This window comes from Streptomyces sp. NPDC001153 (genome assembly GCF_053598315.1).
In genome coordinates this window covers 1-57,047 of the sequence record NZ_JBSFJZ010000039.1, presented here as the reverse complement: position 1 = coordinate 57,047, position 57,047 = coordinate 1, and the positions used below count along the sequence as shown (strand labels likewise).

Sequence of the window (57,047 nt, the reverse complement as noted above, 5' to 3'; positions counted from 1 at the left end):
AACGGCGGCCTGGGTCTCATGTCAGCCCGAGCGCGGGCAGCACGGTGGCCTCCACGAACCGGGTGAGATAGTCGCCGTCGGCGTACTGGCCGCTGAGCACCGGCCGCACGCGCAGCACGCCGAACATCATGGCCGGGATGTACTCCAGCGCCGGGTGGTCGGCCCGGACCTCGCCCCGGGCGACGCCCCGCGCGAGCATCTCCTGCAGCGCGGCGATCTCCGGATACACGAGCGCCTCGCGCAGCGCCTGGGCCAGCTCGTGGTCCGCCGTCACCGCGTGCCCCAGCGCCTGCAGCAGCTTGGTGTCCTTGCCCGACCAGTCCCCCGCGGCCCGCGCTGCCTGGCGCAGGTCCTCGGCGAGCGATCCGGTGTCGATGCCGGCGAACCGCACCCGGCGGCTGGCGCGCAGTGCGGCCGCGACGAACTGGGGTTTGGTCTTCCACTGCCGGTAGAGCGTGGACTTGCTGCACCGGGTGCTGGCGGCGACGCCCTCCATGGTGACGGACTCGTAGCCGCATTCGCGGATCTGGTCCAGCACGGCGTCGAAGAACTCCCGCTCACGCTCGGGCGTGATCTTGGAGCGGCGCGAGGCGGCGACCGTCTCCGGTTCGTCCGCGGCCTGCGACGTCATGCGGTCCTTCCCCTCACTCGTGTCCGGCTGGGTCCTGGGCACATGCCCCGTTCAGGTCTCGCTATAGCGGCCCGTCGGACCCTGTCTCCAGTGTGTCGTACATCAACCGATACGCAAGTGTACCGGTACTCGACCGTATCGGTACACTGACGTATCGGTACGATGACGTATCGATCAGTTCCGGCCCGGGGGCGGGACTCGACCGCACCACCACACGCACCACCGTCAGCGAAGGGGCCGGGGGATGAATGCCCGAACCGAGCCTGCAGAGGCAGCAGCGGAGCCGCCGGACGCGACAGCGCGCCCGGCACTCATACGTGAGCTTCTGCTGGTCGCAGGGCTCTTCCTCGTCTACAAGCTCGGCCGGCAGCTGGCCACCGGACACACCGCGAACGCCTTCCGCAACGCCCACCGCGTGTGGGACCTGGAGCGGGCGCTGGATCTCCCCCACGAGAACGACGTGCAGTCCGCACTGCTGCACGGCGACACCCTCGTCCACCTGGCGAACGGCTACTACGCCAGCGTCCACTTCCCGGCGACGCTGGCCTTCCTCGTCTGGCTGTACCTCAGACGGCCCGCGCACTACGTGTGGGCCCGCCGGGTCCTCGCGGTCGTGACCGCGGCCGCGCTGGTGCTGCCGTTCACGTTCCCGCTGGCCCCGCCGCGGATGCTGACCGGTACCGGCCTGGTGGACACCGCCCGCCGGTACGGCCCGTCCGTGTACGGCCCGCCGTCCAGCGACCACCTGTCCAACCAGTTCGCGGCGATGCCGTCCCTGCACTTCGGCTGGGCGCTGATGGTGGCGGTCGGGCTGATCGTGGCCACGCGGTCGCGGTGGCGCTGGCTGTGGCTGCTGCACCCGGTGATCACCCTGCTGGTGATCGTGGGCACGGCGAACCACTACTGGCTCGACGCGATCGTCGCGACGGCCATGCTCGGCATCGCCCTCGCCGCGATCCGTCCGCCGCACCGGACGGCCGGCACCGCCGGCCCGGCGCGGCGCGGCGCCGCAAGGCCCGTGCCGCGCGAGCACGTCCTGGCGGGAGCGGGCCGATGAGCGCGGCCGCGGTGATCGCCGTCGCCCTCTCCCTCGTCTCGGCGATCGCCTACGCGCTGGCCGCCGTCGCCCAGGAACGCCTCGCCGTCCGCACCACCGGCACCGGCCTGCTGCGACTGCTCGGCACCGGCGCCTGGTGGTCGGCGGTCGGCCTGAACGCGGGCGCCGCCCTGTTGCACGTCATCGCCCTCAAGTACGGCCCGCTCACCCTCGTCCAGCCGCTGGGCGCGCTCACCCTGGTGGCGGCCCTACCGCTCGGCGCGCGGGCGGCCGGGCGCCGGGTCAGCGCGGTGGAGTGGCGCGGTACGGCGCTGACGCTGCTCGGGCTCGCCGCGCTGCTCGTCACCGCCTCCGGTCCGGCGCCCGCGCGGGTGCTGTCGCTGACCGAGGCACTGGCCGTCGCCGGTACGACCGCCGCCGCGATCGGCGTGCTCTCCTGGCCCGGCGCCCGGCCGGGCCTCCGGCACGCCACGGCGTCCGGCTTCGCCTCCGGTGTCGCCTCGGCGCTGACCCAGACGGTGACCGTGGCGGCCACGGGCCGCACGGCCCCGGTCCTGGGCACGGAGGTCCTCGTGGTCGCCGTACTCGTCGCCGCGTTCGCCGTCGGCGGGCTTCTGCTGTCCCAGACCGCCTACCGCGGCGGCCTCGGCGCGCCGCTGGCCGTGGTCACCCTCGCCAACCCGGTGGCCGCCGCGGTCATCGGCCTCACCCTGCTCGGCCAGGGCCTCCAGGGCGGCCCGGCCGGCGTGCTGCTGGCCCTCGCCGGAGCGGGCCTGGCCTCCTGGGGCGTGGTCCTGCTCACCCGGGTCGCGCCCGGCCCGGTGCCCGAGGACCACGACCGTCCCATGGCCGCCGTACTGGCTCTGCGGCCCGGTACGGCGACCGCCGAACCGGCCCTGGTGCCGCGGCAGCCGGAACAGCCCGGACAGCTCACGGCACTGTGAGGACACACAGCGGCGGCCGGTGCCCGCGAACCTCGCGCGCACCGGCCGCCGTTGCCATGCTCCCCGTGCCTCTTCTCCCCCGTCGGGGCCCTGTTCAGTTCAAGCCCCGCGAGTCCTGCTTGAGGGCGGTGTCGACGGTCAGGGCCGTCGCCACCACGAGGCTCAGCAGCGGCTCGGGCAGCTGGTAGTGGATCTGCAGGACATAGTTGTCCGCGGTCGTGAAGAGCGTCTTGGCGAGGCCCTCCCAGGTCTTGGTGATCCGGGCGACCTCGTTGTCCGCGTGGTCGACGATCGCGAAGTTCCACGCCCGCCAGTTCTCCGCCTTGATCGCGCCGACCTGCTGGCCGTTCGCGTTCATCGCGAAGTTGATCTTCCCGATCATGTTCTGCTGGACGATCTCGCCGACGGGCGAGCCGTCCGGCCGCGTCACGATCACCCGGGACTTGAAGATCTTCGCGGGCCGGGTCAGCAGCAGCTGCGGCTGGCCGTAGGCGTCGCGGATCTCCAGCTTGTGGGTCAGGAACTGGTCCCAGTTGGAGATGAAGCGGAAGATCTTCCGCAGTACGCCCTGCCCGACCTCGGTGACCGAGCCGATGTCCCGGCCGTTCTGATCCATGACCTTGTACTCGTTGGTCACCTCGATCAGCTTGGCCTTCTGGTTCACGACCAGGACCGGCTCGGTGAAGAGGGTGCCGCCGCCGGGACCGCCGGCCGCGACCCCGGCCTGCTGCTGCACCTGGCGCTGCACCTTGGGGTCGACGGCCTGCGCCTGCGGGGCCCCGAACTGCTGCGGAGCGGCCTGCTGCTGGGGGACGGCCTGCTGCTGCGGAACCTGACCGGCGGGCTGCTGTGCCGGGTTGGTGTGCTGGGTCCACTGCGCGCCGTCCCAGTAGCGGAGCGTCTGCGGTGCTCCGTGCGGATCCGGGTACCAGCCTGCCGGAGTGTTCGATTGCGTGGTCACCGGGGCACACTACCCTGATATGACCGGTACCTGACCAGTCCGCACGGAGCGGTGTTCATCGCCCGTTCACTCCGCGGCGATCGCCGGGTCGCTGACGCCGGGGTGACCGTTCTCGACGTGGCCGGCGAAGCCGCGCAGGAAGGCCGGGTCGGCGTCGCAGGTGACCGTCACGTCGTACCAGCGCTTGCTCGCCGTGAGGTCCACGGTGTGCTTCACGGTCGCGCCGGGCCGTACGGTCACCGTCGCCGGGGCCCCGCCATAACCGCTCACGACCTTCAGCTTCACCGTGCCGGACGCCTTGTTGGTAAAGGTGAGTTCCAGGTCGTCGCCCACGTGCCGCGCGGTCGCCTCCGGTCCCGCGGCCTTGCCCCTGCCCTTGAAGACGCGGAGGAACCCGTTGGGGCCGTGCACGGCGAGGTCGTGCACACCGCCGGAGTAGGCCGAGTTCCAGGTGTCGGTCAGGGACTTGCCGGCCGCGGTGGTGTAGGTCCAGGGGCCGTCGGTGCGGTTGCCGGAGGTCACCAGGAAGGAGGCGCCCGCGTGTGCCCCCGAGGCGAACGTGAGCGTGAGGGTACCGGCCGCGGTGTCCGCGGAACCGTCCACCACCGGGACGTACTTCAGCGGACGGGTGGGCCGGTGGCCGCGCTCCTGCTTGGGCAGGGCGGGGCGGGCGGGGGGCTTGGGCACGTAGTCGGGGTGCCGGTTGTGGTCCGGCGGCTCATAGGCGGCCGTGGACGGCAGCGCGACCGGCTTGGTGTCCTTGCGGGAGAAGTCGAAGGCGCTGGTCAGGTCGCCGACGACGGCGCGGCGCCAGGGCGAGATGTTCGGCTCCTGTACACCGAAGCGGCGCTCGATGAACCGGATGATCGAGGTGTGGTCGAAGGTCTCGGAGCAGACGTAACCGCCCTTGCTCCACGGGGAGACGACCAGCATCGGCACCCGCTGGCCGAGCCCGTACGGGCCGGCGACGTGGCTCGCGTCGCCCTTGTACAGGTCGAGGGAGGGGTCCACGGTCGACTTGCCCTGGGCGCCGGAGGCCGGCGGGAAGGGCGGTATGACGTGGTCGAAGAAGCCGTCGTTCTCGTCGTAGGTGATGAACAGCGCGGTCCTGCCCCAGACCTCGGGGTTGGAGGTGAGGGCGTCGAGGACCTGCGAGACGTACCAGGCGCCGTAGTTGGCGGGCCAGTTGGGGTGCTCGGTGAAGGCCTCGGGGGCGACGACGTAGGAGACCTGCGGCAGCCTTCCCGCCTTGACGTCGGCCTTCAGCTGGTCGAAGAAGCCCTCGCCCTTGCGTGCGTCGGTGCCGGTGCGGGCCTTGTCGTACAGCGGGTCGCCGGGCTTGGCGTCGCGGTACTGGTTGAAGTACAGCAGGGCGTTGTCGCCGTAGTTGCCGCGGTAGGCGTCCTGGATCCAGCCCCAGCCGCCGTTCGCGTCGAGGCCGTCGCCGACGTCCTGGTAGATCTTCCAGGAGACCCCGGCCTTCTCCAGGCGCTCGGGGTACGTCGTCCAGCCGTAGCCCTTCTCGTCGTTGCCGAGCACCGGGCCGCCGCCCTGGCCGTCGTTGCCGACGTACCCGGTCCACATGTAGTAGCGGTTCGGGTCGGTCGAGCCCATGAACGAGCAGTGGTAGGCGTCGCAGATGGTGAAGGCGTCCGCGAGGGCGTAGTGGAACGGTATGTCGTCGCGGGTCAGGTGCGCCATGGTCGTGGTGCCCTTGGCCGGCACCCACTTGTCGTACTTGCCCCCGTTGAAGGCGGCGTGCGTGTCCTGCCAGCCGTGCGGGAGGTCCTGGATGAACGCGAGGCCCAGGTCGTCGGCGTCCGGGTGGAAGGGCAGGATGTCCTTGGTGCCGTCGGACTGCTTCCAGACGGACTTGCCGTTCTGGGAGACGGAACGGGGGTCGCCGAAGCCGCGGACGCCGCGGAGCGTGCCGAAGTAGTGGTCGAAGGAACGGTTCTCCTGCATGAGGACGACGATGTGCTCGACGTCCTTGACCGTCCCGGTGCGATGCAGCGCGGGCAGGGCGGCGGCGCGCTGGATGCTGCTGGACAGCGCGGTGAACGCCGTGGTGGCGCCCGCGAGTTGGAGGAAACGGCGCCGGTTGACTTCGGCCATGGGTCTGAGGGTCCTCTCGTCCTGACGTACGTGATGCCGCTCGAATGACGGAATCTGCGCGGAGCGAGTGTTCCAAGAGCAACAAACGTCAGGGAAGGGTCTGGTGGCGCCCGTGTGAAGGTCGGCGGTCCGTGTGGTGCCGAATCGGCCACACACGGACGACCCGGGCGGGCCGGGAGCTCAGCGCCGTCGAAGAAGGCTTCCGTCAGGCGGAAGCCGGCATTGTGCGGCGCGCGGCGCCTCCCGACGATGTGGCCACCACCCACAGACGGGAGCCGCAGCCATGCCGCACATGACCGCTTTCGCGCGGAACCAGTGGTACGTCGCCGCCTACGGCGAGGAGATCGGGCGCGAGTTGCTCGGCCGGACGATCCTCGGTGAGCCGCTCGTCCTCTACCGCGCCGAGGAGGACGGCACCCCGGTCGCCCTGCACGACCGGTGCGTCCACCGCCGCTACCCGCTCTCCTCGAGCGGCCTGGACGGCGACCTGGTCGTCTGCGGTTACCACGGTTTCACCTACGACCGCACCGGCGCCTGCGTGTACGTACCGGGCCAGAAACGCATCCCGCGCACGGCGCGCGTCGCCTCCTACCCGGTGGTGGAACAGGACTCGCTCATCTGGGTGTGGATCGGCGACCCGGCACTCGCCGACCCGCAGACCATCCCCCGGGCCCGGCACCTGGACTCCCCCGGCTGGACCACCGTGCGCGGCATGGAGCCGATCGACGCCGACTACGGCCTGCTCGTCGACAACCTCCTCGACCTGTCCCACGAGACGTATCTGCACGGCGGCTACATCGGCACCCCCGAGGTCGCCGAGACCCCCATCACCACCGAGGTGGACGAGGGCGCGGGCGTGGTCCGGGTGAGCCGGCACATGGACGACGCCGAGTGCCCCTCGTTCTACGCCCGTTCGACCGGCATCGAGGGCCGGATCACCCGCTGGCAGGACGTCGAGTACCACGCGCCCTGCCTGTATCTGCTGCACAGCCGGATCGCCCCGGTGGGCGTCGTACCGGAGCCGGACGGCAGCGACCCACAGGGCTTCCACACCGAGATCACCTACGCGATCACGCCGTCGGCCGACGGCACGGTGTACGACTTCTGGGCGGTGTCCCGGGACTGGGCGACCGAGGACGCCGAGGTCACCGAGTTCCTGCGGGCCAACAACCACACCGTCGTCATGCAGGACGTGGACGCGCTCAATCTGCTGCAGCGCACCCTCGGCACCGAGCGCACCGGCTACCAGGAGCTGAGCATCGACATCGACACCGGCGGTCTGGCCGCGCGCCGCATCCTGGCCCGTCTGGTCGAGGAGGGCGACAAGCCCGTCGAGGAGGTCCGGTGAGCCCCGGGATCCGGGAGTGGATGCCCCGGCATCCCGAAGGGCACGACAGCGAAGCGGCCGTACGATGACCCAACTCGAACTCACCGTAACCGCAAGGGAGTTCGCCGCCACAGGAGTGCTTGCCCTGACCTTGCGGGATCCGCTCGGCCGTGAGCTGCCCGGCTGGGAACCCGGCGCCCATGTGGATCTGCTGCTCGGGCCGGGGCTGGAGCGGCAGTACTCGCTGTGCGGGGATCCGGCGGACCGGTCGGCGTGGCGGATCGCGGTGCTGCGCGAACCCGCCGGGCGGGGAGGGTCGGCCCAGGTGCATGAGCAGGTCGGCGAGGGCACCAAGGTACGGGTGCGCGGGCCGCGCAACCGCTTCCGGCTGGAGCCCGCGCCCCGCTACCGGTTCATCGCCGGCGGTATCGGCATCACCCCGATCCTGCCGATGCTCGCGGCGGCCGAACGGGCGGGCGCCGACTGGACGCTGCTCTACGGCGGACGCACCCGCTCGTCCATGGCCTTCACGGGCGAGCTGACACGCTACGGCGACCGGGTGACCCTCGCCCCGCAGGACGAGACCGGCCTGCTGGACCTGGGCCCGGCGCTGGACGACCTGCCCGGGGGCACCCTGGTGTACTGCTGCGGTCCGGGGCCCCTGCTGGACGCCGTCGAGGGGCGCTGCCCGGCCGGGGTGCTGCGGGTGGAGCGGTTCCGGCCGAAGGAGCAACCGGCAGGCGGCCCCGAGGAGTTCGAGGTCGTGCTCGCCCGCAGCGGCCGGACCCTAACCGTGCCGCCGGAGGTGTCCGTGCTGGACGCCGTGCGCGGCGCCGGGGTCGAGGTGCTGTACTCCTGCACGGAGGGGACGTGCGGCACCTGCGAGACCGATGTGCTGGAGGGCGCCCCGGACCACCGGGACTCGGTCCTCACCGAGGAGGAGCGGTCGGCGGGCGACACGATGATGATCTGCGTGTCCCGGAGCCGGGGCGCCCGTCTGGTGCTGGATCTGTGACCCGGTCCTGGATCAGGACGTCAGGTACGCCTCCACCTCACTGAACTGCCCGGCGGGCCAGCCCGTGTTGGCGCTGACGGTGAGGCGGAGGTACCGCAGGTTCGTGCTGCTCGGCAGGGACACGGTGGCCGTGTTGCCGGTGGCCGGGTCGAAGCGGTAGCCCTGCGCGCCGACGACGGTGGAGTAGGTGGAGCCGTCGGTGCTGCCGAGCACGGTGATGGTCTGGGTGCGGGCACCCCAGGCCGAGGACGGCGGCAGCTTCAGCACCAGGCGGCGTACGGCGTAGGACGAGCCGAGGTCGACCGTCCAGGACTGCGGGAAGGCGTTGTTGGTGGACTCCCAGTAGGAGCTCGCGTCACCGTCGACCGCCTCGCCGGGCGTGTAGACGTCCTGGGAGCCGGTCGCGGAGGCCGGCCGGCCCTTGGCCAGGTTGCGGTTCGGGTCGGGGTCGGGGTTGCCCTGGCCGGGCTGGGGCCAGGTGGAGCAGTCCGACCAGGTGCTCGACCAGCCGGAGTTGCCGCCGCCGTCGGTGAGCGTGAACGGGCCGGAGTTCGCCGGATAGGGGCAGTTGTAGATGCCGGCGGCGCCGACCTGGGTGGCGGTGACGTTCCTGAAGGTGGCCGCGCCCTGCGCCTCGGCCTGGACGACGACCGTCCCGGTGTTCCGCACGGTCGCGCCCGTCACGTTGACGTTCCGGACCGGGTAGCCGTGTCCGCCGCCGGAGACGAACTCGAAGGCGCTGTAGGGGCTGTCGGTGATCGTGGTGTTCGTGATGTTCACGGTGGCGTCGATCGCGCTGTCGTAGGAGTCGACGCGCAGCGCGCCCATCGGATGGTTCCAGTTGGGGTTCATCGCGCCGGTGCGCACCAGCGTGTTGCCGTCGACCGTGATGGTGCCCGACAGCGGAGAGAAGGGGTCCATGAACTTCTGGTCGGAGATCGCGATACCGCTGCCGAGGGCGTTGGTGTCGGAGATCAGGTTGTTCTTCACCGAGATGTCGGTGCCGCCGTAGATCGCGATGCCGTTGGCGAGGTTGGGCTGCGAGATCGTGTTGTTCTCGAAGCTGGAGTCGGTGTCCGGCGAGTACAGCGACCACATGGCGAGCGCGTCGTCACCCTGGTTGCGCAGGAAGTTGTCGCGGACGACGACGCCCCTGGCGGTGCCGTTGAGGTTGATGCCGTCGGCGGTGGTGTCGAGGATGCGGTTGTTCTCCACCACCAGGTTGTCGTCGTTGCCCATCAGCCACATGCCGCACTTCATGTGCTGGATCCACATGCCGGAGACGGAGGAGTTCGGGCCGAGGGAGCCGTTGACGAAGTTGTCGGGGCTGGAGTCGACGCGCTCGGTGACCTCGCCGATGACCGCGAAGTCCTTGATGTGGACGTTTCCGGAGGAGCTGGACTGGTCGATGAACCGGGAGGTGTGCACCACCGAGTACCAGCTGCCGGCGCCCTGGAGCGTCACGTTCTGCACTCCGCTGAGGGACGAGGTGATCTTGTAGTCCCCCGGTGGGATCCACACCGTTCCGCCCTGGGCGGCGGCGATGGCGTCGCGGAAGGCCTGGGTGGAGTCGCCGTTGCCGCTGGGGTCGGCGCCCTTGGAGACCACGGACACCGAGCCGGCGGGCTGGGCGGCGGGCGCGGCGACCTGCTCGAAGTCGGCCACGTCGACGGTGACCTGGGTGCCGGTCGACTCGAAGGCGACCTTGTCGCCCGCCTGGATGTTCTGGCCGAGCATCAGGCGCGCGTCGTCGAAGAAGTGATGCTGCTTGGCGCCGGGGATCCAGCCGGTGTCGATGTAGGAGTACCTGGAGGTGACGGTCAGGGTCTTCGCGAGCCTGACCCCGTTGACGTACACGTTGAGCGTGCCGGACTGGCCGTCGGGGACGCTGTAGGCGAGGTTCACGGCGTTGGCGGCCTGGGGCGCCGTGAACTCGACGCGCTGTCCGGAGGTGAGGCGCACGGCCTGCCGTCCCGAGGCCTCGGAGGCGAGCGTGCCCTGGGTGTAGTCGGGGCCGATCCTGGTGCCGGTGGTGGTCGCCGACTCCGCCTCCACCGAGGTGAAGGGGAGGGCGGCGCCGGCGGCCGCGTGGGCGGCGGGCGCGACGGCGACGAGCATGCCGGCGGCGAGAGCCACAGCGACCGCAATGACTGGCATGCTCCTGACAGATCTGACCGTGGTGCTTGGCATGTGCTGATCCCTTCGGAGTGGGGGTGGGGGGATGGCGCGGTGCGTCGGCGGCTCAGCTCCGCAGCCAGACCGCCGTGTCCTGCGGCAGTCGGCCCTTGTCGTCCAACGGGCCGCTGGCGAGCATGAGGTGGGAGTGTCGGGGAAGCTCGGCAGGGGTGGGCGCGAGGTTGACCATGCAGGTCATGCCCTCGGCGCGGGTGAAGGCGAGGACGCCGCCGGGGGTGGGCAGCCAGGTCAGCGGGCCGCCGCCGAAGAGGGGGCGGGCGGCGATGGCCTGGCGGTAGAGGGTGAGCATGGAGTCCGGGTCACGCTGTTGCCGGTCGACCGCGTACGAGCTCCAGTCGACCGGTTGCGGCAGCCACGGCTCCTGCTGTGAACCGAACCCCGCGTACGGCATGTCGGCGGCCCACGGCAGCGGTACCCGGCAGCCGTCCCGGCCGGGGTCGGCTCCCTGCGACCGGAAGTACATCGGGTCCTGTATCCGCTCGACCGGTATCCCGGCCTCCGGCAGCCCCAGCTCCTCCCCCTGGTAGAGGTACACCGCGCCGGGCAGGGCCAGCGACAGCAGGGCGGCCGCGCGGGCCCGCCGGGTCCCGAGCGCCAGGTCGGTCGGCGTGCCGAAGGCCTTGGCGGCGAAGTCGAACCCGGTGTCCTCGCGGCCGTAGCGGGTGACCGTGCGCGTGACGTCGTGGTTGCACAGCACCCAGGTGGCCGGGGCGCCGACGGGGGCGTGCTCGGCGAGGGTGGTGTCGATCGAGGCGCGCAGCCGGCCGGGGTCCCAGGGGCAGGACAGGAAGGAGAAGTTGAAGGCGGTGTGGAGTTCGTCGGGGCGCAGGTAGCGGGCGAAGCGTTCGGGGTCGGGGAGCCAGACCTCGCCGACGAAGACGCCGTCGTACTCGTCCGCAACCCGCCGCCAGGAACGGTAGACGTCGTGGAGTTCGTCGCGGTCGACGAAGGGGTGCGGGTCGGGGTGGGAGGCGAGGTCGGGCAGGGCCGGGTCCTTGGCGAGCAGGGCGGCGGAGTCGATGCGGACGCCGGCGGCGCCCCGCTCGAACCAGAACCGCAGGATGTCCTCGTGCTCCTGGCGGACCGCCGGGTGGGCCCAGTTGAGGTCCGGTTGCTCGGGTGTGAACAGGTGCAGGTACCAGTCGCCGTCGGGCAGGCGGGTCCACACCGGTTCGGTGGAGCCGACGAACTGCGACGGCCAGTCGTTGGGCGGGAGTTCGCCGTGTGCGCCGCGTCCGGGGCGGAAGTGGAACAGCTCGCGTTCCGGGCTGCCGGGCCCGGCGGCGAGCGCGGCGCGGAACCAGGGGTGCTGGTCGGAGACGTGGTTGGGCACGATGTCGACGATGGTCCGGATGCCCAGCTCTCGTGCTTCCGCGATGAGCTTCTCCGCCTCGGCGAGGGTGCCGAAGGCCGGGTCGATGGTCCGGTAGTCGGCGACGTCGTAGCCGCCGTCCTTCAGCGGCGACAGGTACCAGGGGGTGAACCACAGGGCGTCCACGCCGAGTTCGGCGAGGTACGGCAGCCGGGCGCGGACGCCCGCGAGGTCACCGGTGCCGTCGCCGTCGCCGTCCGCGAAGCTGCGGACGTACACCTGGTAGATGACGGCCGAGCGCCACCAGTCGCGGTCCTTCAGGGCATGGGTGGGCTGTCCCACGGAGCTTGACCTTTCTGTGAGGCGGTGCGGCGCCTTCGGTGAGGCGGTGCGGCGCGTCAGCCCTTGGTGCTGCCCGCGCTGATCCCGGCGATGATGTGCCGCTGGAAGACGAGGAACAGCGCCACCATCGGGATGCTGGCGATCACCATCGCGGCGATGAGCACGGTGAGCTGGATGTTCTGCGACAGCTGGACCAGGGCCACGCTGATGGGCTGCTTGTCGGTGTCGGAGAAGACCATCAGCGGCCACAGGAAGTCCTGCCAGACGGCGACCAGCGCGAAGATCGACACCACGCCGAGCACCGGCCGGGACATGGGCAGCACCACCGACCACAGGATGCGCAGCCTGCCGGCGCCGTCGATCTCGGCGGCTTCCAGCACATCGCGCGGCAGCTGGTCGAAGAACCGTTTGAGCAGATAGAGGTTGAAGGCGTTGGCGACGGCCGGCAGCCAGATGCCGAGGGGGTCGTTGAGCAGGCTGGTGTGGATCAGCGGCAGGTCGGCGACCGTGAGGTACTTCGGTACGACCAGGGCCTGCGCCGGGACCATGAGGGTGGCCAGGATGCCGCCCAGGACCACCTTGCCGAAGGCCGGTCTCAGCTTGGACAGGGCGTAGGCGGCGGCCGTGCAGAACACCAGCTGGAACGCCCAGGCGCCGGCCGCCTGCACCACCGTGTTCCACAGGTGCTGCGGCAGCTGCATCAGGTCCCAGGCGTCGGTGTAACCGCCGAGATGCCAGTGCTCGGGGATCAGCGTCGGCGGGGTCCGGGCCACCTCGTCCGGGGACTTCATCGCGCCGGTCACCATCCAGTAGACCGGGAAGAGGAACGCGAGCGCGAAGAGGACGACGACGGCCGTGAACACCGTCCAGTAGACCGCCTTGCCGCGCGGGCGGGCGAGGGCGGCCGGGGAGACCAGGGTGCGGGTGCTCATGCGCCGTCCCCCTCGGTGCGGGTGAACCGCAGGTAGACGGCGGAGAAGACGCCGAGCAGGACCAGGAGCATGACGCTGAGGGCGCAGGCGCCGCCGAAGTCGTCGTAGAGGAAGGCGTACTTGTAGATGAGGTAGAGCACGGTCACCGTGGCGTTCTCCGGGCCGCCGCCGGTGATGACGAACGGCTCGGTGAACACCTGCATGGTGGCGATGATCTGAAGGAGCATCAGCATCAGGATCACGAACCGGGTCTGCGGGACCGTGACGTGGCGGACGCGCTGGAACAGGGTGGCGCCATCCAGTTCGGCGGCCTCGTACAGCTCGCCCGGGATGGACTGGAGGGCGGCGAGGTAGATGAGGACGGTGCCGCCCATGTTGGCCCAGGTCGCCACGATCACCAGGGAGACCAGGGCGGTGTCGGTGCCGTTGGACCAATTGGACGTCGGCAGGTGCAGGAAGCGCAGCGCCTCGTTGGCGAGGCCGGCTCCGGGGTCGTAGAACCACTTCCACAGCAGGGCGCTGACCACCGGCGGGATCATCACCGGCAGATAGACGACCACCCGGAAGAACGCCTTGGCGTGCCGGAGTTCGTTGAGAACGAGGGCGAGGAGGAAGGGGATCGCGAAGCCGATCAACAGGGCCAGCAGGGTGAAGGTGAGGGTGTTGCGCCAGGCCGCGCTGAACTCGGGGTCGTGCAGGACGCGGGTGAAGTTGGCGGTGCCGACCCACTCGGGCTTCGAGCCCGGCGTGTACTTCTGGAAGGCGATGACGACCGCGCGGATCGCCGGGTACCAGGAGAACAGGGCGAAGCAGACCAGGCCGCCGAGCAGGAAGGCGTAGGCGCGGGCCTGGTCGAGGAGGCGGCGCCGCCTGCGGCCCCCTGCCGGGGGCGGCGCCGGGACCGGGTGGACGGCGGCCTTCGTCACGGGCCGCCGTTCGGCCGTCTTCGTCATGGCGGTCAGCTCCGGGCCAGGATGCCGTCGATCTTGCCGGACGCGTCCTTGAGGAGCTGGTCGATGTCGGCGTCCTTGTTGGTGAGGACGGCGGAGACGGCCGAGTCGAGGACGGAGTAGATCTGCTGGGCGTCGGGCGGCTCGATCTTCATCGTCAGCTGCTGGTTGCCGTCGAGGAAGGCCTGGTAGTTCTCCACCGGGACATTGGCGTTGGCCTTCTTGACCTGCTGGTCCTTGGCGTCGGCGGCGCCGGTGAACAGACGCGGCTCGGGCAGGCCGACCGGGGCGTCGTGCTGCTTGGCGCGGGCGTAGTCGCCGAGGAAGCCCGATCCGGGGGTGAGGAACATGTGGTCGAGCAATTTCAGGCCGGCCCGGATCTGGGCGGGCGTGTCGTGCTTGTTGAACATGTAGCCGTCGCCGCCGATGAGCGTGGCCTTGCCGCCGGGCATCGGGCCGATGGCGATGTCGTCGTAGTTCGCGCCCTTCTCCTTGACCAGGATCGGGATGTTGTCGGGGGCGGAGAGATACATGCCGAGCTTGCCCGACCCCATCATCTGCTGCACGTCGTTGATGACGAGGAGCTGCTTGCTGCCCATGGAGGCGTCGGTCCACCGCATGTCGTGCAGGTTCTGCAGGACGGCGTGGCCCTCGGGGGTGTCGATGGTGGCCTTCTTGCCGTCGGCGCCGACGACGTCGCCTCCTTGTGAGTACAGCTCGGCGGTGAAGTGCCAGCCGCCCTGGTTCTGGGCGCTGTAGTCGGCGTACCCGACGGTGCCGCCTCCGAGGGCGGCGATCTTCTTGGCGTCGGCGCGGACCTCGTCCCAGGTGGTGGGGGGCTTGTCCGGGTCGAGGCCGGCCTTCTGGAAGAGCTTGCGGTTGTAGATCAACCCCATGCTGTATCCGGTGCGCGGGATGCCGTAGACCTTTCCGTCCACGGTGTAGATGTCCCGCAGCTGCTTCTGGAGGGTGCCGTAGGACTTCAACTCCTTCAGGTACGGCGTGAGATCGGCCGCCTGGCCTATGTCCACGACGTGCCTGGCGTCGGTGAAGTACGTGTAGAAGACGTCCTCCATCTGACCGCCGGCGAGCTTGGCGTCGAAGGTCTTCGGGTCCTGGCAGGGGAAGGCGTCGTGCGCGACGACGTCGGTGTCCGGGTTCTGCTTCGCGAAGGAGGCGAGGTCCTCCTCGAAGAACGTCCGGTCGACCTTGGCGCTTTTCGGCGGTTCGCAGTTGACGGTGATGCGGGTCTTGCCGCTCGCCGAGTCGCCGCCACCCGACCCGCAGGCGGTGGCGGCCAGGGCGAGCGAGGAACAGACGCCGATCGCGACGAAGGTACGGCGGAACCCGGTGCTTGTCATCGGTGGACCCCCTGATGGAACTCATGGCAGGAGCGGTGGGCGCCGCACACTCAAGCACCGCCGACATCGGAACGCAAGATGTCGCGCGAAGTCTGCAATTGTTTGACAGAGTCGTGGATCTTCGAGATCCCGGCCAGGAACTCAGTCGCGCGGGGCTTGCGCAGTGGATCCGCGCACCACCAGCTCGGGCTCGAACAGCAGCTCCTCGGCGGGTACGGCGGTGCCGCCGATCTGCGCGTTCAGCAACTCGACGGCCGCGCGCCCCATGGCCTCGATGGGCTGGCGGACGGTGGTGAGCGGGGGCTCGGTGCAGTTCATGAACGCCGAGTCGTCGTAGCCGACGACCGAGATCCGCCCCGGCACGCCGTACCCCTTGCGGCGTGCGGCCCTGACCGCGCCGAGCGCGAGCGGGTCGCTGGCGCAGATGATGCCGGTGACACCCCGGTCGATCAGCCGGGACGCGGCGGCGTGACCGCCCTCGATGGAGAAGATGGCCCGGGCGACGAACTCCTCCGGCAGGTCTCCGGCGATCGCCCGCGCGGCGGCCAGCTTGCGCGCCGAGGGCACGTGGTCACCGGGGCCGAGGACCAGCCCGATGCGCTCGTGGCCGAGCGAGGCCAGATGCCGCCACGCCTGCTCGACGGCGACGGCGTCGTCACAGGACACGCCCGGGAAGCCGAGGTGTTCGATGGCCGCGTTGACCAGCACGACGGGGATGTTGCGCTCGGCGAGCAGCCGGTAGTGATCGTGCGGGGCGTCCGCCTGCGCGTAGAGGCCGCCGGCGAAGACGACGCCGGAGACCTGCTGCTGCAGCAGCAGTTCGACGTAGTCCGCCTCCGAGACGCCGCCCTTGGTCTGTGTGCACAGCACCGGGGTGAGGCCGAGCTGGGCCAGCGCGCCACCGATGACCTCGGCGAACGCCGGGAAGATGGGGTTCTGCAGCTCCGGCAGCACCAGGCCGACGAGCCGGGCGCGTTCGCCGCGCAGCTGGGTGGGGCGCTCGTAACCGAGGACGTCCAGCGCCGTCAGCACCGCCTGCCGGGTCGCGTCGGAGACCCCGGGTTTGCCGTTGAGCACCCGGCTGACGGTCGCTTCGCTGACGCCGACCTTCTTCGCCACTTCCGCAAGTCGTCGTGTCATGTGCGCAAGCCTAGCGCAAGTCATGCAAGCGGCTTGCGTAAGAATGCCTCAAGCCTGGATGCGGGGCCGCAGGCACTTTCGACCCGGCGCCGCCGGCGACCTGAACGCCGGCGGTGCCGGGTCAGTTCTCGGGGGCCGGGACGACCGTCAGACGGGCCGCCGCGCCCCGGGACCGGCGCGGACGGCGGGCCGGTGCGGCGGGCCGGCGGTTCTCCCGCAGGACCATCGAAAGGCGCCGGTAGCCGAGGTCGCGCAGGACCTCCGGTGTCTCCTCGACGATGCGGCACTCGATGGGGCCGCGCCGCGGGTCGGGGTGGAGCAGCAGCCGGACGGCCCCGTCGAGCCGGGTCGCGCGCTCGCCGACGGCGTGGATCCAGTGCGGCAGGCCCTGGCGGTAGGCGGCCTCCATGAGCGGGTCCTGGGCGATGTCCCGGCGGACGGCCTGGAGTTCGTGATCGTGACCGTATGCCTCGAGGGCGGCCTTGAAGTGGGCCAGCATCGGCAGGCACCAGCCCTGTTCGTGCTCGCCGAGGACGTCGGCCGCGTCCGGATGGAACAGGACGAACCGCAGGAAGTTGTCCCCGGGCATGGCCGTCGCCTGCCGGCGCATGCCACGGAAAAGTGACTCGAACGCGCCGTTGGCCATGACGACGTCCCAGCGGTGGTCGACGACCAGGGACGGGCAAGCGAGGGACTCCAGCAGTAGGGCGTAGTCCTGGAGATACGCCTGGGTCTCGAAGGTCTCGGGGACGGGCCGCGGTGCCGGCCGCTGCCCTCCTGCCTGATGCGCCATCGGGAGGTCACCCCTCTTGCCTCTGCGGCCTTCACGCGGCCCTGTGATCCTGCGGCCCGCGACAAGACCGTGTCAACTATCGTGGCATTTTGTGCTCGTTGACGGCTGAAATTCGCCACAGTTGTGGCGACACCTGGATGTGAGTTCGAGACACCCGCTAGTCTCCGGGAAGTCCACGGCGATCGCTCGTCAGAAGCACGGACGCATCTGAAGCCCTCGAGAGACGTAGGAGTTCTGTCGGTGACGGATGGCTACGAGGATCCGGGCGCCACGGCGACCGCCCAGCTGCCGGCCGTCGTCGCCCGCGTCACCGCACTCGCCGACCGGCTCGGCGTGGCACGCGCCGAGGTCTTCGACATCGGGCGGCTCTCCGTGGCCTGCGGGGTCCCGGAGCCGGTGGTCAAGGCCCTGCTCACCGGCCGGCCCGCCGGCGAACCGGACGTACAGGCCCGCTTTCTGCAGCGCCTGGACCTGTTGCGGCGCACCCGGCTGAAACCCAACGGCCGCAAGTACACCCAGCAGGAGATCGCCGACGGCGCGGGCATGTCCCGGCAGCAGGCCGGCGCCCTCATCAACGGCGACCGGCGGCCGACCATGGAGCACTGCGACGCGCTGCAGCGTTTCTTCCGGGTGCACGCCGGCTTCCTCACCGCGGAGGACCCCGAGGCGCTGGCGGGCGCGCTGCAGCGCACCGAGCAGGAGCTGCTGACGAAGCTCGCCGACCGGGAGCGGGCCGCCGCCGGGGCCGAGGAGGATCCGCTGGAGCGGCTGCTGCAGGACCACGGGGTGCGCGGAATAGCCTGGCGGGCCGCGCAGTTGCCCACCGACCAGCACCGGGACAAGGTCGCGGAGTGGCTCGACATGCTCCTGGAGAGCGTCAAACGGCCCGAGTCGTGAGCCGGGGGAGGACTGTGGGCATCGGCAGGGACATGCGCCGGCTGTGCAACGAGCTGGTGGGCGGTCTTGCGCTGCCCGCGCCGGTGCCGCCGCGGGAGCTGTACGGCGCGCTGTGCGAGGCGATGAGCCGCCGCCGGGGCCGCCCGGTGCACTTCCGTGCCGCCGCCTTCCCGACGGGCACGGCGAGCGGCCTGTGGCTGGACCTGACCGACCGCGATCTCGTCGTCGTGGAGGAACGCACCGCGCCGGACCACCAGTTGGTGATCCTGGGCCACGAACTGTGGCACATGCAGGCCGACCACCGCGAACACCACGTCGACGGCGTGGGCGTGGCCACGCGGCTGCTGCACGACGACACCGACCAGGAGGCCCTCCAGGCCACGGTGCAGCGCGTCGCGGCCCGGACGCGTTTCGACCTCGCCGAGGAGCGGGACGCCGAGACCTTCGGTCTGCTGCTGGCCAGCAAGTGCCGCACCTGGCTCGCAGGTTCGGCCCTGCGCGGCCCGGTGCAGCGCGACGACGTGGCCGGGCGCATCGAAGCGTCCCTGGGGTATCCGGGACCGCAGGGCTGACGCCGGTCCGGGCCACAGGATGGGCCCGGGGCCGCCGTGCGGCGCAGGGGTGAAAGGATTCGGCCTCGGCTGAGCGGGCGAACCGGGACGCGGCCGGACGGCGTTGTCAGTGGTGGGCGGCAAGCTGGAGAGGTGCGCCGCAGCGCGCGCGACCGTGACGCCTACTCGGGGAGAGCCGACCGATGCCCACCGCCGTACTGACCGACCGTGAGCGCACCGCCGTACAGGCCTATCTGCGGTTGTTGCACACCGTGCGCGCCGTCTTCGACGGGCCACCGGACGGCGGCCGGCCCGCCGTGGTGCCGCCCGTCGTGCTGGCCGAGGCGGAACAGGCCCTGGAGCGCGCGGGTCTCACGGGCAACGAGGAGCGGTTCTTCCGGCTGCTGCGCGACTGGTGCCCGCCGGCCTGAGCGGGCCGGGCGCTGCGCGCCGCCGCCGGGGGCTCAGGAGTGCGGGACGACCACGGCGGTGGTGACCACTCCGTCGCGTACGGCCCACCGGCCGTCGAAGACCTGGACCCGGCGGCCGCCGACCCGGGGCCCGGGGACGAGGAGTTCGGCACGCAGGGTGCCGTGCGGCTCGTCGCCGGGGCCGGGGTCGAGGAAGATGTCGGCCTCGGAGAAGTCCAGCCAGGTGCGGGCCAGGGGGAACCACGCCTTGTAGACGGACTCCTTGGCGCTGAACAGGATCGTGTCCCAGTGCACGCCGGGCCGCCGGTCCGAGAGCCGGGCGAACCGCTCGGCCTCGGCGGGCAGGTGGACGGCTGGGCGGACCTCCTCCGGGAGCGGCCCGTGCGGTTCGGCGTCGATGCCGAGGGAGGCCAGATCGCCGGCCCGGGCCAGCGCGGCGGCGCAGTAGCCGTCGCAGTGGGTGATGCTGCCGATCAGGCCGGCCGGCCAGCGCGGCGCGCCCCGCTCGCCTCTGAGGACGGACTGCGCGGGCACGCCGAGCTTCTCCATGGCGCGCCGGGCGCAGCCGCGTGCGGCGGCGAACTCGCGGCGGCGCTTGGTCAGGGCCCGTGCGACGAGCGCTTCCTCCCCGGGGTGGAGCGGGGCGTCCCACAGCGGGTCGTCACCGTGTGCCTCCACGGCCACGACCGACTCCGGGAGCAGCTCCTCGATCACCGGTTCCGACCTCCATCGGCAGGATGCGGCGCAGCCGTCCCGGCGGCTCCGGGCGCTTGCGCCATTCACGGGGATATCCTACGGAGACCTCCTCGAAGCGGACTCCGTCGTGCCAGGTGGTGCGCGGGATGTGCAGATGGCCGTAGACCATGGTCGCCACGCGGAACCGGCGGTGCCAGTCGGCGGTCAGCAGGGTGCCGCACCACATGGCGAACTCCGGGTACCACAGCACCTCGGTGGGATGCCGGTGCAGCGGATAGTGGTTGACCGGTACGACCGGCAGGTCCGGGGGCAGCTCGGCGAGCCTGCGCTCGGTCTCGGCGACCCGCGCCCTGCACCAGGCGTCACGGGTCGGGTAGGGATCGGGGTGCAGCAGGTACTCGTCGTTGCAGACCACGCCCGTGCTCTCGGCGTAGGCCAGGCCCTCGGCCTTGGTGGCGCAGCCGGGCGGCAGGAACGAGTAGTCGTAGAGCAGGAACAGCGGGGCGACGACCACCGGGCCGCCGGGGCCGTGCCAGACCGGGTAGGGGTCCTCGGGGGTGACGACGCCCAGCTCGCGGCACAGGCCGACCAGGTGCTCGTAGCGGGCGACGCCGCGCAGGGTGACCGGATCCTTCGGGTGCGTCCACAGTTCGTGGTTGCCGGGGACCCACAGCACCTTGCGGAAACGGCCGGCGAGCTGCTCCAGGGTCCACCGGATGTCGGCCACCGTCTCGGCGATGTCCCCGGCCACGATCAGCCAGTCCTCGTCGCCGGCGGGCCGCATGTCCTCGACCAGGGCGCGGTTCTCCGGATAGCCGATGTGCAGGTCGCTGATGGCCAGCAGCTGCCCGGCCCCGGCCTCAGACTCCACCCGACACCCCTTCCGATCTTCCTCCGCCGGGACCACGAGATCACATTCCCGGACAACCAGACAAGAGGATCCCCGGCCGCCGTGTCACGGGGGTCCGGCAGCGGGCCGGAAGCCGGCCGGAAGGGACCGGCGAGCCTCCTGGACGGGTCCCGGAAATCCGTAACATCCGCGTTGCACGCGCGGGCTCTTGAAAGCCGTATGATCGCCCCGACACCATCACCCCAACCTCCCTTTTCGCAGGGGTTGTTTGGTGTCCCTTCCTCCCTCCTGCCCGGGCACGGGCCGCTGAGCCCTGCCCGAAAACCGTGAAAGGCGGCCTGCATGCTCTCTCGCGTACGCGTCTGGCTCAACCGCACGTACGCGGAGAACGTGTTCTTCATGGATCAGCTGCGCAGAAATCCCAGCGATCGCGCGGTGGAGATCCATGCCACGCACGCAGACCCCGACTCCCCCGTCCTGGCCGCCGCCGACACCGCCGACCTGGAACCGGAGGGCCTGTCCCCGGCCGCCTACGTCGAGTACGCGCTCGACCAGTGCGCCCGGCGCGGCATCGACGTGTTCGTGCCCCGGCTGCACCAGGCGGCGATCGTGCGGCACCGTGCGGAGTTCGCGGCGGCGGGTACGGCCCTGCTGGCGCCGACGCCCGAGGCGGTGGCCGTGTTCGAGGACAAGGCGACCGCGTACGAGGCGGTCCGCTCGGTGGGCGTCCCGGTGCCGCCGTGGTGGCGGGTACGCACGGCCGAGGAACTCCTCGCCGCCGTGGAGGAGTTGGAGGCGGCCGGGCACAAGGCGTGCTTCAAACCGGCCGCCGGTGCCGGCGGGGTCGGCTTCCGGGTGATCACCCGCGCCCCGTTCTCGCTCGCCCATCTCGAGGGGTTCCCGGGCCCGTACGTCCAGCTCGACCTGGTCCTCGAGGCGCTGCGGCGGTCCGGGCGGCCGGTGGACTGGCTGGTGATGCCGCGCCTGGAGCAGCCCGAGGTGTCGGTCGACTGCCTGACCGGGCCCGACAACCGGCTGCGGTTCGCGGTGGGCCGCACCAAGAACGGCCGCCGCAGGGGCTTCACGCTCGACGAGCGGTGGCTGGAGCCGGCCCGGCTGATCGCGGAGGGCTTCGGGCTGCACCACCTGTCCAACATCCAGTTCCGCATGCTCGGCGACCGGCCGGTGCTGCTGGATGTCAACACGAGGCCCTCCGGGGGCCTGCACCAGGTGTCCTTGTGCGGGGTGAACGTGCCCTGGGCCGCCGTGCAGTTGGCTCTGGGTGAGGATCCCGGGGTGATCGAGCCGCCGTTCCTGGGGCAGGACTACACGGTGGTCTCGGGCCCGCGATCGCTGCTGCCTGTGCCTGCGGCGCTTCCGCGGCAGAGGGAGGCGGAGATCGCCCTTCCGGTGGTGCCCGCGCAGGCGGCTTCGGCGGTGGAGGTCCTGCCGCTCTAGGCCGTCGGTATGGACCAATTCTGCCGCCGTCCTTGACAGCCGGATTGGTCCATACCAAATTCATGGGCGCACCTCCGCACAGCCGTGCACTCCCGAACACCCCATCCCCACAGGGAGATCGCGTGCGCAATCCACTCGGACGTCACAGACGTCGGCTTCTCGCTCTCCTCGGTTCCGTCGCCCTCGCGGTCGGCGGGGCCATCGCCCTTCCGGGTACCGCTCAGGCGGCCAACATCCTCACCAACCCCGGCTTCGAGTCCGGCGGCCTCTCCCCCTGGACCTGCACCGGCAATCTCGGCTCGGTCGTCTCCTCCCCCGTGCACAGCGGCTCGAAGGCGCTGCAGGGCGCGGTGACCGACAGCGACGACGCGCAGTGCAGCCAGACCGTCGCCGTCCAGCCGAACACGACGTACACCCTCAGCGGCTGGGTACGCGGCAGCTATGTGTACCTGGGCGTGAACGGCGGCGCCTCGACCTGGACGACCTCGCCGACGGCGTACAGCCCGCTCAGTGTCTCGTTCACCACCGGTGCCTCACAGACCAGCGCCACCATCTATGTCCACGGCTGGTACGCCCAGGGCACCTACTGGGCCGACGACATCGGCCTGGACGGCCCGGGCGGCGGCGGGGGCGGCGGGGACACACAGGCGCCGACCGCGCCGACGGGCCTGACCTCCACCGGCAAGACGTCGTCCAGCGTCTCGCTGTCGTGGAACGCCGCCACGGACAACGTGGGAGTGACCGGTTACGACATCTACAGCGGCGCCAACCAGGTGCTGACCGTCTCCGGCACGTCCGCCACGGTCAGCGGGCTCTCGCCCAGCACGTCGTACACCTTCACGGTGAAGGCGCACGACGCGGCCGGGAACGTCTCGGCCGCCTCCAACGCCGTCTCCGTGACCACGAACGCGGGCAGCGGCGGCGGCACCGGGTTCACGCAGGCCGCGCCGTATCTGTACGAGGGCTGGGGCGATCCCCCGAGCCCGGCGACGGTGATGAGCGCTACCGGGATCAAGTCGTTCACCATGGCGTTCGTGCTGGACTCCGGCGGCTGCACCCCGGCCTGGGACGGCAGTCGGCCGCTCACCGGCGGCGCCGACCAGAGCGCGATCAACGCCGTCCGGTCCGCCGGCGGTGATGTCGTACCGTCCTTCGGGGGCTGGCAGGGCAGCAAGCTCGGCGCCAACTGCTCCTCCGCGGCCGCGCTCGCCGGCGCCATCCAGAAGGTGATCGACGCCTACGGCCTGAAGGCCGTCGACATGGACATCGAGAACACCGACGAGTTCGAGAACGAGGCCGTGCAGGCGAAGATCCTCACCGCGCTGAAGACGGTCAAGGCCGACAACCCCGGCCTGAGGACCCTCGTCACCTTCGGCACCTCGACCACCGGGCCGACGTACTACGGAAACCGGCTGATCGAGCAGGCGCAGTCGCTCGGCGCGAACATCGACGTGTTCACCATCATGCCGTTCGACTTCGGCGGCGGCTCGGACATGTACGGCAACACCGTCAACGCCGCGGAGGGCCTGAAGGCCAAGCTGAAGTCGACCTTCGGCTGGGACGACGCGACCGCCTACGCCCACATCGGCATCTCGGGCATGAACGGCCTGTCGGACCAGCAGGAGACGACCACCCCGGCGATCTGGACCCAGATCCGCGACTGGGCGAACTCCCACCACATCGCGCGGCTCGCCTTCTGGTCGGTCAACCGCGACCGGCCGTGCGCGGGCGGCGGCGTGGTGAGCAACTGCTCCGGCATCAGCCAGAACACCTGGCAGTTCACCTCGATCACGGCCGGGTTCACCGGCTGACGGTCGCTTGCGATACGGCGCAGGGCCGCTCGGCGGAGTGGCCCTGCGCCGCGTGCCGTCTCAGCGCCCCACGGCCAGGCGCAGGGTGCGCACCTCGAACGGGCGCAGGTGCAGGGGTACGGCGTTCCCGTCGGCCTCGGCCGGGCCGAGCGGGCGTTCCAGCAGGTCGGTGACGTCGGCTCCGGCCAGCGGGAACCCGGTGCGCAGCACCCCGGCGGCCCGGCCGCCCCGGGACTCGTACAGCCGGACCACCACGTCCCCGGAGCCGTCGTCGGCGAGCTTGACCGCCTCCACGGTCACGCCCTCGCCCTGGGTGGAGACCACCGGCCCGGGCTCGCCCGCCGAATCGGCCACTCGCAGCGGCAGGTTGAGGGCGTGGCCCTCGGCGACCGCGTCCTCGATGCTCGCGCCGGGCAGCAGGGCGTAGGTGAAGCGGTGCCGGCCCTGGTCCGCCTCGGGGTCGGGGACGCGCGGGGCGCGGACCAGGCTGAGGCGGACCGTGGTGGTCGTGCCCCCGTCCTCGCGGACGGTGCGGGAGACGTCGTGGCCGTAGGTGGAGTCGTTGATGACGGCGACGCCGTAACCGGTTTCGGCGATGTGCACCCAGCGGTGGCCGGAGACCTCGAAACGGGCGGCCTCCCAGCTGGTGTTGGTGTGGGTGGGCCGCTGGACGTGGCCGAACTGGATCTCGGCGGAGGAGTGCGGGGCGCGCAGATCGACGGGGAAACCCGCCTTGAGGATCTTCTCCGTCTCGTGCCAGTCGAGGTCCGTCTCGATGTCGATGCGGGCGCTTCCCGCGCGGACGGTGATCGTCTGGGTGATGCGGGAGCCCTTGCCGAAGGAGCGGACCACCCGGATCGCGCCCGCCAGGGCGTCCTCCTCGACCACGGTGACCGAGTCGGGTTCCAGCAGGTCGGTGTAGCGGTTCCGGTAGTGCTTGTCGATGTCCCAGGCGTCCCAGCAGTTGGGCAGGTCCGTGTGGAGGCGGAGCAGGTTGCCCGGGCCGGCGAGGACTTCGCGGCCGGCCCGTAGATCGCGTACGGACGACAGTGTGCCGTCTGCGGCCACCTCTACCCGGACGATCCCGTTGTCCAGGGTGCGCCCCTCGACCGTGACCGGGTGCGGGGGTTCGGCGGGCGTGAGGGACGCGGAGCCGTTCGCGGGCACCTCTACGTACATCGGTGCGCCCTCGGGGGTGCGGACCACCTCGGCGCGGTCGCGGGGGGCGGTGTTGAACACGCGGGGCCCGCCGGTGCCCAGGGCGGCGATCGCCTCGCCCGTGAGCGCCGTCAGCTCCCCGGCCACGCGGGCGTATTCGGCCTCGGCCTCGCGGTGCACCCAGGCGATGGACGAGCCGGGCAGGATGTCGTGGAACTGGTGCAGCAGGACCGTCTTCCACAGGCGGTCGAGCTTCTCGTACGGGTAGGCGTAGCCGGGTGCGTGCAGGGCGGCCGTCGTGGCCCACAACTCGGCCTCGCGCAGCAGGTGTTCGCAGCGGCGGTTGCCCTGCTTGGTGCGGGCCTGGGTGGTGTAGGTGGCGCGGTGCAGCTCCAGGTACAGCTCGCCCGCCCAGACCGGGGCGTCCGGGTACTCCTCGCGGGCCTTGGCGAAGAACGCGTCGGGGTGTTCGATCTCGACCCTGGCGGAGCCCTCCAGGTCCTTCAGGCGGCGGGCGCGTTCCATGATCTCGCGGGTGGGGCCGCCTCCGCCGTCGCCCCAGCCGAAGGGGGCGAGGGAGCGGGTGGCGCCGCCCTTCTCGGCGTAGTTGCGGACCGCCCGGGCCATCTCGGCGCCGCTGAAGCGGGCGTTGTAGGTGTCGATGGGCGGGAAGTGGGTGAAGATCCGGGTGCCGTCGATGCCCTCCCACCAGAAGGTGTGGTGGGGGAAGGCGTTGGTCTGGTTCCAGGAGATCTTCTGGGTGAGGAACCACTCGTTGCCGGCGAGCCTGGCCAGCTGGGGGTAGGCCGCGGTGTAGCCGAAGGAGTCCGGCAGCCAGACACCCTTGGTCTCGATGCCGAAGTGCTCCATGAAGAACCGTTTGCCGTGGACCAGTTGGCGGGCCAGGGCCTCGCCGCCGGGCAGGTTGCCGTCGGCCTCCACCCACATCCCGCCGACCGGCGCCCACTGGCCCTTCGCCACCGACTTCTTGATCCGCTCCCACACGTGCGGGTAGTGCTCGCGCACCCACTCGTACTGCTGGGCCTGGGAGCAGGCGAACACGAACTCCTCGTACTCGTCGGCGAGCGCGGTGACGTTGGCGAAGGTCCGGGACGTCTTGCGCCTGGTCTCACGGATCGGCCACAGCCAGGCGGTGTCGATGTGCGCGTGGCCGACGCCGGAGAGGATGTGCGCGCTGGCGTGGGCGGGCCTGGCCAGCGCCGGGCGCAGGGACTCCCGTACCGCGGGGGCCGAGGCGGAGATGTCGTCCAGGTCGAGCAGGTCCATGGCGCGGTCGAGGGCGTGCATGATCTCGTGCCGGCGCGGTTCGTGCTCGCCGAGCTCCAGCATCAGTTCGCGCAGCACCTGGAGGTCGAGGTCGAGGTGCCAGACCTGTTCGTCCAGGACGGCGAGGTCGGCGCGGCGGAAGGTGTACAGCGGGCGGTCGCCCGCCGTCCGTACATCGCCGAGCGGCGTCGGTCCGGCGAAGCCGTTGGCCAGGATGTCCGGGTTGGAGGCCGCCTCCACCAGGTACTCGACCACCTCGCCGCCCGCCGCCGGGTGGGCGACCGGCACGTACTGGTTGAGCGGGTTGACCGCCTTCAGCGGGGTGCCGTCGGTGCGGTGGACGAGCGCCTCGGCCTGGTTGCCGGGCCAGTCGCCGACGAACCCGAGGTCGATGACCGACTCCACCCGCCGCCCGGCCCACTCGGCGGGGACCCGGCCACGCATCCGGAACCAGGTCGTCCCCCAGGGCGGACCCCAGGGGGGTGTTCGTCGTGAACGGTGTGTACGGGGCGGCCGCGGCCTCCTCGAAGGAGACCGGTTCCCCCGGGGCCTGCCAGGCCTCCACCTCCAGGGGGACACGTGCCGCGTAGATCGCGGGCTTGATGCGCTGGCTGTGGAGGCGTTCGACGCGGTCCTCGATCCTGCGGCGTTCGTCGTGCATGGAGATCTCCAGGAGGGAGCGGCGAGCGAAACGAGGGAAAGCGCTTACCGACTGCTCACTTAAGGTACGCCAGGCCAGGATGGACCTCGAGGTAGCCCTCGACCAGCCTGCGGGCCACGTTGACCGAATCGACCAGCGGATGCAGCGCGAACGCCTTCACGGCCGCCTGCCGGGAACCCGACTCGGCGGCGGCGAGCACCTCCCGCTCGACGGCCTTCACCGAGCAGACCAGTCCGGTGGCGTGATCGGGCAGCGGGGCGACGGCGACCGGGTGGGCGCCGCCCGCGTCGACCCGGCAGGGGACCTCGATCACGGCGTCGCCGTCGAGCACGGAGAGCGAGTCTCCGTTGCGCACGTTGAGGATCAGTGTGGTCGGCTCGTCGCGGGCGACGGCCCGCATCAGGGCGAGCGCGACCTTCTCGTAGCCGCCGGACAGGTCCTCGGCCTCGCGCTCGCCCGCGCCGGCGCTCTCCCGGTTCTCGGCCATGTAGGTGGCCTCCCGCTCGGCGCGCGTGCGGTCCCACACCTCCAGCGCGGACCGGTCGGTGCGCAGGGCCTCCGTGTAGAAACGGGCCTGCTGGTCGCGCAGGAAGGCGCCCCGGGTCTGCCCGGCCCGCTGGTAGGCGCGTACGGCCTCCCGGTTGAAGTAGTAGTAGTGCAGATACTCGTTGGGGATCGCACCGAGCGACTGCAGCCAGTCGGCGCCGAACAGCCTGCCCTCCTCGAAGGAACCGAGCAGGGCGGGGTCGGCGAGCAGGCGCGGCAGCTCGTCGCGTCCGGCGACCCGCAGGCCGCGCACCCAGCCGAGGTGGTTGAGGCCGACGTAGTCGACGAGGGCCTCCTGCGGGTCGGCGCCGAGGACGCGGGCGATGCGGCGGCCGAGGCCGACGGGCGAGTCGCAGATGCCGATGACGCGGTCGCCGAGGTGCCGGGACATGGCCTCCGTGACCAGGCCGGCCGGATTGGTGAAGTTGATGACCCAGGCGTCCGGGGCGAGGCGGGCCACGCGCCGGGCGATGTCGACGGCGACGGGCACCGTCCGCAGACCGTAGGCGATGCCGCCCGCGCCCACGGTCTCCTGGCCGAGCACGCCCTCGGCGAGCGCCACGCGCTCGTCGTCCGCCCGGCCCTGCAGGCCGCCGACGCGGATCGCGGAGAAGACGAAGTCGGCGCCGGCGAGCGCCTCGTCGAGGCCGGTGGTGGCGGTGACGCGGGGCGCGTCGGGGACGCCGGCGGCCTGTTCGGCCAGGACACGCGTCACCGCACGCAGCCGGTGCTCGTCCAGGTCGTGCAGGACGACCTCGGTGACCCGCCCTTCGGCGTGGTCGGTCAGCAGCGCACCGTGGACGAGCGGCACCCGGAACCCGCCGCCGCCCAGAATCGTCAGTTTCACGTCTGCACCCTTCCCCGAACTCCCGCCACGGCCACCTCGGCCCCGGCCCCTGGAGGGTGGACCGGGTGGTGGCCGGGTCCACCGGCATCCCATCATTTCCGAGCGCGCGGACCACTGGGCGGCCACCCAGTCCACGCCGGGCCTTCAGGGCGGCTTCATCCGGGAGTTCTGGGGCCACGCAATCCTGCGGCGCGTGAGCGACGGAAGACGGGCCGGGCGCGCGGGTGCCGGGCGGTACGACGACGGTGTCACGGCACCCGGCCGGCGCCGGGCGTACGGCGGTGACCACGACAGCCCATCCACCGCGGACGGGGCGGACGAGGCGGTCGAGGCCCAAGGGGCCGAAGTGGTGGTCTTTCCCCTCCGCAGCGACCGCATCCCGCGGCCAGGCCCGCACCACCGTCGGGAGATCGAGGCACCGGTCCGCATCCGGTGCTACCGGCACGAGGGGATCGTCGTCGCCAACCACCGGCGTTTCCCGGGTCTTGCCGGGCTGGCGGCGACCTGGGAGCTGGCGCCGGCCCACGGCCCCACCCTGACCGCTCCGGCCGAGCTGCCCGATCTGCGGCCCGGCGAGACGGCGGCCGTACCACTGCCCTTCACCCTGCTGGAGGACGGCGGTGAGGCGTGGCTGACGCTGCGGGTGGTGACGGCCGAGGCCGAGCCGTCGGTGCCGCGCGGTACCGAGGTGTGCGCGCCGCGGATCCGCCTGCGGGCGGCGGCGCCGGTGCTCACCCTGGCCCGGCCGCCCGCCGACGACGAGCCGAGGCTCGACGCCCTCGTACGGAAGGTCGCGCCGGCGCACCACGAGCCCGTCCTTCCGTAACTCCCTGGCCCCCCTACCCCCCCGCACGACTCCCCCGCAAAACCTCTCACCCTCACGGAGCACACGTGTGTACGTCGCATGACCACAGCCAGGGCGAGGCCGTGCAGGCCGGTGCCGGACGACGGAGCTTCCTCAGGGCCACCGCGCTGCTCGGCGCCACGGCCGGGGCCGCGGTACCGGCCCTTGCGGTTCCGGGTGTCGCCGAGGCGGCCGAGCGGGGCGGCCGGCGGCCGGACGCGGACAGCCGCCGGTTCACGCTCGCGGTGATGCCCGACACCCAGTACCTGTTCGACGGCCCGAGCATCTACCCGGCGCCGCTGGAAGCCTCGCTGCGCTATCTCCTGGAGCACGGCAAGGACGACAACATCGTCTTCCTGACCCACCTCGGCGACCTCACCCAGAACGGCGCCGAGGACGAGTTCGCCGCGATCGGCGAGGCGTTCGGGATCCTGGACCGCCGGGGCGTCGGCTACAGCGTGCTGGCCGGCAACCACGACATCAGGTCGTCCACGGACGACCAGCGCGGCTCGACGCCGTACCTGGACACCTTCGGGCCGCGGCGCTTCCGGGACAAGCCGACGTTCGGGGGCGCCTCTCCGGACGGCTACAACACCTACCACCTGTTCAAGGCCGGCGGCCGCGAGTGGATGGTGCTCGCACTGGACTGGCGGCTGTCGGCACAGGGGTACGCGTGGGCGAAGGACGTGCTCGCCCGGCACCCGAGGACGCCGGTCGTGCTCACCACGCACGAACTGGTCGTCGGGGACGAGCAGTTGTCGGCCTACGGACAGCAGCTGTGGGACCAGCTGATCGAGGACCACGACCAGATCTTCCTGACCCTGAACGGCCACTACTGGCCCGCCGGCCGCGCGACCCGCAAGAACGCCGCCGGCAACGAGGTGCACCTGCACCTCACGAACTACCAGAACCGCTACTTCGGCGGGGCGGCGATGATCCGCCTCTACCACTTCGACCTGGACCGGAACGTCATCGACGTGGAAACGGTCTCGCCGTGGATCCTCGGCCGGGCCAGGAGGGGCCTCAACGAGCTGGAGCGGCAGGAGATCGAGCTCAGCGGCGACGCGGACCGCTTCTCGGTGGAGATCGACTTCGCCGCCCGTTTCTCCGGCTTCGATCCGGTGCCGGCCCGCCCGGCGCGGCCGGCGTCGAAGATGCTGATACCGGGCACGGTCGCCTACTGGCGTTTCAAGTCGCCCGTCTCCGGCACCGTCCGCGACCTCTCCGGCCGTGGCAACGACCTCACCGTGGTCTCGGTGGGCGGGGGCACGCTCGGCTGGTCGGCGGACCACCACCCCGACCAGCCGGGCCACGGCAGCCTGGAGTTCCAGGGCTACAAGTCGCCGCTGAAGGGCGCGTATCTGCGGACGGTCGACGGCGCCCCGCTCAACTCGGCCACCTTCGAGCACGGCTACACCATCGAGGCGTTCTACTGGCTGCCCGCCGACTGGGACGCCTCGCACAACGCCTGGTCCGGTCTCGTGAGCCGCACCGGCCGCAACGGCTCCGTGGGCACGGTCACGGACGACCCGGACGAACCGCTGGCCACGCTGTCCCTCTCCGACGGCCCTGGCCCGCAGTGGGCGGTGCACCCGCTCAACCAGCAGCGGCTCGCCACCAACTGGGGCGACGAGACCGCCCGCGAGACCTGGTGGCACCTGGCCGTGGTCAACGACGGCCGGCACACGATCATGTACGTCCAGGGCTGCCCCGTGGCGCGCAACCCGCACGCCCCCGCGATCGGCATCGCCTCGTCCGGGCGCCCCTGGCTGCTCGGCGGCTACGAGTACGCCGACAAGATCGACCAGATCCTGCACGGACGCCTCGGCGACGTCCGGATCGTCTCCCGGCCCCTGCCCGTCACCTCCTTCATGACGCACTGACCACGCCGGAGGATCCGTGACCGACGTGACCGGGCGACGCCCGCCCGCCCGGAGCCGACGGCGTCGGTTACGATCCGGGCCACGACGTACGGCGACCGGGTGAGGTGCTGCGTGAGCGAGCGGTCCGCGGCCGAGCGGCTGCTCGCCGTGCTCGCCGCGTTCGACCACGAGCACCCCGCCCTGTCCCTGACGGACATCAGCCGCCGGGCCGGGCTCAGCCTGACCACCGCGCACCGGCTGGCGGGAGCCCTGACCGCGTGGGGCGCGCTGGAGCGCGACCCGTCCGGGACGTACCACGTGGGGCTGCGGCTGTGGGAGGTGGCCGCGCTCGCACCGCGCGGCCTGGGCCTCAGGCAGCTGGCGCTGCCGTATCTGGAGGACCTGTACGAGGCGACGCACGAGAACGTGCAGTTGGCCGTGCGGGACGGCACGGAGGTCGTCTACATCGAGTGGCTGTCGGGCCGTTCGGCGGTGGGCGTGCACATCCGGGTCGGTGCGCGCCGGCCGTTGCACGCCACCGGCGTCGGGCTCGTCCTCCTCGCCCACGCCGGCCCGGACCTGCAGGAGGAGTACTGCACCGGGCCGCTGGCCGCCTTCACGCCGTACACGATCACCGATCCGCGGCGGTTGCGCCGCACCCTCGCCGAAGTGCGCCGTTCCGGTGCGGCGGTGAGTGAGCGTCAGGTGACCGAGGACGCGCTGTCGGTGGCGGCGGCGGTGCACGGGCCGGGCGGGGACGTGGTGGCGGCGGTGTCGGTGGTCGTGCCGCGGGCGGGCGCCCAGGTTCCGGCGCTGGCTCCGGCGGTACGGCTGGCGGCCCGGGGGATCTCGCGGGCGCTGGGCTGGCGGCCGGAGCGGCGGTCAGGATGACGGGGGCGGGCGGCACGACGTAGGCGGGCCGGATCTCGTGGGCAGGCGGAGTGCCGTTCACACCCGTCCGCCGAAGAACACCTGCACCTCCCGGATGAGGAGCATCCCAGACAAGCCTCGCAGGATGCCGGGCACCGTCGGGAGAACTCAGGAAGGCGTGTCGTGTCAGTGGCGCACATATCGGACCGGTCCGGACGGCAGCCGCGGGGATGGTCCCGGCGCGGTCTGCTCGCCGCGCTCGGCGCGGCACCCGCCGCGGCGGCCCTGGCGGGCTCAACGGATGGAACCCGTCCTGGGCCGACCGGAGGGCGGGCAGCGCGGTCTGAGCCGGTACGGGCGGCTTCACCCCCTGAACTCCCCTGCGGATCAACGACTTTCTTTGTTTCACATCTTGACGACCGCAGGGGCGGGGAGCACATTGGCGGCACCTTGAGAGCGCTCTCAGAATCAGTGTGGGAGCGCTCTCACCCCGCCCCGCACACTCCCCGTACCCACCGAGAGGCCCCCCATGAGCGATACCTCCGGCATACCCAGACCCCGCCCCCTGCGGCGCGCGTTCGTCGCCGCCGTCGCCACACTCGGCCTGGCGGCGGCGCTCGCCACGGCCGCCACCGCACCCGCCGGCGCCACCGCCCCCGCCCCTCCCTCGGGCTGGACCCAGGTCTTCCTGGACGACTTCGACGGCGCTGCGGGCTCCGGCGTCAACACCTCCAACTGGCAGTACGACACCGGGACTTCGTATCCGGGCGGAGCCGGCAACTGGGGCACCGGCGAGGTCGAGTCGATGACCTCCAGCACGAACAACGTCGCCCTCGACGGCAGCGGCGACCTGCTCATCACCCCGCGCCGCGACGCCTCCGGCAACTGGACCTCCGGCCGCATCGAGACCACCCGGACCGACTTCCAGCCCCCGGCCGGCGGCAAGCTGCGCGTGGAGGCCCGCATCCAGATGCCCGACGTCACCGGGAACGCGGCCGCCGGCTACTGGCCCGCCTTCTGGATGCTGGGCGCGCCCTTCCGCGGCAACTACCAGAACTGGCCGAGCGTCGGCGAGCTGGACATCATGGAGAACGTCCAGGGCCTGAACAAGACCTGGGCCACCATGCACTGCGGCACCAACCCGGGCGGCCCCTGCAACGAGACCTCGGGCCTCGGCAACTCCACGGCGTGCCCCAACACCACCTGCCAGTCGGGCTTCCACACCTACACGATGGAGTGGGACCGCTCGGTGAGCCCGGAGGCGATCCGCTTCTACGTCGACGGCGTCAACTACCAGACGGTCACGGCGAACCAGATGGACGCGACCACCTGGGCCAACGCCACGAACCACGGCTTCTTCGTCATCCTGAACGTGGCGATGGGCGGCGGCTTCCCCGGTGCCTTCGGCGGCGGCCCGACCGGCGCCACGGAGCCCGGCCACCCGATGGTCGTCGACTACGTGCAGGTCCTGCAGTCCTCGGGCAGCGGCGGCGGCACCACTCCCCCGCCGCCCGGCAACCGCGACGCCTACAGCGCCGTCCAGGCCGAGTCCTACGACGGCCAGTCCGGCATCAGCACCGAGACCACCACCGACACCGGCGGCGGCCAGGACATCGGCTGGATCGCGAACGGCGACTGGGCGCTGTACAAGGGCGTGAACTTCGGTTCGACACCGGCCACGCAGTTCTACGCCCGGGTGGCGAGCGGCGCGGCCGACGGCGTCAGCGGACTGGTCGAGGTGCGCCTGGACAGCCGTGGCAACGCCCCCATCGGCAGCTTCGCCATCGGCAACACCGGGGGCTGGCAGACATGGAAGACGGTTCCGGCCAACATCGGCTCCGTGACCGGCACCCACGACGTCTATCTGACCTTCAGCAGCGGCCAGCCCGCCGACTTCGTGAACGTCAACTGGTTCGACTTCGGGCACTGATCACCCGGCGAACGGGGGTCGGCCCGCGCTCATGGGGCCGACCCCCGGCTCGTCACCGGATGGACGCGCTGATCTGCCCGTCGAAGGTGAGCACCACGAACATGCCGTTGGCGTCCAGGCCGGCGTCGTGCTGCTTCGCCTCCAGCGTGGCATAGACCTTGCCCCGGTGGACGATCTGTGCGCGTGAGCGGTCCCCCAGCCGTGTGACCTTGGCGGTCGAACCGTCGGGGAGCCGGAAGGTACCCGGACCCAGGTGGGCGCCGCCGATCCAGGAGTGGACCTGCCCGTCGAAGGTGAGCACGACGAACATGTCGTTGGCGTCCACGCCGGCGTCGTGCCGGTTCGCCTCCAGCCTGGCGTAGACAGCACCCCGGTAGACGATCTCCATGCGGTAGTGATGGGCCCCGAGCCTGTAGATCTTCCCGGTGCTGCCGTCCACCAGCTTCACGGTGCGCCAGGGCGACGCCGTCATGGATGCGGCCGTCTCCGTGACCCCGGACCGGTGTGCGGTCGGTGTGGCGGCGAGGGCGGTTGCGGCGGGCGCCACCAGAGCGGCTGTCAGAAGAGCGCCGGTGAGGGCGCGAACGACAGCTCGGCGGGGCGTCTTCCATGTCGACATGCGGGTCTCCTTGGTGAAGAGTCGTAGGGGGTGTGAACCGCAGGTCGCCTGTCTCCTCGTGTGCGGGGGCCATGAGAATCGGCGTCTTGCCCGATCGAACCTATTGATCGTTTTCGCCGGATTCACCCATTCCCCGTCACAGACGTGACACAGCACCACCAAAGTGCCGCCACGTCATGGACTGCGCAGTTCCGCCCGGAACGCGACCGGCGTCTGCCCGGCGTGCAGATGGAAGAACTTGGTGAAGTTCGCCGCGTCCGGGAAACCCACGGCCGCCCCGACGCGGCCGATCGGCAGGTCGGTGTGGGCGAGGAGGCGCTTGGCCTCCAGGACGACGCGTTTGTCGATGAAGCCCTTGGGCGTCTCGCCGGTGGCCGCGCGGACGGCGCGGACGAGGGTGCGGCGGGAGTAGCCGAGGGCGTCGGCGTAGGCGCTGACGCTGTGGTTGGTGGCGAAGCCCTGCTCGACGGCGTCCCGGAAGCGGGTGAAGGTGCTGTCCGTCGTTTGCCGGTCGGCCTCCGCGGAACTGGCCGCGAGGTGGGCGAGGCGCAGCAGGAACGCGGTCAGGGTGTGGCGGAGGACGGCGGTGTGCAGGCTCAGCGGGAGCGTGGCGGTGTCCTCGTACTCGCGGCGCAGCTGGTCGAGGGATGCCTGGAGCGCGGCGAGCCGGTCCGGGTCGGGGTGCAGCAGGGGCGGGAGGTCGTAGCGGTACAAACCGGTGGCCTCGACGGTGGCGCGCGGCAGGAAGCCGGGCTGCATGGTGAGCACGGTTCCGCGGTACACGTCCTCGCGGGAGAAGCGGTGGACCTGCCCGGGGCGGATCCACAGCAGATCGCCGGCGCCGGCCTCGTACTCGGCGAAGTCGACCATGTGCCGTACGGGGCCGTCGGTGAACAGCATGACGACGTGGAAGTCGATGCGGTGGACGCGGTGCAGGGGGGCGTCGGCGTGCCAGGTCCGGTCGGTGCCCATCGGGCCGATCTGCATGCCGACGCCGCCGACGGCCAGTTCGGCCGGGAAGGGGAAGGTCTTGATGCCCTCGCCGTCCGCACCTGATCCCTCACCTTGGGGCGTTCTGTCAGCCATGTCCTCTTCGTGCCGTCCCTGTCGCGCGATCACTGTCCCAGATTCACCACAGGCTGACACACCCCGACCTTCCCTCGAAAAAGTCAGACTTTTAAGTTTGAACGCGTCAGGCCAGCACTCCCGCACTGAACGAGGACTTCTTGAAGATGACCACGCAGACTTCCGACGGCTTCGAGTGGACCGACCTCGACCGGCGTGCCGTGGACACCGCCCGTCTGCTGGCGGCCGATGCGGTGCAGAAGGTGGGGAACGGCCACCCGGGCACGGCGATGAGCCTGGCACCTGCCGCGTACACGATCTTTCAGAAGGTGATGCGTCATGATCCCGCCGATCCCGAGTGGGCCGGCCGGGACCGTTTCGTGCTCTCCCCCGGCCACACCTCGCTGACCCTGTACACGCAGCTGTTCCTCTCCGGGTACGAGCTGGAGCTGGACGACCTGAAGGCGTTCCGCACGCACGGCTCCAAGACGCCGGGGCACCCCGAGTACGGGCACACCGCGGGCGTCGAGACCACCACCGGCCCGCTCGGCCAGGGCGTCGCCAACGCCGTCGGCATGGCGATGGCGGCCCGCTACGAGCGCGGCCTGTTCGACCCGCAGGCCCCCGCCGGCACCTCCCCGTTCGACCACACCGTCTGGGCGATCGTCTCCGACGGCGACCTGGAGGAGGGCGTCTCCGCCGAGGCCTCCTCGCTCGCCGGTCACCAGAAGCTCGGCAACCTGGTCTTCCTCTACGACGACAACCACATCTCCATCGAGGGCGACACCGCCACCGCCTTCTCCGAGAACGTCCTCAAGCGGTACGAGGCCTACGGCTGGCACACCCAGCGCATCGAGCCCACCGCCGGCGGCGACGTCGACGTCCCCGCCCTGTACGCGGCGCTGAAGGCCGCGCAGGCCGAGACCGAGCGGCCCTCGATCATCGCGATGCGCACGATCATCGCCTGGCCCGCCCCGAACGCGCAGAACACCGAGGCCTCCCACGGCTCCGCGCTCGGCGAGGAGGAGATCGCCGCCACCAAGCGCGTCCTCGGCTTCGACCCCGAGCAGACCTTCCAGGTCGAGGACGAGGTCCTGAAGCACACCCGGCGGGCCCTGGACCGGGGTGCCGAGGCGCACGCGGCCTGGGACAAGCGGATCGCCGAGTGGCGCGCCGCGCAGCCGGAGCGGGCCGAGCTGTTCGACCGGGTCAGCAAGGGCGAGCTGCCCGAGGGCTGGCAGGACGCGCTGCCGGTGTTCGAGGAGGGCAAGTCGGTCGCGACCCGCGCCGCCTCCGGCAAGGTGCTGCAGGCGCTCGGCCCCGTCCTCCCCGAGCTGTGGGGCGGCTCCGCCGACCTCGCCGGGTCCAACAACACCACCATCGACAGGACCAGCTCCTTCCTGCCTGAGGGCAACCCGCTGCCCGAGGCCGACCCGTACGGCCGTACCGTGCACTTCGGCATCCGCGAGTTCTCCATGGCCGCGGAGATGAACGGCATCGCCCTGCACGGCAACACCCGGATCTACGGCGGCACCTTCCTGGTGTTCTCCGACTACATGCGCAACGCCGTCCGCATGGCGGCGCTGATGCAGCTGCCGGTGACGTACGTGTGGACGCACGACTCCATCGGCCTCGGCGAGGACGGACCCACCCACCAGCCGGTCGAGCACCTGGCCTCGCTGCGCGCGATCCCGGGCCTGAACGTCGTCCGCCCGGCCGACGCCAACGAGACCGCCGTGGCCTGGGCCGAGATCCTGAAGAGGCACGCCGTGAACCCCGCCCCGCACGGGCTCGCGCTCACCCGCCAGGGCGTGCCGGTGTACGCGCCGAACGAGGACGCGGCCAAGGGCGGCTATGTGCTGCGCGAGTCCTCGACCCAGGTCCCGGAGGTGATCATCATCGCGACGGGCTCCGAGGTGCAGCTGGCCGTGGCCGCACGCGAGCGGCTGGAGGCCGAGGGCATCGGCACGCGCGTGGTGTCGATGCCGTCCGTGGAGTGGTTCGAGGAGCAGTCGCGCGAGTACCGCGAGCGGGTGCTGCCGCCGGCCGTGAAGGCGCGCGTCGCCGTGGAGGCCGGGATCGGTCTGACCTGGTACCGGTACGTGGGCGACGCCGGCCGGATCGTCTCCCTCGAGCACTTCGGCGCCTCCGCGGACGCCGGCACCCTGTTCGCCGAGTTCGGCTTCACCCCCGAGAACGTCGCCGCGGCGGCCCGCGAGTCGCTCGCCGCCGCGCGCGCCTGACACCGACGCCCGATACGACCCGAAAGAAGAACGATCACTGTGACCGAAGCAATCGCGACCCCGGGAGCCCTCAAGCGCCTCGCCGACGAGGGCGTGTCGATCTGGCTCGACGACCTGTCGCGGAAGCGGATCACCTCGGGCAGCCTCGCCGAGCTGGTGGCGAGCGGGAGCGCCGTCGGTGTCACCACGAACCCCTCGATCTTCCAGGCCGCCATCGGCTCCGGCGAGGGCTACGAGGAGCAGCTCACCGACCTCGCCGTACGCGGTGTGACCGTGGACGAGGCGGTGCGGATGATGACGACCGCCGACGTGCGCGACGCCGCCGACATCCTGCGCGAGGTGTACGACGCCTCCGGCGGCCGGGACGGCCGGGTCTCCATCGAGGTGGACCCGCGCCTCGCCCACAACACCGGGGCGACCGTCGCCGAGGCCAAGCAGCTCTTCTGGCTGGTCGACCGCCCCAACGTGATGATCAAGATCCCGGCGACGAGGGCGGGCCTGCCGGCGATCACCGAGGTCATCGGGCTGGGCATCAGCGTCAACGTGACCCTGATCTTCTCGCTGGAGCGCTACCGCGAGGTCATGGCCGCCTACCTGGCCGGCCTGGAGAAGGCCCGCGAGCGCGGCATCGACCTCGCCACGATCCACTCGGTGGCGTCCTTCTTCGTCTCCCGCGTGGACTCCGAGATCGACAAGCGGCTGACCGCCCTCGGCGCCGACGAGGCCCTGGCCCTCAAGGGCCGCGCGGCCCTCGCCAACGCCCGCCTCGCCTACGAGGCGTACGAGGAGGTCTTCGCCTCCGACCGCTGGGTCGCGCTCGCCGGGGACAGGGCCAACAGGCAGCGTCCGCTGTGGGCCTCCACCGGTGTGAAGGACCCCGCCTACAAGGACACCCTGTACGTGGACGAGCTGGTCGCGCCGGGCACCGTCAACACGATGCCCGAGGCCACCCTGAACGCCGTCGCCGACCACGGCGAGATCACCGGCGACACGGTGACCGGCGGCTACGCACAGGCCCACGCCGACCTGGCCGCCGTGGAGCGGCTGGGCATCTCCTACGACGAGGTCGTCCGGCAGCTGGAGGACGAGGGCGTCGCCAAGTTCGACGCGGCCTGGCAGGAACTGCTGGACGCCGTGGCCACGTCCCTGAAGAGCAAGGGAGTTGACGCCCGATGACCGAGAACGCCCCCACGGCCGAGGCGCCCGCACCGCAGGCGCCCGCACCCGAGGCGGTGCAGGTCCCGGTGGCCCCGGCCGCCGACTGGGAGAACGCGCTGCGGGACACCCGCGACCGCCGTCTCCCCCGCATCGCCGGTCCTTCCGGCCTGGTCATCTTCGGTGTGACCGGTGACCTGTCCCGCAAGAAGCTGATGCCGGCCGTGTACGACCTCGCCAACCGCGGCCTGCTGCCCCCGGGCTTCTCCCTCGTCGGGTTCGCCCGCCGGGAGTGGGAGGACCAGGACTTCGCGGAGCTCGTGCACGACGCCGTGAAGGAGCACGCCCGCACCCCGTTCCGCGAGGAGGTGTGGCAGCAGCTCGCCGAGGGCATGCGGTTCATCCCCGGCGACTTCGACGACGACACCGCGTTCAAGCAGCTGAAGAACGCCGTGGAGGAGCTGGACGCCTCCCGCGGCACCGGCGGCAACTTCGCGTTCTACCTCTCGGTGCCGCCGAAGTTCTTCCCGAAGGTCGTGCAGCAGCTGAAGAAGCACGGCCTGGCGAGCCCGCCGAAGGGTTCCTGGCGGCGCGCGGTCATCGAGAAGCCGTTCGGCCACGACCTGGCCAGCGCCCGCGAGCTCAACGCGATCGTGCACGATGTGTTCGAGCCGGACCAGGTGTTCCGCATCGACCACTACCTCGGCAAGGAGACCGTCCAGAACATCCTGGCGCTGCGCTTCGCCAACCAGATGTACGAGCCGATCTGGAACCGCAGTTACGTCGACCACGTGCAGATCACGATGGCCGAGGACATCGGCATCGGCGGCCGGGCCGGCTACTACGACGGCATCGGCGCCGCCCGTGACGTCATCCAGAACCACCTGCTGCAGCTGATGGCGCTGACCGCCATGGAGGAGCCGATCGCGTTCGACGCGGAGGCGCTGCTCACCGAGAAACTGAAGGTGCTCAAGTCGGTGCGGCTGCCGGAGGACCTCGGCAGGCACACCGTGCGGGCGCAGTACGCGGGCGGCTGGCAGGGCGGCGAGAAGGTCGTCGGCTACCTCGAGGAGGAGGGCATCGACCCGACGTCGAAGACCGACACCTTCGCCGCGATCAAGCTGGGCATCGACAACCGCCGCTGGGCGGGCATCCCCTTCTACCTGCGCACCGGCAAGCGGCTCGGCCGCCGGGTCACCGAGATCGCGGTGGTGTTCAAGCGGGCCCCGCACTCCCCCTTCGACTCCACCGCCACCGAGGAACTCGGGCAGAACGCGATCGTGATCCGCGTCCAGCCGGACGAGGGCATGACCGTGCGGTTCGGCTCGAAGGTGCCCGGTACCTCGATGGAGATCCGGGACGTGTCGATGGACTTCGCCTACGGCGAGTCGTTCACCGAGTCCAGCCCGGAGGCGTACGAGCGGCTCATCCTGGACGTGCTGCTCGGCGACGCGAATTTGTTCCCCCGTCACCAGGAAGTGGAAGAGTCCTGGAAGATCCTCGACCCGATCGAGGAGTACTGGGCGGCGCACGGCCGGCCGGCGCAGTACGCGTCGGGCAGCTGGGGACCGAGGGAAGCGGACGAGATGCTCGCACGAGACGGACGGAGCTGGCGCAGGCCATGAAGATCGACCTGACCGACACCACGGCAAGCAAGATCAACAAGGCGCTGGTGCAGGGCCGCCGCGCCATCGGCACCCCGGCCGTGGGCATGGTCCTGACGATGGTCATCGTCACGGACGAGGAGAACGCCTACGACTCGATCAAGGCCGCCGAGGACGCCTCGCACGAGCACCCCATGCGGACCCTGGTCGTCATCAAGCGGCACGTCCGCACCCTGCGCGACCGCACCCACTCGCGGCTGGACGCCGAGGTCCGGGTGGGCTCCGAGGCCGGCACCGGCGAGACGGTCGTGCTGCGCACCTACGGCGAGGTGTCCGACCACGCCGACTCGGTCGTGCTGCCCCTGCTGCTGCCGGACGCGCCCGTCGTCGTGTGGTGGCCGGTGGACGCCCCCGACACCCCCTCCGAGGACCCGCTCGGTGCGCTCGCGCAGCGCAGGATCACCGACCTGTACGCGTTCGAGCGGCCGATGGAGGTCCTGGAGACCCGCGCCCGCAACTACGCCCCCGGCGACACCGACCTCGCCTGGACCCGGCTCACCCTGTGGCGGTCGATGCTGGCCGCCGCCCTGGACCAGGCGCGCGTGCGGATCACGTCGGCGGCCGTCGAGGCCGAGGCCAACAACCCCAGCGCCGAGCTGCTGGCCCGCTGGCTGGAGGCCCGGCTGCGGGTGTCCGTGGAGCGCGTGGTCACCGCCGGACCGGTCGTCACCGCCGTACGGCTGGGCACCCAGAACGGTGAGATCCGCATCGACCGCCCCGAGGGCCCCCTCGCCACGCTGTCCCTGCCCGGCCAGCCGCCGCGCACCCTGGCCCTGAAGGTCCGCCCCACCTCCGAACTCATCGCCGAGGAGCTGCGCCGCCTCGACGCCGACGAGATGTACGCCATCGCCCTCAAGGGCGAGGCCGCCAAGGAGAACGCCTGAGATGGCCCAGTCCGAGTTCCCGAAGCTCACCAACCGGCCCGAGTGGACGGCCCTCGCCGACCACCGCGCCGAGGGGCAGCCGCACCTGCGCGAGCTGTTCGCGGCGGACCCCGGCCGCGCCGAGCGGTACGTGGTACGGGTCGGTGACCTGTACATCGACTACAGCAAGCATCTGATCACCGACGAGACCCTGGCCCTGCTGCAGGAACTCGCCACCGCCACCGGCGTGTTCGCGCTCAGGGACGCCATGTTCCGCGGCGAGAAGATCAACGTCACCGAGAACCGGGCCGTGCTGCACACCGCGCTGCGCGCCCCTCGGGAGGCGGTGATCGAGGTCGACGGCGAGAACGTCGTCCCGAAGGTGCACGCCGTCCTCGACAAGATGGCCGACTTCGCCGGCAAGGTCCGCTCGGGCGAGTGGACCGGCCACACCGGCCGGCGCATCAGGAACGTCGTCAACATCGGCATCGGCGGCTCCGACCTCGGCCCGGCGATGGCCTACGAGGTGCTGCGGCCGTACACCGCACGGGAGTTGACGTTCCGGTTCGTGTCGAACGTCGACGGCGCCGACCTGCACGAGGCCACCCGCGACCTGGACCCGACGGAGACCCTGTTCATCGTCGCGTCCAAGACGTTCACGACGATCGAGACGATCACCAACGCGACCTCGGCGCGCTCCTGGCTGCTGAAGGCCTTCGAGGGCGACGAGAAGGCCGTGGCCCGGCACTTCGTGGCGCTGTCCACGAACACCGAGAAGGTGACCGGGTTCGGCATCGACCCGGACAACATGTTCGAGTTCTGGGACTGGGTCGGCGGCCGGTACTCGTACGACTCCGCGATCGGCCTGTCCCTGATGATCGCGATCGGCCCCGACCGGTTCCGGGAGATGCTCGACGGCTTCCGCCTGGTCGACGACCACTTCCGCACCGCGCCCGCCGAGGCCAACGCCCCGCTCCTGCTGGGCCTGCTGGGCATCTGGTACGGCAACTTCCACGATGCCCAGTCGCACGCGGTGCTGCCGTACAGCCACTACCTGTCGAAGTTCACCGCCTACCTCCAGCAGCTGGACATGGAGTCCAACGGCAAGTCGGTGCAGCGCGACGGGCGGCCGGTGGAGTGGCAGACCGGGCCGGTCGTGTGGGGCACGCCGGGCACCAACGGGCAGCACGCCTACTACCAGCTGATCCACCAGGGCACCAAGCTGATCCCGGCGGACTTCATCGGCTTCGCCCGGCCCGTCGGCGAGCTGAGCGGTGAACTCAAGGCGCAGCACGACCTGTTGATGGCCAACTTCTTCGCCCAGACCCAGGCGCTGGCCTTCGGCAAGAGTGCCGAGGAGGTCCGCGCGGAGGGCGTGCCGGAGGAGCAGGTCACGCACCGCACCTTCCGCGGCGGCCACCCCACCACCACGATCCTCGCAGGCTCGCTGACCCCGTCCGTGCTCGGCCAGCTGATCGCCCTCTACGAGCACAAGGTGTTCGTGCAGGGCGCGGTGTGGCACATCGACTCCTTCGACCAGTGGGGCGTCGAGCTGGGCAAGGTCCTCGCCAAGCGGGTCGAACCCGCCCTCACCGAGGGCGCCGACGTGCCCGGTCTCGACCCGTCCACCACGGCCCTCGTCGCCGCCTACCGCACTCTCAAGAACGCTCAGGAAGTGAACTGATCATGCAGCTCGGTCTCATCGGTCTCGGCAAGATGGGCGGCAACATGCGCGAGCGGATCCGCCGCGCCGGCCACACCGTCATCGGCTACGACCGCAACCCCGAGGTCTCCGACGTCAAGTCCCTCGCCGAACTGGTCGAGAAGCTGGACGCGCCCCGCCATGTGTGGGTGATGGTCCCGGCCGGCACCGCCACGCAGACCGTCATCGACGAGCTCGGCGACCTGCTGGAGGCCGGCGACACGGTGATCGACGGCGGCAACTCCCGCTGGACGGACGACGAGAAGCACGCCGCCGCCCTCGGCATCAAGGGCATCGGCTTCGTCGACGCCGGGGTCTCCGGCGGTGTGTGGGGCCTGGAGAACGGCTACGCCCTCATGGTCGGCGGCGACGCGCAGCACGTGGAGCCGCTGAAGCCGGTCTTCGAGGCGCTCAAGCCGGACGGTCCGTACGGCTATGTCCACGCGGGCCGGGTCGGCGCCGGGCACTTCTCCAAGATGGTCCACAACGGCATCGAGTACGCCATGATGCAGGCCTACGCCGAGGGCTGGGAGCTGCTGGAGAAGGTGCACTCGGTGGAGAACGTCCGCGAGGTGTTCCGCTCCTGGCAGGAGGGCACCGTCATCCGATCCTGGCTGCTGGACCTCGCGGTCAACGCCCTGGACGAGGACGAGCACCTGGAGAAGCTGCGCGGCTACGCGGAGGACTCCGGCGAGGGCCGCTGGACGGTGGAGGCGGCCATCGACAACGCCGTACCGCTGCCCGCGATCACCGCCTCCCTGTTCGCCCGGTTCGCCTCCCGGCAGGACGACTCGCCGCAGATGAAGATGATCGCCGCGCTGCGCAACCAGTTCGGCGGCCACGCGGTCGAGAAGAAGGACTGACCCGCCGTGGGGGACCTTCTGCTGGTCCGCCACGGTGAGACGGAGTGGAGCAGGTCGGGACAGCACACCAGCTGGACCGACCTGCCCCTGACCGAGGACGGCGAGCAACAGGCCAAGTCCCTCGCCCCGCTCCTCACCGGCCGGACCCACGCTCTCGCGCTCTCCAGCCCGCTGGGCCGCGCGCTGCGCACCGCCGAACTGGCGGGCCTCGTCGGGGCCGTGCCCGACCCCGACCTGCACGAGTGGGACTACGGCGGCTACGAGGGTGTCACCACCGTCGACATCCACCGGACGCGCCCCGACTGGGACCTGTGGACCGACGGTGTGCCGCCCGGCCCGGCGGGGCACCCGGGCGAGTCGCCCGAGCAGGTCGGCGCCCGCGCCGACCGGGTGCTGGCCCGGCTGTCCCCGGCCCTGGCCGAGGGGGACGTGGTCCTCGTCGCCCACGCCCACTTCCTGCGCGTGCTCACCGCCCGCCGGCTGGGCCTGCCGCCCGCCGAGGGCCGGCTGTTCCAGCTGGCCACGGGCACGGTCAGCCGGCTGTCGACCGAGCACGGGCGGCCCGTGATCGCCGAGTGGAACAGACGGCCGTAACGGCTCTTCGTCCGCACGCCCCGTCGTCCGCGGCCCGGTTCACCTCTGGTGGGCCGGGCCGCAGTCGTAGAGGAGATGCGTCGCGTCCCGGGAGCCGTACGCGATGGCCGGAACCTGGGTGCAGTGCCCCACGGTCCACCGCTCCAGCCGGCCGACGAGGGTGCTCGGCCGGTGCCGGCGGGCGGCCCGGGCGTCGCTGCCGGGCAGGACGACGTAACGCAGCCGGCCGGAGTCGATCAGCTGGTGGAAGCGGGCGGCCGTGGGGTACGGGACCCTTCCGGTGAAGCCGCCCATCGGCAGGATGCGCGCGTCGGCCGAGATGACATAGGGCGCGGCCGCCCACCAGCCGGGGACCGCGGCCAGGTACTCGGCGCCGGCCCGGTGGGCGGTGAGGTAGGCCAGCAGCCGCCGCTGGGCGGGGGTGAGCTTCGCCAGCGGGTTGCCCTGCCGGTGGTTGGTGGGGCCGACGCGGGCCAGGGAACCAGGCTGGTTGTAGCGCAACGACATCGCCGACGCCGACCAGGTGGCGGGCACGAGCAGGGCCGCGGCCAGGCCCAGGGCCAGACCGGCGCTGACGGCACGCGGACGGCGGCGCAGCGCGGTCAGCACCAGCGCGACGACGGCGAGGGCGGTGGCGGTCGGAGCCGACCACGGGAGGAAGTGCGGGTACCACAGGGTCAGCGCCACGCACCAGGCGGCGTTCCCGGCCAGCGCCGCCGGCAGCACCCAGGCCCGTCGGCCGCCCCGCAGTCCCGCCCGCCAGGCCCGTACGACACCGGCGGCGGAGAACGCGGCGAGGGGCACCGCGACCACACCCATGTAGTAGGTGTGCCCGGTCACGCTGCCGAAACTGAAGACGAGGAAGAACGTGGCCAGCCAGACCCCCCACAGCACCTGGCCCGCGAGCACGCGGTCGGTGCGGGGCGCACGCCGCCGCCACAGGGCCAGCGCGCCGCCGACGAGTCCGAGTGCCGCCAGCGGGTAGAGCCAGCCCGTCTGGGTGGCGAGCCCGGGGCTGAACATCTTCCAGACGCTGTCGCCCATGCCGGGACCCGTCCCGGCGGCCCGCAGACTCGCGTTGGGCGCGACACTGCCGGCGCCGGCCGCGTCGATGCCGACCCCGTGGAAGCGGGTCAGGAAGTTGTAGCCGACGACCAGGCCGAAGGGCGAGTTGTCGGTGGTGCCGTCGAGCCACGGGCGGTCGGAGCCCGGGGTGAGGGCGGCCACCAGCATCCACGACACCGACACGGCGAACATCACGGCGGCGGCCGCAGCGAGGTCGCGCAGCCGGCGGCGCAGGCTCACCGGAGCGGCGACGAGGTAGAGGGCGGTGAGTGCGGGCAGCACCGCCCAGGCCTCCAGCATCTTGCACTGGAAGGCCACGCCGACCCAGAAGCCGGCGAGCAGCAGCGGGCCCAGCCGGCCCCGCTCGGTCGCCCGCCAGGCGGCCTCGGCGGCCAGCATCAGCAGCAGGACGAACGGCGCGTCCTCGGTGACGGAGCGTCCGAGCCCGACGATCACCGGGGTGAGGGCGAGGAAGGCGGCCGCCAGCAGCCCGGCCGGCACGCCCGCCCAGCGGCGCACCAGCACGTGGAGCAGGACCACCGAGGCCACCCCTTCGAGCGCCTGCGGCAGGACCAGCGCCCACGGGTGGAAACCGAGAACCAGCGCCGACAGGGCCTGCGGCCACAGGAATCCGGGCAGCTTGTCGATGGTGAGGGTGTTGCCCGGGTCGAAGGAGCCGTAGAAGAACGCGACCGGGTTGTCCGTCATGCTGCGCACCGCGGCGGCGTAGAAACCGTGGTACGAGCTGTGGTTGAGGCCCCACAGGGACAACAGGGCAGCGAGCGCGGCTATGGCGAGCAGCGCGGGACGCTCGTACCGGCTGGCGCGCGGGCGGGGCGGAGCGACGGACGTCGGCCCGTCGTCACGGACCGCCGACTCGGTGGGGGTGCTCAGCATGGACGGCCTTTCAGGCTCCCGGAAACGGAGTGATCCGGGCGCAGCGCGCATACCGGATCTTGCGGAGTATCCGCGCCCGGAGATGTACGGAACCTGAAGCGGAGCTGAACCCGGTGGAGGTCTCACCGGTCTCTCACCCCTGCCGGGGACCTGGTAAGAGCCTGGTCGGATCAGCGCAAGAATCGTCCCGCGTGTTGGGCCGCCAGACGGACCGGGGCGTTCGCGGCGCCGTAACCACGGTAGCCGTCATCGCGTTGGACGAGTTCGAAGAAGACCCGGCCGACCGTCTCGGTGTAGCAGTGCCGGAAGGCGCCGCCCGCGTCCCGGTCGTACAGGATGCCGAGAGCCCGGTAGGTCTCCAACTCGTCGTCGGCGAGGTCGTACCGGGCGGCGAGGTCGTCGTGGTAGTTGGCCGGCACGGGCAGCAGCCGGCCGCCCGCGGCGCGGAAGGCGCGGGCCGCGGCGACCACGTCGTCGGTGGCCAGCGCGATGTGGGCCGCGTGCACGGTGTCGTCCGTGGGTGCCGCGCCGACGCCGAGGGCGATACGGACGCTCCCGTCGGCGTTGGTGACGGCGCGGCTGCGCATCAGGCCGTAGGGGTCGGCGACGTCGACGCTCTCCTGGGCGGTGAGGCCGAGGACGCTGCGGTGGAAGAGCGTGGCCTCGTCGAAGTGGTGCCAGGGCTGGGTGAGGGCGAGGTGGTCGATGCGCATCGCGGAGGGCGCCGGGGTGTCCGGCAGGTCGGCGAAGTCGGCCCGCCAGTCGGGCAGTTCGGGGTCGCCGGTGGCGCAGAAGAACAGTTCCGTGCCGTCGGGGGCCGCGACGGCGTCGAGCGGGGCGTCCCCGGGGGCGCGCCGGCGGGGCAGGACGGGGGCGAGCAGGGCTTCGGCGCGGCGGGCGGCAGCGGCGGGGTCCGGGGACTCCAGGCCGATCGCGGCGAGCCGGGTGCCGTCGCGGCGGGCGGTGGCGGCGGTGTTGACCAGGAGGCGGGCTTCGCCGCGCTGCCACAGGTCGACGGGCTTGCCGCGGTGCCGGGCGGCGCGGGTGAAGCCGAGCGCGGTCAGCAGCGCGGTGACGGGTTCGGCGTCCGGGGTGAGGAGTTCGGCGAAGGCCACCCCGGTGGGCACGACGGGCGGCGGCAGTTCGGCGGCGCCGGCGGCCTCGCGCAGCAGGAGCAGGGAGCGGTGGGCGTCGACGGCGGTGGGGCCGGCGTCGGCCTGCCGGAAGACGTCGTTGAAGACCTCCAGGGACAGCGGCCCGCGGTACCCGGCGGCGAGGACGCGCCGCAGCAGCCCGGTGACGTCGAAGCCGCCCTGTCCGGGGAAACAGCGGTAGTGGCGGCTCCACTGCAGTACGTCCATCGCGAGCAGCGGGGCGTCGGCGAGCTGCAGGAAGAAGATCTTCTCGCCGGGGATGTCCGCGATTCCCTCGAGGTCCTCCGGTTCCGAGCCTCGGGAGAGGATGTGGAAACTGTCCAGGCAGACGCCGAGCGCCGGGTGGTCGGCGGCCTCGACGATCCGCCAGGCGTGCCCGTAGGTGTTCACGTGCCGCCCCCAGGCGAGCGCCTCGTACGCCACTCGTATGCCGAACTCCCCGGCGAGATCAGCCAGTTGGGCGAGTTGACCGGCCGCTCGCGCGTCGTCGTCCACGGCGTTGGGCGACACACTGGAGCACACGAGGACGGTGTCGGCGCCGAGCCGGTTCATCAGCTCGAACTTGTGCCGGGCGCGCCGCAGATTGTGCACGAAGACCTCGTCGGGCACGCCCTCGATGTCCCGCATCGGCTGGTACAGATCGATGCTCAGCCCGAGGTCGGCGCAGCGCGCGCGGATCTCCTCGGGGGCGAGCGGGCAGGCGAGGAGATCGTTCTCGAAGATTTCCACCCCGCCGAACCCGGCCCGCGCGACGGCGGCGAGCTTCTCGGTGAGGGTGCCGCTCAGGGAGACGGTGGCCATGGACGTGTGCATGCCGGTGCTCCTCGTCATCCGACGGCGCTCCCCGAGCGCTCGACGCCCACCAGTTCCTCGAAGTCGGCCAGCATCCGCCCACCGTCCGGCGACCGCCCCGTGATCAGCCGGAACGCGTCGGCGGCCTGGAACACGGCCATCCCGCCCCCGGCCAGGACGGCGCAGCCACGCGCGTGAGCGACCCGCAGCAGCTCGGTCCGAAGCGGCCGGTAGACGACCTCCGCGACCCACAGACCGGGATGCAACAGCTCGGCGGGCAGGGGCAGTCCGGGATGCGCCGCCATACCGGTGGGCGTGGCATGGACGAGCCCCCCACAGCCGCGGGCCTCACCGAGCAGCGCCGGAAGCCGGTCGGCCGTGGCCGCTCCCGCCCGGCCGGGGCCGAAGTGCCGCACCAGCGAGTCCGCGAGCGCGGCGGCCCGCTCGGGCAGCGCGTCGACGACGGTGACCCGCCCGGCGCCCAGGGTGAGCACCGCGTGTGCGACGGCCGCGCCCGCGCCGCCCGCGCCGAGCTGCACGACCCGCTCCAGCGGGGCGTCCGGCAGGCCGCGCGCGAAGGAGGCGGCGAAACCGGTCACGTCGGTGTTGTGGCCGACGGCCCGGCCGTCGGCGAAGACCACGGTGTTGACCGCGCCGAGCGCCTCGGCCCGCGGGTCGAGGGCGTCGAGGTGGTCGAGGACCAGCTGCTTGCAGGGGTGGGTGATGTTCAGCCCGTCGTAGCCGAGGTCGCGGGCGGCGCGGACCAGGTCGCCGACCGTCTCCGGCGCCCGGCCGAGGACGTCGATGTCGAGGAGCCGGTAGAGGTAGCGCAGGCCCTGCCGGTCCGCCTCCCGGTGGTGCAGGGCGGGGCTGAGCGAGGGGCCGATGCCGGCCCCGATCAGCCCGACGAGATACGCGTCCTTGGCCATGCGGCCCTCCCGAGGCGGCACTAATGTACGAACCAGTACGTTAGCTATATCAGCCGAGGGGGCCGTGGGGAAGAGCCGGGCGACTTCGGGGCCCCTGCTTCTACAATCACCGGCACGCACACAGCGAGCCCGCCGCCCAGGCGTCCACCGGCCCGAAGGACAGCGATGACCAGCGTCGAAGAACCCGTACGACCCGGGGGACGGGTGCGCGACGCGGCCCGCACCCGGGCCGAGATCCTCGACGTGGCCACGCAGGAGTTCGCGCGGGCCGGCTACGACGGCGCGCGGGTCGACGAGATAGCGGCCCGCACCCGCACCACCAAGCGGATGATCTACTACTACTTCGGCGGCAAGGAGCAGCTGTTCACGGCCGTGCTGGAGCGGGCGTACGGGGTGATCCGCGAGGCCGAGCAGGAGCTGGACGTCGAGCACCTGGACCCGGTCGCCGCGATCCGGCGCCTGGCCGAGCTGACCTTCGACCACCATGAGCGGCACCCGGACTTCATCCGCCTGGTCAGCATCGAGAACATCCACGGCGCCGAGCACATCGCGGCCTCCGAGAAGCTCGGGAAGATCGGTTCCCCGGCGCTGGAGGTGATCCGCCGGATCCTCACCGCGGGGCAGGAGTCGGGGCTGTTCACGGCCGACGTCGACGCGGTCGACCTGCACGCGATGATCAGCTCGTTCTGCTTCTTCCGGGTCGCCAACCGGCACACCTTCGGCGCCCTGTTCGGCCGGGACCTGGTGGACCCCGCCCAGCGGGAGCACTACCGGAGCATGCTCGGCGACATGGTGATCGCCTACCTGACGGCGGAGCGCGCGGCCGGCTGACCCCGGCCGGCCCACGCCCTCGCACGGACCGTCGTTCGGACTCTTGACAGTGGGGAAACACCGGCGCAACATCCCACCCACCACGACTAACTATCCAGTGGGTTAATTAGCAGCCGCGCTCCGGCCCCTCGCCCGCTCCCTCCCCTCGTCGCTCACTCCGCCCTTCCGCAGGGTGGAGTCCCCCCGAAGGAGCACCGCCGTGTCCGTCCCCTCCCCCGCGCCCGCCGCCGACGCCCCTCCCGGCCAGCCCTGGAAGGCGGCGACGGCCGCCTGGATCGGCAGCGCGCTGGAGTACTACGACTTCTTCGTCTACGGCAGCGCCGCCGCACTGATCTTCCCGAAGGTGTTCTTCGACTCCTCCGACCCGGCGACCGCGACCCTGCTGTCGCTCGCCACCTTCGGCGTCGCCTACGCCGCCCGGCCGCTCGGCGCGCTGGTCCTCGGGCACGTCGGCGACCGGCTCGGCCGCAAGAAGATCATGGTGTTCACGCTGATCCTGATGGGTCTGTCGACCTTCCTGATCGGCTGTCTGCCCACGCGTGCCCAGGCCGGCTCGCTCGCCCCGGTGCTGCTCGTGCTGTGCCGCGTGCTGCAGGGCATATCGGCGGCCGGCGAGCAGGCGAGCGCGAGTTCCATGAGCCTGGAGCACGCGCCGCCGGGCCGGCGCGGGTTCTTCACCAGCTTCACGCTCAGCGGCACCCAGGGCGGCCAGCTCGTCGCCACGCTCGTCTTCGTCCCCGTGTCCAGGCTTCCCGAGGACCAACTGTTGTCGTGGGGCTGGCGGGTGCCGTTCTGGCTGAGCGTGGTGGTCGCCGTCACCGGTTACGTCATCCGGCGCCGGCTGCGCGAGACCCCGGCCTTCGCCCGGCAGGCGGCGACCGAGGGCGTGGTCCGGCTGCCGCTCGCGGTGCTGCTGCGTGAGCACTGGGCGGATGTGCTCCGGGTGATCGCGGGCGCCCTCATCGCCTCGGTCAGCACGATCTTCACGGTGTGGGCGCTGGCGTACGCCACCAGTGACGGGGTCGGGATCTCCCGTACGTTCATGCTGTGGGTGGGGGCTCTGGCCAACCTCGCCGCGCTGGCCGTGATCCCGCTGTGGGCCACCCTCTCGGACCGGATCGGGCGCCGGCCGGTGTTCCTGGTCGGCGCGGTGGGCAGCGCGGCCGCGATGGCCGGCTATCTGTGGGCGATCTCCACGGGCTCGCGCCCGCTGACCCTGATCCTCGGTGTCGTCGCCTTCGGGCTCGTGTACAGCGCCGCGAACGGTGTGTGGCCCGCCTTCTACGGCGAGATGTTCGCGACCCGGGTGCGACTGTCGGGCGTGGCCATCGGCACGCAGATCGGCTTCGCGGTGGCTGGGTTCGCGGTCACCTTCGCCGCCGAGATCGCCGGTCCGGGCGGCGATGACTGGTCGGCGGTGGCCCTGTTCACGGCGGCGCTGTGCCTCCCGCCGACCCTGGCCGCGCTCACCGCCCGTGAGACGCACCGGGTTCCCACGGAACTGCTCGGGGAGCGCGAGGGGCGGCAGTCGGCGGGGGCCGAGCGGGTCACGGCCTGAGGTGAGCGGCTTAGGGACCGGGGGCCGCTACGGCTGCGGATGGCGCGGCTCGTACAGGGCGAGTTCGCCGCCGCCCGGCAGACGCAGGGCGGTCACCCGGCCCCAGCGGGCTTCCTCCACCGGGCGGGTGAACTCCACGCCGTGCTCGGCGAGTTGGCGCCGCGTGGCGTCGAGGTCGTCGCACATCAGCATCAGTTCGTGCGCGGGTTCGCCGTCGGTGGGGTGACAGGCCACCTCGGTGGGCGGCGGCTGGAAGATCAGCCATCCGTGGCCCGCGTCGACGTGCGCCCAGCCGAGGACGTCCCGCAGAAAGGCCCGGTCCGCCTCCGCGTCCCGGCTGTAGAGCACCACATGTGCACCGTTGATCACGCGCGGAGGCTAGTGCGGCGGACGAGACCACACAAGCACCGACCACCCGCGAGCCACCGCACGCCCGCCGCATCCGCCGCATCCGCCGCATCCACCGAGCCGACCGCACGCGGTGTCCTGCCGCACCGACCACAGGACCCGCACCGGACCGCCACCGCCGCCCTGCCACACCGGCCGCGCCCGCCGCCTGGCCAGACCGGGTGCACCCGCTGCCCTGCCGCTCCGGCGGCACCTGCCGCGGTCACGCCGACCGCACCGACCGCCGGCGCCGCCCCGCCAAAAGGGCCACACTCGCCCCAGTCGGCGCAGCACCCGGGTGCAACCGGCCGCATTCCCCGGCACGAGCTTCCACCGCAGCCACTCCCCGTCGTCCCGACCGCCCACGACCCGCCACCCCGCCCACGCTCACCGGCACCGATGGCCACCGTCGCACTCCCCCCGGCCGCACCCACCGGGACCGTTCGCCCCTGTCGCGCTCACCCGGCCAGTAACCCCCGTCGCGCTCACCCCGCCGGGGTCACCGCCCCGTCGAGCAGGGGCCCGAGTTCGGTTACGGCTGTGGTCAGCGGGCGTGCGTCCTGTTCTGCGCGGGACATCAGGATCGCGCCCTCCAGGGTGCTGATCATCAGCGTGGCCAGGGACTCGGCACGCGCCGCGGGGACGCCCATGCCGGTCAGGGCCTCGGCGAGGGGGGTCCGCCAGGTAGTGAACGCGGCGGCCACGGCCTCGCGGGTCGAGCCGTCGGCCGAGACGCAGTCGACGGTGGCGGCGGCGACCGGGCAGCCCGCCGCGAAGCCGCGCGCCGCGTACTCGTCGGTCCACTGGGCGACCATCGCCGCGAACAGACCGCTCGGCGTCGGCTCCTCCAGCCCCTCGAGGAACCGCGCGACGCGCTTGCCCGCATACCGGCCGGCCCAGCCGACCGCCTCGTTGACCAGCTGTTCCTTTCCGCCCGGGAAGTAGTGCTGGAGCGAGCCGCGCGGTGCGCCCGCGTGCGCGGCGACCTCCCGCATGCCGGTCGCGGCGACCCCGTCGCGCCGTATGAGCTGAGCCGCGCTGAAGACCATCCGCTCCCGCGGCCCATGTCGCGACTCACCCATTTGCCGGCCTCCCGATCCTTGCCCACTCCCACCCTATGACCGGCGTCATAACGACGGCTACTATGACAGCGGTCATAGTCGGCAAGCCGAGTGAGGGACGGTCGCCGTGAACGTCGGTTTCATCGGTCTGGGAGTGATGGGCCGGCCCATGGCACAGCGCCTGGTGTCCGCCGGCACTCCCCTGGTGGTCTGGAACCGGACCCCCGAACGCACCGCATCCCTGCGCGCGGCCGGCGCCACGGTCGCCGCGGACGCCGACGAGGTGTTCGCCAAGGCGGACGTCGTGCTGCTGATGCTCGCCGACGAGGCCGCGGTCGACGCCGTCCTCGGCCGGGGCACCCCCGCCCTGCCGGCCCGGGTCGCCGGGCGCACGGTCGTCCACATGGGCACCACCTCCCCCGAGTACTCCCACGCCCTGGAGTCCGACGTCCGCGCCGCCGGCGGCCGCTATGTCGAGGCACCCGTCTCCGGTTCGCGGGTCCCGGCGGAGGAGGGCCGGCTGGTGGCGATGCTCGCCGGGGAGCAGGAGGCCGTGGACACCGTACGGCCGCTGCTCGCGCCGTTGTGCCGGGAGACGTTCGTGTGCGGACCCGCCCCCGGTGCGCTGCTGATGAAGCTGTCCGTGAACCTCTTCCTGATCACCCTGGTGACCGGGCTGACCGAGGCGTTCCACTTCGCCGAGCGCCAGGGCCTGGACCGGCGGCTCTTCCTGGACGTCCTGGACGCGGGCCCCATGGCCAGCGGCGTCTCCCGGATGAAGGCGCCCAAGCTGTTCGACCGGGACTTCGCGGTGCAGGCGGCCGCGCTGGACGTCCTGAAGAACAACCGGCTCATCGCCGAGGCGGCCCGCAGGGCGCACCTGGCCTCACCGCTCCTCGACGTGTGCCACACCCTGTTCGAGGAGACGGTGGCCCAGGGGTACGGCGACGAGGACATGGTCGCCGTACTGCGAGCGATCGAGACGCGGACCGCCGGCGCGTCGTAGCCGGGAACCGGGGCGGGTCAGCGCTTCGGGATACCGTACGCCCGGTCGACGTGCAGCCGCACCACCAGACGGCGGTCGCGGACCATCGCCGCCCGGTAGTCGTCCCAGTCCGGATGCTCGCCCTGGACGTCCCGGTACAGGCGGATCAGTTCCTCGACGGTGTCGTCGTGCGGGTCCTGCGCGACCGGGGAGAGTTCGGCCGTGCCCTCGGCGACGGTGTACGCCCAGCGGTCGGCGCTGGTGACGTGGTAGGAGGCGCGGGGGTCGCGGCGCAGGTTGCGGGCCTTGGCGCGGTCGTCGGTGACGGAGATCCGGATGACGCGCTCGCCGGGATAGTAGGCGTGGTTGACGTTGGACAACTGGGGGCGGCCGTCGCGTTTGAGGGTGACCAGGACGCCGGCGTCGCCCTCGGCGAGCAGTGCGAGCAGCGCGTCCTGCGTGGGGTCCGAGGTGGGGTCTTCGCTCATGACAGGGTCAACTCGCCGGAGCGGTGGCGGCATTCCCGCACTCCGACCGCATTCCGGCGTTCGACCTGGCGGTAGACAGTGTCTACGGGTACCTGGTAGACACTGTCTATGACTGAGTCCGACCTCGGGTTGCGGGAGCGTCTGATCGACGCGGGTGTGGAGCTGCTGGCCGTCGAGGGGCTGCAGGCGCTGACCCTGCGGGAGATCGCCCGGCGCGCCGGCGTCTCGCACGGGGCCCCGCGCCGCTACTTCCCCACCCATCTGGAACTGCTGTCGGCCATCGCGCGCCGGGGCTTCGCCGACCTGGCCGAGCGGGTCCGGGCGACGCTCACACCCGGCTCCGCCGGTCCGCGCGCGCGGGTGACGGCGCTGGCGCGGACGTATCTGGAGTTCGCGCTCGACAACCCCGGCATGTACGAGCTGATGTTCCGTCATGATCTCCTGGAAAGCGGGCACCTGGGGTTGCGGGAGACGAGTCTTCCCCTGTTCCGCGTGCTCACCGGGCTCGTCGGCGAGGTCCGGCCCGGGGCCGACGCCCGACGGGTCGCGGGCGCCCTGTGGGCCAATCTGCACGGGATCGCCCAGCTGTGGCGCTGGCGCAGTCTCCAACTCGCCGTCGAAGAGGACGACTTCGCCCCCTTGCTCGATACGGTGCTGCTGGCCCACCTGGGCCCGGAGGGCGGCAGGTGAGCCGGGGGTGGACGCTGGCGAGCAGTGTGGCGGGTGCGGTTGTCGTCGCGCTGGACGGTACGGTCCTCACGGTCGCCCAGCCCCGCCTGCAAAGCGAGTTGGGGGCGTCGTTCGCGCAGGTGCAGTGGACCAGCACCGCGTATCTCGTCGCCGTGGCCAGTCTGCTGGTGTTCGCGGGGCGGCTCGGTGACCGGTACGGGCAGCAGCGGGTGTTCGCGCTCGGCATGCTGGGGTTCGGGGCGGCGTCGGCGGGGATCGGCGGCGCGCCCGGCGTGGGGTGGGTGATCGGGCTGCGGGCGGTGCAGGGGGTGTTCGGGGCGCTGCTGCAGCCGGCCACGCTGGGCATGCTGCGGGCCGCGTACCCGCCGGACCGGCTCGCGCGGCCCCTCGCCGTGCGGACCGCCGCGATCGGGCTGGCGGCGGCAGCGGGGCCGCTGGTGGGCGGGGCGCTGGTGGACGGCCTGGGCTGGCGGGCGGTGTTCTTCGTCAACGTGCTGCCCGCGCTCGCCTTCGGCCTGCCGGCGCTGCTGCGGCCGCAGCCCCCCGCCGCGGGCTCCCGGACTCCGCTGGACATACCGGGTGCCGTACTCCTCGCCGTGGCTCTGTCCTGCCTGGTGCACTCGCTGACCGCGCGGCCCGCCTCCGGGACGGGACTCACCGTCGCCGCGGTCGCAGCCGCCGTCCTCGTGCGGCACGAGCGGCGTACGACGAGCCCGCTGCTGCCGCCCGCGGTCATCGGCCCGCGGGCGGCCGGGGCCGCGCTCGGCGTGCTGGTGGTCGTGTCCGCGGCCCTTTCCGGCACCCTCTTCGTGGCCACCTACGTGCTCCAACGCCACCTGGGTCTCGACCCGTTGGACAGCTCGCTGCGCAGTCTGCCGCTCGCGGTACTGATGGTGGCGTCCGCCGCGCTGTGCCCGGTGCTGCTGCGCCGCTTCGGGGCACGCGGTACGACGACGGGGGCGACGGCGCTGCTGGCGCTCGGTGTCCTCGTGCTGTCCGGCGCCGGTTCCACGCCCGCCCTCGGCTGTGCGTTCGCCCTGCTCGGAGCCGGCTTCGGGACGGTGATGGTGGCGGCCACCCAGGTGGTCGTACGCCGGGCGGAGGTGGCCGTGGCCGGGGTGGCGGGCGGACTGCAGCAGACGGCACTGAACGTCGGCCCTGCCGTTGGGGTGGCCACGGCGACCGCGCTCATCGGCACCGGGACGTCAACCGCCCTGCTCGCCCTGGCAGTCGTAGCGGCCCTCGGCCTGCCCCTGGCCCGCGCGCTGCCGAGGACCGACGACGACCACACGCAGCCCGGGACCGACGACGACCACACGCAGCCCGGGACCGGCGGCGACCACACGCCGGCCACGACCGGGGGCGAGCGCGCGCCCGCAAGGAGCGGCGGCAGGCGCGCCTGCCGGGACCAGTGACGAGCACGAGCTGCCCGGGACCGGTGGTAACCACACCCCGGCCACCACGGATGGCGAGCGCGCACCGGCCGGAACCCCCCGGCAAGCGCGCCTGCCGGGACCGGTGACACGCACAAGCTGCCCGGGACCGCCGGCAACCACGCCCCGGCCACAACCGCTAGCTGTATTGACCTGAAGCGTTGTTGACGCGGCTGATCGGTGGTTGGCCGCCGAGTGCGGTGTGGCAGCGGTGGTGGTTGTAGGTGTGCAGGA

Annotated in this window: 45 protein-coding genes and 2 pseudogenes; 25 read left to right on the top strand and 22 right to left on the bottom strand. The window is 71.7% G+C overall.

From position 1 onward, the window contains the following. Window positions 1–16 precede the first annotated feature (16 nt). A complete protein-coding gene (locus ACWDEN_RS35275; RefSeq protein WP_351603260.1) occupies window positions 17–631 on the bottom strand; it encodes a TetR/AcrR family transcriptional regulator in 615 nt (204 codons plus the stop codon). Window positions 632–875: 244 nt separating this feature from the next. Between ACWDEN_RS35275 and ACWDEN_RS35270 the strand changes: the two genes are divergently transcribed. Further along, entirely contained in the window at window positions 876–1,688 is an 813-nt protein-coding gene (locus tag ACWDEN_RS35270) for a phosphatase PAP2 family protein (RefSeq protein WP_450861972.1), read from the top strand. Then, entirely contained in the window at window positions 1,685–2,632 is a 948-nt protein-coding gene (locus ACWDEN_RS35265) for a hypothetical protein (protein ID WP_450861970.1), read from the top strand. The genes ACWDEN_RS35270 and ACWDEN_RS35265 overlap by 4 nt, the downstream gene beginning before the upstream one ends. 94 nt (window positions 2,633–2,726) lie before the next feature. Here the strand turns inward: ACWDEN_RS35265 and ACWDEN_RS35260 are convergent, their stop codons facing one another. Next, on the bottom strand, window positions 2,727–3,593 hold the full coding sequence (locus ACWDEN_RS35260) for a phospholipid scramblase-related protein (RefSeq protein ID WP_450861968.1): 867 nt from the start codon (window positions 3,591–3,593) through the stop codon (window positions 2,727–2,729). Between the two features lie 66 nt (window positions 3,594–3,659). Then, window positions 3,660–5,708, bottom strand: a complete 2,049-nt coding sequence (locus ACWDEN_RS35255; protein WP_351603253.1) for a phosphocholine-specific phospholipase C — start codon at window positions 5,706–5,708, stop codon at window positions 3,660–3,662. Window positions 5,709–5,991: 283 nt separating this feature from the next. On the opposite strand from ACWDEN_RS35255, the gene ACWDEN_RS35250 reads away from it, so the two are divergent. Together ACWDEN_RS35250 and ACWDEN_RS35245 are read left to right on the top strand one after the other, a co-directional pair. Next, a complete protein-coding gene (locus tag ACWDEN_RS35250; RefSeq protein ID WP_450861966.1) occupies window positions 5,992–7,056 on the top strand; it encodes a Rieske 2Fe-2S domain-containing protein in 1,065 nt (354 codons plus the stop codon). A 64-nt stretch (window positions 7,057–7,120) separates the two neighbouring features. Beyond that, a complete protein-coding gene (locus ACWDEN_RS35245) occupies window positions 7,121–8,050 on the top strand; it encodes a PDR/VanB family oxidoreductase (protein ID WP_450861964.1) in 930 nt (309 codons plus the stop codon). Between the two features lie 12 nt (window positions 8,051–8,062). On the opposite strand, the gene ACWDEN_RS35240 is transcribed toward ACWDEN_RS35245, so the two are convergent. The 7 genes from ACWDEN_RS35240 to ACWDEN_RS35210 form a co-directional block, all read right to left on the bottom strand. Then, the gene (locus tag ACWDEN_RS35240) at window positions 8,063–10,240 is read right to left on the bottom strand and encodes a discoidin domain-containing protein (RefSeq protein WP_450861962.1); all 2,178 of its coding nucleotides are present in this window, start codon (window positions 10,238–10,240) and stop codon (window positions 8,063–8,065) included. Between the two features lie 52 nt (window positions 10,241–10,292). After that, complete coding sequence (locus ACWDEN_RS35235; RefSeq protein WP_450861960.1) at window positions 10,293–11,900, bottom strand: glycoside hydrolase family 13 protein; 1,608 nt, start codon at window positions 11,898–11,900, stop codon at window positions 10,293–10,295. A gap of 56 nt (window positions 11,901–11,956) precedes the next feature. Beyond that, on the bottom strand, window positions 11,957–12,832 hold the full coding sequence (locus tag ACWDEN_RS35230) for a carbohydrate ABC transporter permease (RefSeq protein WP_450861958.1): 876 nt from the start codon (window positions 12,830–12,832) through the stop codon (window positions 11,957–11,959). Then, complete coding sequence (locus ACWDEN_RS35225) at window positions 12,829–13,785, bottom strand: carbohydrate ABC transporter permease (protein ID WP_450861956.1); 957 nt, start codon at window positions 13,783–13,785, stop codon at window positions 12,829–12,831. Before ACWDEN_RS35225 ends, ACWDEN_RS35230 begins: the two co-directional genes overlap by 4 nt. A 5-nt stretch (window positions 13,786–13,790) precedes the next feature. After that, window positions 13,791–15,143 carry an ABC transporter substrate-binding protein gene (locus ACWDEN_RS35220; RefSeq protein WP_450861954.1) on the bottom strand — a complete coding sequence of 451 codons (1,353 nt, stop codon included), beginning with the start codon at window positions 15,141–15,143 and terminating at the stop codon, window positions 13,791–13,793. Between the two features lie 141 nt (window positions 15,144–15,284). Beyond that, window positions 15,285–16,283, bottom strand: a complete 999-nt coding sequence (locus tag ACWDEN_RS35215) for a LacI family DNA-binding transcriptional regulator (RefSeq protein ID WP_351603239.1) — start codon at window positions 16,281–16,283, stop codon at window positions 15,285–15,287. 121 nt (window positions 16,284–16,404) lie between these two features. Further along, window positions 16,405–17,076, bottom strand: coding sequence for an MmyB family transcriptional regulator (locus tag ACWDEN_RS35210; protein ID WP_351603237.1), 672 nt, complete (start codon window positions 17,074–17,076; stop codon window positions 16,405–16,407). A 240-nt stretch (window positions 17,077–17,316) separates the two neighbouring features. Here ACWDEN_RS35210 and ACWDEN_RS35205 point away from each other — a divergent pair, with 240 nt between their 5' ends. The 3 genes from ACWDEN_RS35205 to ACWDEN_RS35195 all read left to right on the top strand — a co-directional run bounded on the left by ACWDEN_RS35205 (window position 17,317) and on the right by ACWDEN_RS35195 (window position 18,955). Then, window positions 17,317–17,973, top strand: a complete 657-nt coding sequence (locus ACWDEN_RS35205) for a helix-turn-helix domain-containing protein (protein WP_351603235.1) — start codon at window positions 17,317–17,319, stop codon at window positions 17,971–17,973. A gap of 32 nt (window positions 17,974–18,005) precedes the next feature. Continuing rightward, the gene (locus ACWDEN_RS35200) at window positions 18,006–18,545 is read left to right on the top strand and encodes a toxin-antitoxin system, toxin component (protein WP_450862019.1); all 540 of its coding nucleotides are present in this window, start codon (window positions 18,006–18,008) and stop codon (window positions 18,543–18,545) included. 182 nt (window positions 18,546–18,727) lie between these two features. Further along, window positions 18,728–18,955, top strand: coding sequence for a hypothetical protein (locus ACWDEN_RS35195; protein ID WP_351603232.1), 228 nt, complete (start codon window positions 18,728–18,730; stop codon window positions 18,953–18,955). A 33-nt stretch (window positions 18,956–18,988) separates the two neighbouring features. On the opposite strand, the gene ACWDEN_RS35190 is transcribed toward ACWDEN_RS35195, so the two are convergent. Further along, the gene (locus ACWDEN_RS35190; RefSeq protein ID WP_450861951.1) at window positions 18,989–19,669 is read right to left on the bottom strand and encodes a 4'-phosphopantetheinyl transferase family protein; all 681 of its coding nucleotides are present in this window, start codon (window positions 19,667–19,669) and stop codon (window positions 18,989–18,991) included. Next, window positions 19,617–20,522, bottom strand: coding sequence for a metallophosphoesterase family protein (locus ACWDEN_RS35185; protein ID WP_450861949.1), 906 nt, complete (start codon window positions 20,520–20,522; stop codon window positions 19,617–19,619). The genes ACWDEN_RS35190 and ACWDEN_RS35185 overlap by 53 nt, the downstream gene beginning before the upstream one ends. Before the next feature lie 321 nt (window positions 20,523–20,843). On the opposite strand from ACWDEN_RS35185, the gene ACWDEN_RS35180 reads away from it, so the two are divergent. Next, a complete protein-coding gene (locus ACWDEN_RS35180) occupies window positions 20,844–21,959 on the top strand; it encodes an ATP-grasp domain-containing protein (RefSeq protein WP_351603227.1) in 1,116 nt (371 codons plus the stop codon). Window positions 21,960–22,081: 122 nt separating this feature from the next. Beyond that, the gene (locus tag ACWDEN_RS35175) at window positions 22,082–23,770 is read left to right on the top strand and encodes a carbohydrate binding domain-containing protein (protein WP_351603225.1); all 1,689 of its coding nucleotides are present in this window, start codon (window positions 22,082–22,084) and stop codon (window positions 23,768–23,770) included. A gap of 60 nt (window positions 23,771–23,830) precedes the next feature. On the opposite strand, the pseudogene ACWDEN_RS35170 reads toward ACWDEN_RS35175, so the two are convergent. Further along, window positions 23,831–26,876: pseudogene (locus tag ACWDEN_RS35170) on the bottom strand (alpha-mannosidase). A gap of 55 nt (window positions 26,877–26,931) precedes the next feature. Then, complete coding sequence (locus tag ACWDEN_RS35165) at window positions 26,932–28,269, bottom strand: 6-phospho-beta-glucosidase (RefSeq protein ID WP_351603223.1); 1,338 nt, start codon at window positions 28,267–28,269, stop codon at window positions 26,932–26,934. A 106-nt stretch (window positions 28,270–28,375) separates the two neighbouring features. Here ACWDEN_RS35165 and ACWDEN_RS35160 point away from each other — a divergent pair. From ACWDEN_RS35160 to ACWDEN_RS35145, 4 genes and pseudogenes are all read left to right on the top strand, one after another. After that, a pseudogene (locus tag ACWDEN_RS35160) lies at window positions 28,376–29,080 on the top strand (beta-galactosidase domain 4-containing protein); the annotation flags it as partial. 80 nt (window positions 29,081–29,160) lie between these two features. Next, window positions 29,161–30,996, top strand: a complete 1,836-nt coding sequence (locus ACWDEN_RS35155) for a LamG-like jellyroll fold domain-containing protein (protein ID WP_450861946.1) — start codon at window positions 29,161–29,163, stop codon at window positions 30,994–30,996. A 111-nt stretch (window positions 30,997–31,107) separates the two neighbouring features. Then, window positions 31,108–31,866 carry an IclR family transcriptional regulator gene (locus ACWDEN_RS35150; protein ID WP_450861944.1) on the top strand — a complete coding sequence of 253 codons (759 nt, stop codon included), beginning with the start codon at window positions 31,108–31,110 and terminating at the stop codon, window positions 31,864–31,866. Window positions 31,867–32,374: 508 nt separating this feature from the next. Next, window positions 32,375–33,775, top strand: coding sequence for a glycoside hydrolase family 16 protein (locus ACWDEN_RS35145; RefSeq protein ID WP_450861942.1), 1,401 nt, complete (start codon window positions 32,375–32,377; stop codon window positions 33,773–33,775). A 52-nt stretch (window positions 33,776–33,827) separates the two neighbouring features. Here the strand turns inward: ACWDEN_RS35145 and ACWDEN_RS35140 are convergent, their stop codons facing one another. Both ACWDEN_RS35140 and ACWDEN_RS35135 read right to left on the bottom strand, forming a co-directional pair. Continuing rightward, window positions 33,828–34,394 carry a hypothetical protein gene (locus ACWDEN_RS35140; RefSeq protein WP_450861941.1) on the bottom strand — a complete coding sequence of 189 codons (567 nt, stop codon included), beginning with the start codon at window positions 34,392–34,394 and terminating at the stop codon, window positions 33,828–33,830. 174 nt (window positions 34,395–34,568) lie between these two features. Continuing rightward, complete coding sequence (locus tag ACWDEN_RS35135) at window positions 34,569–35,480, bottom strand: helix-turn-helix domain-containing protein (protein ID WP_351603214.1); 912 nt, start codon at window positions 35,478–35,480, stop codon at window positions 34,569–34,571. A 146-nt stretch (window positions 35,481–35,626) separates the two neighbouring features. On the opposite strand from ACWDEN_RS35135, the gene tkt reads away from it, so the two are divergent. From tkt to ACWDEN_RS35100, 7 genes are read left to right on the top strand one after another with little or no spacing between them, the layout of a single operon-like run. Beyond that, complete coding sequence (gene tkt, locus ACWDEN_RS35130) at window positions 35,627–37,702, top strand: transketolase (RefSeq protein WP_450861939.1); 2,076 nt, start codon at window positions 35,627–35,629, stop codon at window positions 37,700–37,702. Window positions 37,703–37,741: 39 nt separating this feature from the next. Beyond that, complete coding sequence (tal, locus tag ACWDEN_RS35125; RefSeq protein ID WP_450861937.1) at window positions 37,742–38,878, top strand: transaldolase; 1,137 nt, start codon at window positions 37,742–37,744, stop codon at window positions 38,876–38,878. Further along, a complete protein-coding gene (zwf, locus tag ACWDEN_RS35120; RefSeq protein ID WP_450861935.1) occupies window positions 38,875–40,482 on the top strand; it encodes a glucose-6-phosphate dehydrogenase in 1,608 nt (535 codons plus the stop codon). The genes tal and zwf overlap by 4 nt, the downstream gene beginning before the upstream one ends. Continuing rightward, entirely contained in the window at window positions 40,479–41,405 is a 927-nt protein-coding gene (gene opcA / locus ACWDEN_RS35115) for a glucose-6-phosphate dehydrogenase assembly protein OpcA (RefSeq protein WP_351603208.1), read from the top strand. The genes zwf and opcA overlap by 4 nt, the downstream gene beginning before the upstream one ends. Window position 41,406: 1 nt before the next feature. Next, on the top strand, window positions 41,407–43,068 hold the full coding sequence (gene pgi / locus ACWDEN_RS35110; protein WP_351603206.1) for a glucose-6-phosphate isomerase: 1,662 nt from the start codon (window positions 41,407–41,409) through the stop codon (window positions 43,066–43,068). Window positions 43,069–43,070: 2 nt separating this feature from the next. Continuing rightward, entirely contained in the window at window positions 43,071–43,949 is an 879-nt protein-coding gene (gene gnd, locus ACWDEN_RS35105) for a phosphogluconate dehydrogenase (NAD(+)-dependent, decarboxylating) (RefSeq protein ID WP_351603204.1), read from the top strand. A gap of 6 nt (window positions 43,950–43,955) precedes the next feature. Beyond that, window positions 43,956–44,543, top strand: coding sequence for a histidine phosphatase family protein (locus ACWDEN_RS35100; RefSeq protein ID WP_450861932.1), 588 nt, complete (start codon window positions 43,956–43,958; stop codon window positions 44,541–44,543). A gap of 39 nt (window positions 44,544–44,582) precedes the next feature. Here the strand turns inward: ACWDEN_RS35100 and ACWDEN_RS35095 are convergent, their stop codons facing one another. The 3 genes from ACWDEN_RS35095 to ACWDEN_RS35085 form a co-directional block, all read right to left on the bottom strand. Then, on the bottom strand, window positions 44,583–46,505 hold the full coding sequence (locus tag ACWDEN_RS35095) for an ArnT family glycosyltransferase (RefSeq protein ID WP_351603200.1): 1,923 nt from the start codon (window positions 46,503–46,505) through the stop codon (window positions 44,583–44,585). Between the two features lie 170 nt (window positions 46,506–46,675). After that, on the bottom strand, window positions 46,676–48,472 hold the full coding sequence (locus ACWDEN_RS35090) for a bifunctional sugar phosphate isomerase/epimerase/4-hydroxyphenylpyruvate dioxygenase family protein (RefSeq protein WP_351603198.1): 1,797 nt from the start codon (window positions 48,470–48,472) through the stop codon (window positions 46,676–46,678). A 14-nt stretch (window positions 48,473–48,486) separates the two neighbouring features. Next, window positions 48,487–49,380, bottom strand: a complete 894-nt coding sequence (locus tag ACWDEN_RS35085) for a shikimate dehydrogenase (RefSeq protein WP_351603196.1) — start codon at window positions 49,378–49,380, stop codon at window positions 48,487–48,489. Window positions 49,381–49,545: 165 nt separating this feature from the next. Here ACWDEN_RS35085 and ACWDEN_RS35080 point away from each other — a divergent pair, with 165 nt between their 5' ends. Further along, a complete protein-coding gene (locus tag ACWDEN_RS35080) occupies window positions 49,546–50,211 on the top strand; it encodes a TetR/AcrR family transcriptional regulator (RefSeq protein ID WP_351603194.1) in 666 nt (221 codons plus the stop codon). Between the two features lie 199 nt (window positions 50,212–50,410). Then, window positions 50,411–51,769, top strand: a complete 1,359-nt coding sequence (locus ACWDEN_RS35075; RefSeq protein WP_450861928.1) for an MFS transporter — start codon at window positions 50,411–50,413, stop codon at window positions 51,767–51,769. Between the two features lie 27 nt (window positions 51,770–51,796). On the opposite strand, the gene ACWDEN_RS35070 is transcribed toward ACWDEN_RS35075, so the two are convergent. Both ACWDEN_RS35070 and ACWDEN_RS35065 read right to left on the bottom strand, forming a co-directional pair. Beyond that, entirely contained in the window at window positions 51,797–52,138 is a 342-nt protein-coding gene (locus tag ACWDEN_RS35070) for a VOC family protein (protein WP_450861926.1), read from the bottom strand. 503 nt (window positions 52,139–52,641) lie between these two features. Then, window positions 52,642–53,238, bottom strand: coding sequence for a TetR/AcrR family transcriptional regulator (locus ACWDEN_RS35065; RefSeq protein ID WP_450861924.1), 597 nt, complete (start codon window positions 53,236–53,238; stop codon window positions 52,642–52,644). 106 nt (window positions 53,239–53,344) lie between these two features. On the opposite strand from ACWDEN_RS35065, the gene ACWDEN_RS35060 reads away from it, so the two are divergent. After that, the gene (locus ACWDEN_RS35060; RefSeq protein ID WP_450861922.1) at window positions 53,345–54,223 is read left to right on the top strand and encodes an NAD(P)-dependent oxidoreductase; all 879 of its coding nucleotides are present in this window, start codon (window positions 53,345–53,347) and stop codon (window positions 54,221–54,223) included. 17 nt (window positions 54,224–54,240) lie between these two features. Here the strand turns inward: ACWDEN_RS35060 and ACWDEN_RS35055 are convergent, their stop codons facing one another. After that, window positions 54,241–54,690 carry a PPOX class F420-dependent oxidoreductase gene (locus tag ACWDEN_RS35055; RefSeq protein ID WP_450861920.1) on the bottom strand — a complete coding sequence of 150 codons (450 nt, stop codon included), beginning with the start codon at window positions 54,688–54,690 and terminating at the stop codon, window positions 54,241–54,243. A 108-nt stretch (window positions 54,691–54,798) separates the two neighbouring features. On the opposite strand from ACWDEN_RS35055, the gene ACWDEN_RS35050 reads away from it, so the two are divergent. After that, window positions 54,799–55,380: a TetR/AcrR family transcriptional regulator gene (locus ACWDEN_RS35050; protein WP_351603182.1), complete on the top strand. Its 582-nt coding sequence runs from the start codon at window positions 54,799–54,801 to the stop codon at window positions 55,378–55,380. Window positions 55,381–55,406: 26 nt separating this feature from the next. Next, window positions 55,407–56,795, top strand: coding sequence for an MFS transporter (locus ACWDEN_RS35045; protein ID WP_450861918.1), 1,389 nt, complete (start codon window positions 55,407–55,409; stop codon window positions 56,793–56,795). Window positions 56,796–57,047 lie beyond the last annotated feature (252 nt).

What these genes read in the sequence shown, in the direction of transcription:
- tkt (WP_450861939.1), top strand. Translation starts at nt 35,627, where the DNA reads ATGACCACGCAGACTTCCGACGGCTTCGAGTGGACCGACCTCGACCGG.
- ACWDEN_RS35210 (WP_351603237.1), bottom strand. Translation starts at nt 17,076, where the DNA reads ATGGCGCATCAGGCAGGAGGGCAGCGGCCGGCACCGCGGCCCGTCCCC.
- ACWDEN_RS35145 (WP_450861942.1), top strand. Translation starts at nt 32,375, where the DNA reads ATGAGCGATACCTCCGGCATACCCAGACCCCGCCCCCTGCGGCGCGCG.
- ACWDEN_RS35195 (WP_351603232.1), top strand. Translation starts at nt 18,728, where the DNA reads ATGCCCACCGCCGTACTGACCGACCGTGAGCGCACCGCCGTACAGGCC.
- ACWDEN_RS35080 (WP_351603194.1), top strand. Translation starts at nt 49,546, where the DNA reads ATGACCAGCGTCGAAGAACCCGTACGACCCGGGGGACGGGTGCGCGAC.
- ACWDEN_RS35065 (WP_450861924.1), bottom strand. Translation starts at nt 53,238, where the DNA reads ATGGGTGAGTCGCGACATGGGCCGCGGGAGCGGATGGTCTTCAGCGCG.
- pgi (WP_351603206.1), top strand. Translation starts at nt 41,407, where the DNA reads ATGGCCCAGTCCGAGTTCCCGAAGCTCACCAACCGGCCCGAGTGGACG.
- ACWDEN_RS35220 (WP_450861954.1), bottom strand. Translation starts at nt 15,143, where the DNA reads ATGACAAGCACCGGGTTCCGCCGTACCTTCGTCGCGATCGGCGTCTGT.
- ACWDEN_RS35225 (WP_450861956.1), bottom strand. Translation starts at nt 13,785, where the DNA reads ATGACGAAGACGGCCGAACGGCGGCCCGTGACGAAGGCCGCCGTCCAC.
- gnd (WP_351603204.1), top strand. Translation starts at nt 43,071, where the DNA reads ATGCAGCTCGGTCTCATCGGTCTCGGCAAGATGGGCGGCAACATGCGC.
- ACWDEN_RS35230 (WP_450861958.1), bottom strand. Translation starts at nt 12,832, where the DNA reads ATGAGCACCCGCACCCTGGTCTCCCCGGCCGCCCTCGCCCGCCCGCGC.
- ACWDEN_RS35090 (WP_351603198.1), bottom strand. Translation starts at nt 48,472, where the DNA reads ATGCACACGTCCATGGCCACCGTCTCCCTGAGCGGCACCCTCACCGAG.
- ACWDEN_RS35180 (WP_351603227.1), top strand. Translation starts at nt 20,844, where the DNA reads ATGCTCTCTCGCGTACGCGTCTGGCTCAACCGCACGTACGCGGAGAAC.
- opcA (WP_351603208.1), top strand. Translation starts at nt 40,479, where the DNA reads ATGAAGATCGACCTGACCGACACCACGGCAAGCAAGATCAACAAGGCG.
- ACWDEN_RS35055 (WP_450861920.1), bottom strand. Translation starts at nt 54,690, where the DNA reads ATGAGCGAAGACCCCACCTCGGACCCCACGCAGGACGCGCTGCTCGCA.
- ACWDEN_RS35140 (WP_450861941.1), bottom strand. Translation starts at nt 34,394, where the DNA reads ATGTCGACATGGAAGACGCCCCGCCGAGCTGTCGTTCGCGCCCTCACC.
- ACWDEN_RS35200 (WP_450862019.1), top strand. Translation starts at nt 18,006, where the DNA reads ATGCGCCGGCTGTGCAACGAGCTGGTGGGCGGTCTTGCGCTGCCCGCG.
- ACWDEN_RS35250 (WP_450861966.1), top strand. Translation starts at nt 5,992, where the DNA reads ATGCCGCACATGACCGCTTTCGCGCGGAACCAGTGGTACGTCGCCGCC.
- ACWDEN_RS35270 (WP_450861972.1), top strand. Translation starts at nt 876, where the DNA reads ATGAATGCCCGAACCGAGCCTGCAGAGGCAGCAGCGGAGCCGCCGGAC.
- ACWDEN_RS35215 (WP_351603239.1), bottom strand. Translation starts at nt 16,283, where the DNA reads ATGACACGACGACTTGCGGAAGTGGCGAAGAAGGTCGGCGTCAGCGAA.
- ACWDEN_RS35255 (WP_351603253.1), bottom strand. Translation starts at nt 5,708, where the DNA reads ATGGCCGAAGTCAACCGGCGCCGTTTCCTCCAACTCGCGGGCGCCACC.
- ACWDEN_RS35275 (WP_351603260.1), bottom strand. Translation starts at nt 631, where the DNA reads ATGACGTCGCAGGCCGCGGACGAACCGGAGACGGTCGCCGCCTCGCGC.
- ACWDEN_RS35095 (WP_351603200.1), bottom strand. Translation starts at nt 46,505, where the DNA reads ATGCTGAGCACCCCCACCGAGTCGGCGGTCCGTGACGACGGGCCGACG.
- ACWDEN_RS35245 (WP_450861964.1), top strand. Translation starts at nt 7,121, where the DNA reads ATGACCCAACTCGAACTCACCGTAACCGCAAGGGAGTTCGCCGCCACA.
- ACWDEN_RS35265 (WP_450861970.1), top strand. Translation starts at nt 1,685, where the DNA reads ATGAGCGCGGCCGCGGTGATCGCCGTCGCCCTCTCCCTCGTCTCGGCG.
- ACWDEN_RS35050 (WP_351603182.1), top strand. Translation starts at nt 54,799, where the DNA reads ATGACTGAGTCCGACCTCGGGTTGCGGGAGCGTCTGATCGACGCGGGT.
- ACWDEN_RS35085 (WP_351603196.1), bottom strand. Translation starts at nt 49,380, where the DNA reads ATGGCCAAGGACGCGTATCTCGTCGGGCTGATCGGGGCCGGCATCGGC.
- ACWDEN_RS35240 (WP_450861962.1), bottom strand. Translation starts at nt 10,240, where the DNA reads ATGCCAAGCACCACGGTCAGATCTGTCAGGAGCATGCCAGTCATTGCG.
- ACWDEN_RS35135 (WP_351603214.1), bottom strand. Translation starts at nt 35,480, where the DNA reads ATGGCTGACAGAACGCCCCAAGGTGAGGGATCAGGTGCGGACGGCGAG.
- zwf (WP_450861935.1), top strand. Translation starts at nt 38,875, where the DNA reads ATGACCGAGAACGCCCCCACGGCCGAGGCGCCCGCACCGCAGGCGCCC.